Here is a 57,671-nt window from a genome sequence, read left to right as displayed (position 1 = left end):
GCGCGTACCGGCTCGGCGCGACCGTGGACCGGGCGTGCCGGGATACAACTCGGTCATCAGCGCACTGCCGCCCATTGTCATTGCGGTCTGGCCTTGTAGGTTATACGCGTCGAGATGGCTCAGTCGTACGCGTGGGGAGAGGTGGACGTGTCCGAGTGGGAGCCGGTTACGGACGCCGAGGTCGCCATGCGCGACGCGTTGCGTACCGACGACCAGGAGTCCTATTTCCGCATCCTCGCTGGTGTCGACCTCCTGCTGCCGGTTTCGGCCGACGCGCTCGCCGGTCTGGCTCCGCTCGGCTGGGGCACCTGGAGCACCGGTGGACGCACGCATGTGCTGGCGTTCACCTCACAAGAGGCGCTGCGGGCCTGCCTCTCCGACTACACCGGCTCGTCTCGCCGTGTGCCATATGCGGAGCTGGCCAACACCTGGCCGAACCTGGAGTGGTGGCTGGCGGTGAACCCCGGTCTCCCGATCGAGGGATATCTGCCGGCCTGGTTCGTCGCTCAGCTCGCGCGTGGTGACCTGCGACTTCCGACTCGCGGCCCGGGGCGTGAGGTGCACGGCACCTCCAAGATCCAAGAGCTGGGTGCGGCGGCGCTCGCGGCCAAACGCGCTGGTGAAGGCTCTGGTGGGCCGACCCACGAGCCGGCCGGGGCGTCGAGCGTGCCCGGTGGCGCGCCGCAGCCCGGCGCTGTCCCGGCCGGGGTGGGTCCCGGTGAGCTTCCACAGCGTGGCGCGCCGCAGCCGCCGCAGCCGCCGCAGCCCGGTGCTGTCCCGCCGGGGCCGGGCCCTGCTGGGCTTCCACAGCGTGGTGCGCCGCAGCCGGCGTCCGCGCGATACGGCGCCGGGCGGCCCTCCGGCCCCGATGCTTCGCCCTCGGGCCCGGGTAGTGCGCCCGCTTCGCCGCCGTTCGGCCCGGGTAGTGCGCCCGCTTCGCCGCCGTTCGGCCCGAGCGGCGCGCCTGGTTCTTCGCAGTTCGGCCCGGGCAGCGAGTCCGGCCCTTCGCAGGTCGGTCCCGGCGGTGCTCCGGGCTCCTCGTCGTTTGGTCCCGGCGGCACTCCACCGGCGCCCGCGGCTCAGCCCGGCGGGCTTCCGGGGAGCGGTCTTCCGGTGCGTCCGGCGGGACTGCCCACGCGTTCGACCACCGCATCCGGCCTGCCGGTGCGGACTCCGTCGGCGGCTGATCCGTCCGGTCAGCCGGCCGCGCCCGCACCTGCCGCTTCCATGTCCGGCCCGCTCGCTCCTCCCGCTCCGGCTGCCCCTGGCCGTCCGGGGGCCGAGCAGGTCCCGGCGGCGTATCAGTCGCCGGCCGTTCCGCGTGACTTCCCGGGTTCGCCCGGTGCTCCGGCCGCCTCGCCGGCGCTGCCCACCCGCACCCCGGCCGGCAGTGGCACGGCCACCCCGGGGTGGAATTCCGACGCCCTGCCGTTCGGGCCGGAGAACGACCCTCGTGGCCCGCTGCAGGACTTGAACGCGCCGCTCCCGGTGCGGACCCCGATGGCGAACACGCCGCCGATCCCCGAGCACGTCAAGCCGTATGACCCGGCCGAGGCCCAGGTCGACCCGGGCTGGGCGGCGATCGGCAGCGGGCGTGGCCCGAACATCGGCGCCCCGGTCGCGCCCAGCAGCGCTCCGGCGAGCCCGGTCCCCGCTCCGGCGCCGCTGAGCCTGCCCGCCAACGGGTCGCCGGCCGGTGCGGGCATCAATCCGCCGCCCGCTCGTGGCGGTTCCGACCTGCCGCGGCGTCAGCCCGGGCAGGCCGCCGGTCCCAGCCAGACCACCTCGTTCTCCGGGTTCACCAACGCGCGGACGATGCCGGGTTCCGCCGCGGCGCCGAGCTTCCCGCAGGGGCCCGCGTCTCCGCAGGCGGCGGCCGCGCAGGCGGCGCCGGCTTCGGGTGCGCCGGCTTCGGGTGCGCCGGCTCCCGGTGCGTCACCCGCCGGTGCCCCGCCCGCGGCGGCCTCGTCCGTGGGTGCGCCGACCGGCCCGGGTGGGTTGCCCCGCCGTCAGGTGACCCCGCCGTCGGAACGGCCGTCCTCGATGGCGGCCGCGGCCCAGGCGCTCACCGGTGGACGCACCCCCGCGCCGGACCCGAAGCTGGCCCAGCGCGACCCGTCGGCGGACAGGTTCGGGCCGTCGGGGCCGGCACCGGCACTGCCGCGTTCCGACTCCGGCCCGGCCGGCGGCGATCGTCCGGCGCCGGGTGGGCGTCCCGGGCTGCTTCCGCCGGTCATCCCGGGTGCTTTCGGTGCTGATCGGGGTGCGGGGGCGGCTGCTTACGGTGCTCCTGCTTCCGGGGCTCCGGCTCCGGGCTCGCCGGCCTACGGTCAGGGTTCCGCCGCGCCGGCTTATGGCGCTGCTGCTTCGGCGTCCGGCTTCGGTCCGGCCGGCTCGGGTCCCGCGGGCCCGGTTTCTTCCGCGCCCGGCTCCGGTGCTCCCGGGCTCGGTCCCGGTGGGCCCGGCTTCGGTCCTGGGGCTTCGGGTGCGCCGGCCGGTCTTCCCGGTTCGCCGAGTGTCCCCGGCGGCTTCCCGGAGGGGCGTCCGGTCTCGGCGCCGGCTGCTCCGGGTGTTCCGACCTCCGGTGCGGCTGCTCCTGGCGCCGCGGCGTCGGCGTTTGCGGCTCCCGGCAGCCCGGCTGGGGCTCTGACCGGTTCGGGTGCCCCGGTGTACTCGGGCCCGGCCTCGGCCTACGCCGGGTCGGGCGGCCAGGGCGGCGGTTACGGCACGAACGGCGGCCCTTCGGCATACGCGCCGTCCGGGTACAGCGCTCCGGCCGTGCCCGGCCCGGCGGTGGGCATGCCTCCGCAGGGCAGCCCGGCTTCGGCGTACGCGAATCAGGCCCATGTGACCCAGGTCATTCAGCTGCCGACGGCGACTCCGGCCGCGCCGACGTCCGGTTCGTCCGGGCTGGGCGTCACCGGCTCGTCGACCGGCGGCGGCCCGGGCGGGCGCGATCGGGGCCACGAGAACTTCGTCCCGGCCAACGAGACCGAACGGGAGCTGCAGGATGCGGCCGACGCCGGTAACACCGACGTCTTCCTCTCCACCCTGCTCCTGGCGAACGTGCTGGTCCCGGTGGCCCACCACTCCCGGCCGGGCAGCGCGCCCGGCGAGTCCGGCTTCGCGTTCCAGCCGGAGGAGGTCGGGGGCGAGAAGTTCCTGATCGTCTTCACCAGCAAGGACCGGCTGTCCGAGCACTTCGGCGAGCCGACTCGCACGGTGGGCGCCCGTTTCTACGAGCTGATCCGCAACTGGCCCGACCCGAACTGGTCGTTCGCCGTCAACCCGGGCACCCCGGTCGGCGCGAAGTACCCGGGGACGCAGATCATCGCGCTGGCGAACTGGGCCACTGAGGCCGGTCTCGGCGCGGACCCGATCGAGAGCCCGGCGGCCGAGGAATCGGCGGCCACGGTGCCGGCCCCGGAGCCGGTCAACGACGAGGCGCAGCACGCCACGGTCATGCAGAAGACGATCGCCGCCGGCCAGATCGACTACTACCTGGACCGGGGTTACGACCGGGTGGCCGGGTTCGTGCACCGGGCCTCCGAGGTGGAGCACCTGCGGACGCCGGCGGAGTTGTTCGGTGCGCTCGGGCTCAACTACGAGGGTTCGCCGTTCCACGCCGACGCCAAGGAAGCGTTCGTGCTGCGCTGGCCGGCGTTCCGCCCCAGCCTGTACCGGATTCCCTACGGCGGGCAGAACGACCAGGCCCTGCGTGCGATGGACGGCTGGGTGATCGAGCGTCCGCCGTTCCGTGGCAACGGGTTCGCCCCGGGCGAGGGCCGGGACGTCATCGCCGAGTTCAAGGTGGACAGTGTGCGGCTCCCGCACGGTGCGCAGCTGTGGCGCATGGACGCGGACGCCAACGAGCGCATGGTGGCGATCTTCGACGCGGACGGGCCGCTCTGGCGCCGGGTGGGTGAGCAGTGATGCGCGACGGTTACGTGGTCTCCTGGCAGGGCCAGGATTACGACGCGGTGCCGGACGGCGACAAGGTGCGGATCTACGGCACCCGCCCGGAGGAGGGCTTCACCGAGGTGAAGCCCGGGCGGTACGTACGGGTTCTGGAGCCGGACGAGTACGACGAGATCGCCTACGTCCGCACCATGTGCACCTGGCGCGGCGAGCCGTTCATCGTGCTCGCCGAGGCGGACACCTGGCTGCGCCTGGAGTACACCGGGGGTCGCGCCCCGGTGGCTCGCAGGCTCGGGCTGGAAGAGTTCGACTACGGCGTCTACCAGGGCTGGGCTCCGGCGAGCGAGATCCGCGACCTGTACGAGCACCGCGTCTGAAGCCCCGTCAGGTGGGGTTCTTCAACCAGCGGAGCACCTCACCGGTCACGACGTCGGGTTCTTCCTGGTGGATGAAGTGCCCGGCCCCGGGCAGGAGCCGCCACTCGTACGGCGCGGTCACGTATCGCCCCGACCCTTGTGCCGTCCGCGGCAGGATCGCCCTGTCCAGCGACCCGTGCAGTTGCAGTGTCGGCATGCCGAGCGGCTGCTGCATCAGCTTGACGAATCGGTATCCCTGGAGTCGCAGTGCGCTGCGCGCCACCCACCGGTACGCCTCCAGCGCGCAGAACGACGCTTGTGGGATCTGCATGGCCTGCCGGCAGCGGTACGAGTAGTCCGCGAACTCGGGGGTGGCCGCCCACGCCGGACTGCTCCAATGTTCCATCAGTTCCCCGATGAGCGCGGCATCGTCACGGGTCAGCACATGTTCGTACCGCGGGACCTGGAACTTGAGGACGGTGGCGGAGGCCGCGAATTGGCCGCGAGGGTCGGCGAAGAGCGCGGCCCGCAACCGCAGCGGGTGGGCCGCGCCGAGCACCACCAGCCGGTTGACGAGTTTGGGGTGGAAGGCCGCGGCGGCCCAGCCGATCATGCCCCCGGCCCCGGCGCCGACGATCGTGGCGGAGCGTTCACCCAGCGCGCGGATCAGGCCGGTGACGTCCGCGGCCATGGTGTATCCGTCGTAGCCCCGCGGGGGTTTGTCGCTGAGCCCGTAGCCCCGCAGGTCGATGGCGACGGCGCGGTAGCCGGCGTCGGCGACGCGGGTCATCACGTCGTGCCAGGCCCACCAGAACTCGGGGAAGCCGTGCAGGAAGAGGACGAGTGGCCCGGTGCCCACCTCCACGACGTGGAACCGGCTGCCGTTGGCGCCGACGAAGCGGTGTGACCACGGGCCGTCCGCCATTACCACCGACTCGTCCATGCGGAAAGCCTATGCTCCGCTGTCACGGTCGATACGGGGCACTCGTGAACCGACGGTGATCATCCGATGGGTTCGGCGGCGGTCATCGCCATCAGGTCGCCCGGCCCGCAGTAGATCTTCAGCAGCGTGGTCTCCAGCTTGACCTTGACGCGGGTCTTCTCCTTCAGCGTGAGCCCCTCGGCGTTGTAGAGGGCGTAACGGGTGCCCTCGTCGCTGATCAGGCCGTAGCAGGGGCCGCTGCCGCCCCGGGTGACCATGCCCGCGACCCAGCCGGTCTCCGGGCGGTTGTCGGTCGGCTCCTTGGGCGGCTCGTCGGTCAGCGTGATGGTGGGCAGCGGCGCCGCAGAGGCTGCCGGTGATTCCGAGGCTGCCGGCGACTCCGAGGGCGCCGAGGCGGACGAGACCCCGCATCCGGCGGCGACTGCCCCGGCCGCCATGGCCAGACCGATCCGGAACGTGTGGTGACTGCGCATCAACTCATCCTTCCCGCGCGAACCGTCAACAGTGGGACGAAACGCGTCGCACGCCGGTTCCCGCGAAAGACGACGGCGCCCGGGGAGTAGGGTCCCCGGGCGCCGTGTGGTGGGTGGATCAGTAGACGGCGACCGTCATCGAGGTGCCGATCTGGCTCAGCACCGCGATCTTGACGCCCACGGCCGGCAGCTTGACGCCGTGGTTCGGAAGCTCGTCGTAGTAGTACTTGTCCTTGTCGCTGAAGATCGGGTCACCGAGCTGCGGCTTGATGACCGACTTCGCGCCGTTCAGGTGCAGGGTCATGCCGTCCGTCGGGTACAGGCTGAACGGAGCGTCGTAGACCTGGACCCGCGCCCGCCACGGAACACCGGTGGGGTTGGCGACCGGCTTCGGGTGTGCGTCGATGTAGAGGTTGCGTCCCGACCCCGGGTGCTTGTTGGTGTTGTTGTCGACCTGCGAGGTGTCCCAGTACGAGATCAGCAGACCGGTCTGGTAGTTGTAGTGCTCCACCCAGTCCGGCTTGTCTTTGGCCCACCCGAAGTTGTACGGGCCGGTCGCCAGGTACTTGTCGTACGAGGTGTAGCTCCGGTAACCCGCGATGTAGTAATTCGGGAAGGTCTGGGTGGAGGTGGCCCCGACCGTGAGGAAGCCGTTCAGGTTCCACGTCAGGGTGCCCTCGGCGCCCTCGGTGGAGACGACCGTGCCGTCGGCGGTGACGGTCAGGTCGTCGCCGAAGAAGCCGCCCTCGTTGGTGCCACCGTCGGATGCGTAACGCAGACGGAACTGGATGTTCTTGCCCGCGTACGCGTTCAGCGGCACCTCGATCGGCACCCACGCGTTGCCGGACTTGCCGGTGATGGCCGGGCTGCCGCTGCCGTCCCGCAGGAACGGCTCGCCGCCGACGGTTCCGTCCAGTTTGGTCCAGTTGGCGCCGCCGTCGGTGGAGGCCTCGGCGTACAGGTAGTCGTAGTCCTCCTCGATCGCGTACCGGCCCGCGAGCGAGACGCTCGCCGAGGTCTTGCCGGTCAGGTCGATCGCCTTGGACACCGAGACGTTCAGGTTGTCGGCGTTGCCGGAGTAGAACTGCTTGGTGCCGTCGTAGGGCGCACCCAGATCCGTGGTCACCGGCTTGTCCGGCAGGTTCACCACCAGTGCCTGCTTCTTGGCGGTGTTGTACTCCTGCGGCCCGAGGTTGACGACCTTCTTCTGGCCGGCCTTGACCGACTCGTAGTCGAGCCAGCCGAGCTGCAGCTTGTTCCACGCGCCCAGGTCACCCGGGTGGGTGCCGATCCCCTGGTCGTTCTTGGCACCGAGCCTGCTCTGCGCCATCAGCGTCCAGTACTCGTTGCTGTTGTCGCCCAGGCCGGTGGTGTCGTAGTCGTCCGGGAGACCCAGGTCGTGGGTGTACTCGTGAACGAAGACGCTCAGGCCGCCGTTCTCCGGCTGGATGGTGTAGTCGCCGACCCACAGGCCGGTGTCACCGATCTGGGTGCCGCCGAGGAGGTTGCCGGCCGGGCCGGTACGACCCTGGTCGCTCGAGAAGGCGTACCACCGGTGGCTCCAGACGGCGTCCTCACCCTGGTACGGGTCGCCGTCGGCCTGGTCGCCGCCGGCGTGGACGATCTGGAAGTGGTCCATGTAGCCGTCGGGCTCGTTGAAGTTGCCGTCGCCGTCGTAGTCGTACCGGTCGTACTGGTCGAACTCGGCCAGCTCGGCCTTGACCTGCGCGGGCGTACGGCCGGCGGCAATCCGGTCGGCGTACCACTGGGTGACGGCGTCCCGGACCAGCTGCCAGACGTTGGTGCAGTTGCTGCTGGCGCAGACGGCGGGGTCGTCGCCGTTCTCCTCCGGGTCGTCGTCCGAGCGGCCGTACCGGGCCTCGTTGTACTTGACCTTGACCCAGTCGGTGACCTCGCCGTCGACGCTGTAGCGCCCGGACGACTGGGTCTCGAAGTAGGTCTTGACCGACTCGGTGTTCTTGCCGGTGCCGAAGTACAGGTTCTGGTAGTACGCCTGCGAGTAGTCCGGCTGCCAGATCGTGGAGTTGTCCACCGACCGGTCCGGCGCCGGGATCGCGTTGTGCAGCGGTCCCTCGAACGTCGAGGGACCGGCGTATTCCGCCGTCGTATCCTTGTCGGGGAACGAGGGGTGCCGCTCGTTGCCGAACTCCGTGAGGATCACGAAAATCTTGTCGGTCTTCTCCCGGGCCAGTTCCACGTACTGGTTCTTGCCGGGATGACCGAAACCGCCATTGCCGTACGTCTTGCCGAGCTTGACGACCTGGCTGCCGTTCCGCGTCTCCACCGTGGACTCGCCGTTGACCACCTGGGAGACGGCTTCTTCGCGCAGCGCGCGACGCTTCTCTTCGAGCGGGTTCGGCAGGTCGTCGATCGGGGCGTTGTCGCCCGTCGCCGCGACCGGAGCCGGTTCAGCCGGCGGGGCAGCGAAGGCCATCGTCGGAGTCATCGCTCCCACGGTGGTCACCATCGCCGCGCCGAGCAGTCCCGCGACTACCTTGCGCACTACGTCTACCTCCGTTTTCGCGGCCGGGCACGGTGTGCCGCGCCCAGCGTCAAACGGCCCCGGGGTTCGGGGACTAGAGGTGAACGTATGCAAACCAACTGATGTTCGGGGTTCGCACAGGAGATTGATCTCCAACGGTTACGTGTTATGACCTTGGCATATCGCGCCAATATGCACAAAGGACAAAAGGACTGGTAGCGCCTCCGCTACCAGCCCTTATAGAAGAACGTCAGTCTTCGGACTTCGCCGATTTCATACCGGAACTGATCAGGTCCATGACCGTCGAGTCCTGCAGCGTCGTGACGTCGCCCAGCGACCGGTTCTCGGCCACGTCACGCAGCAGACGCCGCATGATCTTGCCCGAACGGGTCTTCGGCAGCTCGGTGACGAGCATGATCTGCCGCGGCTTGGCGATCGGGCCGAGCGTCTTGGCCACGTGGTTGCGCAGCTCCTTGATCAGCTCCTCGCCGGCGTCACCGTCGGTCGCCACGTTGCCGCGCGGGATGGTGAACGCGACGATCGCCTGACCGGTCGTCGGGTCGGTCGCGCCGACCACCGCCGCCTCGGCCACCGCCGGGTGCGACACCAGCGCCGACTCCACCTCGGTGGTGGAGATGTTGTGACCGGAGACCAGCATGACGTCGTCGACCCGGCCGAGCAGCCAGAGCGCGCCGTCCTCGTCCTTCTTCGCGCCGTCACCGGCGAAGTAGATCCATTCGTCGCCGTTGCCGGCCCCGGCCCCGAACCGCGACCAGTACGTGTCCAGGAAGCGCTGGTCGTCGCCCCAGATGGTGCGCAGCATCGACGGCCACGGCTCGGTCAGCACCAGGAAACCACCGCCGCCGTTGGGCACCGGGGTGGCGGTGTCGTCCACCACGTCCGCGGCGATGCCGGGCAGAGGGGTCATGGCCGAACCGGGCTTGGTCTCGGTCACCCCGGGCAGCGGCGAGATCATGACGGCGCCGGTCTCGGTCTGCCACCACGTGTCGACGACCGGGGTGCGCTCGTGGCCGACGTGCTCCCGGTACCACATCCAGGCCTCGGGGTTGATCGGCTCACCGACACTGCCCAGCACCCGCAGCGAGGACAGGTCGTACTTGGCGGGGATGTCGTCGCCCCACTTCATCATCGTGCGGATGAGCGTCGGCGCGGTGTAGAGGATCGACACCTTGTACTTGTCGACGATCTGCCAGAAGCGGCCACGGTCCGGGGTGTCCGGGGTGCCCTCGTACATCACCTGGGTGGCGCCGTTGGAGAGCGGGCCGTAGACGATGTAGGAGTGGCCGGTCACCCAGCCGATGTCGGCCGTGCACCAGTAGACGTCGGTCTCCGGCTTCAGGTCGAAGACCGCGTTGTGCGTGTACGACGTCTGCGTCAGGTACCCACCGGTGGTGTGCAGGATGCCCTTCGGCTTACCGGTCGTGCCCGAGGTGTAGAGGATGAAGAGCGGGTGCTCGGCGTCGAACGGCTGCGCCGTGTGCTCCGGGCTGGCCTGCTCGACCGTCTCGTGCCACCACTTGTCCTTACCGGTCCAGGCGACCTCCTGCCCGGTGCGGCGGACCACCAGCACGTGCTCGATGCTCTCGCAGCGGGCCACGGCCTCGTCCACGGTCGGCTTCAGCGCCGACGGCTTGCCACGCCGGTAACCCCCGTCGGCGGTGATCACGACCTTGGCGTCGGCGTCCTGGATGCGGGTGGCGAGCGCCTCGACCGAGAAACCGCCGAACACCACGCTGTGCGTCGCGCCGATCCGGGCGCAGGCCAGCATCGCGACCGCGGCCTCCGGGATCATCGGCAGGTAGATCGCGACCCGGTCGCCGGCGGTCACGCCCAGCTCGGTCAGCGTGTTCGCGGCCTGCGAGACCAGCTTCAGCAGATCCGCGTACGTCACGGTCCGGGTGTCGCCCGGCTCGCCCTCCCAGTGGATGGCGACCTTGTCGCCGTTGCCGGCCTCGACGTGCCGGTCGACGCAGTTGTAGGCCACGTTCAGCTCACCGCCGACGAACCACTTCGCGAACGGCGGGTTGGACCAGTCCAGCACCTGGTTCCACGGTTTCGCCCAGCTCAGCCGCTCGGCCTGACGCTCCCAGTAGGCGAGCCGGTCGGTGGCGGCCTCCTCATAGGCCTCAGCCTTGACGTTGGCGGCGGCCGCAAGCTCGGCGGACGGCGGGAACTTCCGCGTCTCAGTGGACAAATTCTCCAGGGTCTCACTCATGAGGGGCGGCTCCTCTGCCGTGACCGGGGTCTCTTTTGTTGCACAGTAGTTCGGGCAGGCGGCACTCAGCGAAGGTGCGCGCCGGGCGGTGTCATGTGCGCGCCGAGTGACGCGTACGTGATCGGTCCTGCGCGAATCTTGCCAGTTCCACTCGTGTTTGTGCACCCCGTGTTTCGGCCGTTTTACCGGTTACCGTGTTCGGGTGGATCCACTAGCTCCCCTGCTCGATCTTGCTGACGTCGCCCCGGCCCTGGCCGCGGCGCGGGACAGCGTCGACACCGCGATGCGGCACCGCGCCCTGCGCCGGCACGGCGGTCAGGTCGCTGCCGAGGCCAGCCTGCGCGCCGCCGTCGCCAGCGCTGCCCTCGAAGGCAACGTTCACGACCTCGACGACGTCCGCGCGGGCACCGTCACCGACCCGGTCCTGCAGGGCGCCCTGCGCGTCGCCGAAGGGCTCGGCGGCCTCGTCGACCTCTGGCCCCGCGCACCCCGTCAGGTGCTCGCCAAACTGCACGTCCTGGCCGCCCGCGGCGTGCTCCCCGCCGATCAGCTGGGCCGGCTCACCGGCGGCGCCGAGCGGATCGACGCGCTGGCCGGGCTGATCGCCGGCAACGAGGAGACCCCGCCGCTGCTGCTCGCCGCGATCGTGCACGCCGAGCTGATCACCCTGCGCCCCTTCGCCGGCCCGGCCGGGGTGGTCGCTCGCGCCGCCGCCCGGCTCACCCTGATCGGCCGCGGTTTCGACCCGCGCGGCCTGGTCGGCGTCGAGGCCGGGCACCTCGCCCGCGAGCCGGAATACGTGGGCTCGGCCGGCGCCTACGCGACCGGAACGCCGGACGGTGTCCGTTCCTGGCTGCGGCACTACGCGGCGGCGATCACGGCCGGCGCCGAGGAGATCACTACTATCGGTGACCAAGTCTTGGCGACGGTGTGACCGGAGATCGAATAGGCGTCGCATACTTTGCGGGTGGCTGACAACTGGGTGCGTCCGTACGAGCCCGGCTCCGGACGCTGGCTGGTCATCGCGTGGGAGGCCGTCGCGCTGGCGATGCTGAGCTGGGCCTCGGTCCGGCAGTTCGACCTGATGGGGCACGGTGTGCGGGTGGTCGCCTGCCTGCTCGCCGCGGTCTGGGTCGTCGGCGCCTGGCGGATCCTGCAACTCGGCGTCTACGTCAGCCCGGACGGCGTGCTGATCCGCGGCCTGCTGCGCTCCCGGGTCATGCGCTGGCGCGACATCGGCGGCGTGCGGCTCCACCGCGCCCGGCACCGGCTCGGCCCGTGGGAGATCGAGAGCGGCAACACCGTGCTGCTGGAGCGGCTCGACGGCGAGACGGTCAACACCGAGCTCTGGGAGAAAGGGGTGGACTTCCACTCCCGCCCGATCGTCTTCCGCGCTGTCTACCAGGAGATTCGCAACCGGCACCGGACAGCGGCGACTGAACGGTAAAGAGCCGGCGTCCCTCGCGGGGGCGCCGGCTTCGCGCGTCCGGACCGGGTTATCAAGCGTGCACCTGGGTCGTTGTCGACAGTCCAGCAGCCTGGTGGCGATGATCCCCATGGAGGCGGAAGCACCACCTGTGGCGTTGGTCCCGTCGCAACGTGCCTGCCGTGGCTGATCGCGCGTGGGTTCCCGGTGGCCGTGCACGGTGCCCGATCTGATCGGCCGAACCGATTTCTCGTTGGCTCCGTGCCTCTTTTCTACGCCGCTCCCGGCAAGATCGCCAGGTTTCAGCCCGGCAAATCTGGCGATCCGCAATTACTCAGACCAATGCCATTTGTGCTGGTCATTGCACTGCAAGATCAAATTCAGGAGCCTCAGGTCCGATCTCCGCTGTGGTCGCCCTCCGCCGCTCCCGCGGGGACCCTTCCGGGCCGAGCAGGGCGCGGGGCGCCCAGAACGCTCGGCCCTCCAGGGCGGCCTCCGTGGCGGGGCGCGGTCAGAGCAGAAGACCCGTCCACGGCGCGCGCCGCCCGGTGCCGCAGTGACGTCCGCGGCCGGCGAGGTGTGGCGCGAGCGGTGTTCGTCGTGCGCTTGCCGGTCGGGGGTCACGAGCTGGGCTGTTGGTCGCGGCACCATCGTGGCCCGGGAACTTCGTCGCGGGCTGCGACGGGCGGAGCTTCGCCACGGGCGGGCGCTGTGGACGGGTTCGGTGCCCTGACCGGGAGCACCCACGGACGTCGCCCTTGCGGGCTGAGCGTTCAGGGGCGCCCCGCGCCCCTGCTCAGACCGGAAGGGTCCCCGCGGGAGCGACGGTCTGTACCCCGGCGGAGAGGGGCAATGAAGACCTTGAAGTTGATCGTCAGGCGACGGCGGCGCGTGCGCGGCGGTGGCGGCCGTAGAGGGCGAAGCCGATGGCCACGCCGACGCCGACGCCGAGTGCGGCGGCGGTGATCGGGACGGCCGGGCGGTCGCGGAGGCGTTTGCCGAGGGCGATCGGGTGGCGGAACTCCAGCACCGGCCAGCGGCGCTCGACGGCGACGCGGCGCAGGGCGCGGTCCGGGTTGACGACGCTGGGATGGCCGACCGCTTCGAGCATGGGCAGGTCGCTGCTGGAATCCGAGTAGGCGAAGCACTGGCTCAAGTCGTAACCCCGCGTGGCGGCCAGCTCGCGGATGCCGACGACCTTGGCCGGACCGGCCGCGTAGAACTCGACCTGGCCGCTGTAGCGCCCGTCGACGATCGCCATCCGGGTGGCGATCACGTCGTGGATGCCGAGAAGCTCGCCGATCGGGCGGACCATCTCGTCACCCGAGGCGGAGACCAGCACCACGTCCCGGCCGGCGGCCTGGTGCTCGGCGATCAGGGCGGCAGCCTCGGCATACACATACGGATTGATCAGCTCGTCGAGCGTCTCGGCGACGATCTGCTGCACCTGCTCGACCCGCCAGCCCTTGCACAGGGCGGCCAGATAGTCCCGGGTGCGCGCCATGGCCTGCTCGTCGGTGCCGCCGCCGAGCCGGAACATCAGCTGTGCATAGGCGGACTTCACCACGTCACGCCGGCTGATCAGGCCATCGCGATAGAACGGCCGTCCGAAGGCCAGGGCGCTGGACTTGGCGATGACGGTCTTGTCTAGGTCGAAAAACGCGGCGCTGGGGCCCACGGGCCGAAAGTGTAGCCGCAACGGGCTCGCACGCGGGCACCCGATTGCCGTGACGCGTAGTGAAAACGGTCAGACGGGCAGGGACCTTGCATCAAGTTACATTCAGTACTCGACTGCCGCCCTAGTCTGAGGCAGACTTATCTTTGCGATGGGGAATAGTGTTGTTACCGTCGCGTCCTGTAGACCTTCATGGTATGGCCCATCACTGATACAGGCCTCGGTGGCCGCGCCCCCCGCGGTACCACCGAGTGATTCGGCTCGACCCCCCCGGAGCCGAATCCCAGGACGACCCCCGTCTCCCCCGGCGGGGGTCGTTCCCTTCACGCCCCGGTGGCCCGTGACGCCTCCGCGCCGGTGTCGCCGGCCCCGATCAACCCGAAGAACTCGTTGAGCCCCGTCACGGTGAGAACACGCCGGAAGGTCGGGCTGGGGTTGACCACCAGATACCGGATGTCGCTCTCCGTGGCGGTGCGGTAGCCGTCGATCAGCGCGCCGAGACCGGTGGAGTCGATGAAGGACGCATCGCGGAGATCCACGAGGACGGTCGGCGGCGACCAGTCGGTAATGGCATCCCGGATGCCTTCGGCCACCTCGTCGGCGTTGGAGTAATCGATCTCGCCGATCACCGTGACCGTGACCGTGCCGTCGTCCGCGAGCGTGGTCCGGATCGAGTTATCCATGCAAACTCCATCGGTCCGTGTCGGCACAACATACCCAACTCGGGCTGTAGCGAACGTGGGCGCCCTAACAGATCCCAACGCCGCGGAGGTGTTTTCCACAGCGTCCGAAGTTGTCCACAGCCGGCGGCGCCGCCGATTGCCGCGGCGTGCACCCGGCCGGGAGGTTGAGCGGGCCCAATCGTGCGCATCCATGGGAGACCGCGATGCCCCTGCCGTCCCGCCCACTGCTGGTCACCGCCGACTCCGACCTGCTCGACGACCTGCTGCGGCTGGCCGCCGCCGCGGGCAACGAGGTCGAGGTGGCTTCCGACCCCGCCGCCGCGCGGCCCCGCTTCCTGCTGTCGCCGCTCGTGCTGATCGGCGCCGACCAGGCCGTACCCTGCCTGCGCGCCCGGTTGCCACGCCGATCCCGGGTGATCATCGTGGCTCGCGGCGCACCGGCCGGCGAGGTCTGGTCCGCCGTCGAGCCGCTCGGCGCCGACAACATCGTGATGCTGCCCGAGGCCGAACCATGGCTGATCGAGCAGTTCACCGGCCGGCCACGCCCGCCGGTGATCTCCCGGACCGTCGCGGTCATCGGCGGGCGCGGTGGTGCCGGCGCCAGCATCCTCGCCGCCGGGCTCGCCGCGATGGCCGTCGACGCCCGGCACCGGACCCTGCTGATCGACGCCGACCCGCTCGGCGGCGGCCTCGACCTGGTCCTCGGCTGGGAGGAAGTGAGCGGCCTGCGCTGGCCCGGGCTCGCCGACGCTGGAGGCCGGGTCGACCCGCCCGCCCTGCTCGGCGCCCTGCCCCACCGCGGCGACCTGGTGCTGCTCTCCTTCGACCGGAAAGAGCTCAGCGGCGTGCCCGCCGAGGCGATGGCCGCCACCCTGGACGCCGCCCAGCGCGGACGTGACGTGATCGTCGCCGACCTGCCCCGGCAACTCGACGACGCCGCCGTGCTCGCCCTGCAGGCCGCCGACCGTACCCTGCTCGTCGTACCGGCCGAGCTGCGCGCCACCGCGTCGGCCGCGCGCACGCTCGCCCAGATCCGGCCGCACTGCGACGAAGTCGCGCTGGTGGTCCGCGGTCCGGCACCCGGGAACCTCAAACCACGGCAGATCGCCCACACGCTCGGGCTGCCACTGGCCGGCTCGCTGCGCCCGGAACCGGCCATGTGCCAGGGCCTCGAATTCGGTAAACCACCGACGACGGACGCCAAAGGGCAGCTCGCCCAGCTGTGCCGGCGACTGATCGACGAACTGATGAGCACCCGGGCGGTGACGGCGTGAGCGTGGTGGATCGGGTGCGGAGGCAATTCGCGTACGAGGGGGTCGAGGCCACCCCGGCCGCCGTCGTCAACGCCGTCCGGCGGGAGAACGGGGTGCTCGGCGACCGGGCCGTGCTGCGCCTCGCCGACCAGGTGCGGGACGAACTGATCGGGGCCGGGCCACTGGCGCCGCTGCTCGCCGACCCCTCGGTCACCGACGTACTGGTCAACGGGGTGCAGGTGTGGGTGGACCGGGGTGCGGGGCTGGAACGGGCGGCGGTGCGGCTGGGGGAGGCGGCGGACGTCCGGCGGCTGGCGCAGCGACTCGTTGCGGCGTGCGGGCGGCGACTCGACGACGGGCAGCCGTACGCGGACGCGCGCCTGCCCGACGGCACCCGGCTGCACGCGGTGCTGCCACCGGTGGCGACCCAGGGGCCGTACCTGTCGTTGCGCACGTTCCGGCAGCGGCCGTTCAGTCTCGGTGACCTGGTCACGCACGGGACGGTGCTGCCGTCCGTGGCCGCGCTGCTGGAGGGGATCGTGGCGGCCCGGTTGGCGTACCTGGTCACCGGTGGCACCGGCAGCGGCAAGACCACCCTGCTGGCGACCCTGCTCGGGCTGGTGCCGCCGACCGAACGCATCGTCCTGGTCGAGGACGCGGCCGAACTCCGCCCGGTGCACCCGCACGTCGTCGCCCTGCAGGCACGGACCGCCAACGTGGAAGGCGCCGGCGTCGTCAACTTGACCGACCTGGTCCGCCAAGCGTTGCGGATGCGCCCCGACCGGCTGGTCGTCGGCGAGTGCCGCGGCGCGGAAATCGTCGACCTGCTCGGCGCGCTCAACACCGGGCACGACGGCGGGGCCGGGACGCTGCACGCCAACACGGCCGGGGACGTGCCCGCCCGGCTGGAGGCGCTGGGACTGCTCGGCGGACTGCCCCGGGCCGCGCTGCACGCCCAGGTGCTGGCCGCGCTGCAGGTGGTGCTCCAGCTCCGGCGGACCACGAACGGGCGGGTGCTCGAATCGGTCAGCGTGCTGGTGCCGTCCGGCGAGTCCCGGCTCACGACCGTGGTGCCGGCGTGGGAACGACACTCCGGGGCTGGTGCGGGTGCCGGGCTTCTCGGGCGGATGTTGCTGGACCGCGGGGTGCGAGTGCCGCCAGCCCTGGAGACGTCGTGACCGCGGTGCTGATCGCGTGCCTGCTCGGCTGCGTGGTGGCGCTCGGGTGGCCGCGCGCCGGGGCACTGGCGAGGCTCTCCGGTGACCGTCAGGCGTGCCGGCTCGGCGGGCTGCCGTGGTTCCGCGTGCCGGAGCGGTGCGGAACGTCCGGCGTCGCCTCGGCGACCGGCTTCAGGTGGCGCGAGATGTTCGACGTCGCTGGGGTGGCTGCTCTCGGGCGGCGCGGCGTGCTCGGTGTTGCCGCGGTGGCCGCGCTGGCCGGGCTGCTGGCCGGCGGGCCGGTGGCGGCGCTGATCGGTGCGGCCTACGCCGGGCTCGGGACGGCCGAATGGGTTCGCCGAGCCCGGCGCAAGCAGGTCGCGGCCGGGCGCGCGGCGGCGCTGGCCGGGCTCTCCGGAGCGGTCGCCGACCTGCGGGCGGGGCTGCCGCCGGCGACCGTCCCGGCCGGGGCGCTCGACGGCGACAGGCGGATCGGCGGACTGACCGGGGCCGTGTGGCGACTCGCGGAACGCACCGGCGCACCGGCGGCCGACCTGCTGGAGCGGATCGAGACCGATGCGCGGGCCGCTGACCGGGCCGCGGCTTCGGCCTCCGCGCAGGCGGCCGGTGCGCACGCGACGTCGTTGCTGCTGGCGGCATTGCCGGTGGGCGGTATCGGTCTGGGCTACTCGATCGGGGCAAGACCACTCCACGTCCTTCTGCATACGCCGTTGGGCGCGGCCTGCGCGGTCGCGGCCGTGCTGCTGCAGTGCGCCGGGCTGTGGTGGGCGCGGCGTCTCGTCGAAGGGGCGCGCTGATGGGGACGGCGTGCGGGGCTGCGGCGGTACTGCGGCCGGGCGGGCCGGTGCGGGTTCCGCTGCGCGTGTGCTGTGTGGCGGCGCTGGTCGGGGCCCGATCCCCGTCGACCGCCTGCGAAGCGCCGGCCGAGCCCCCTGCGACGACCTTGCCGCGTCTCGTGGAGGTGGCCGATTCATGTCCGGCCGTCCCGCCGCTACCGGTGGAGGTGGTCGAGGCATGGCCGTGACCTGGGTGCTCGTGATCTCGGCTGGGATGCTGGCGGCGATGCCGGTGTTGCGACACCGGCGAGCCGGGCGGAGGCTCGGTCGGCTCGGCATGACCTCCGGCGAGGTGGTGAAGGCGTCACCAGGAAAGCACGACCGGCGCCACCAGGTCCTGATCGCTGCGCTCGCCGGGGTCGGCGTGGCCGGCCTGGTCGGCGGCTGGTGGGGTGTGCCGGTCGGGGTGGTCACCGGATTCGGCGTCGACCGGTTCCTGCGTCGCCAGGACCCGGCCGACGTCCGGCGGGAGCGCCGGGAAGCGCTGGCCGACCTGCCGCTCGGCGCGGACCTGCTGGCCGCGGCGCTGCGAGCCGGTGCGCCGGTCGATCGGGCGGCGGGCGCGGTGGCCGACGCGCTCGGCGGGCCGCTGGGGACGCGGATGCAGCGGGCCGCCCGGTCCCTACAGCTCGGCGCGGGACCGGCTGAGGCCTGGGCACACCTGGCCGACGTGACCGGGGCCGAGCGGCTGACCGCCGCGGCGATGCGATCCAGCACGAGCGGTGGCGCGCTCGCTGTCGCACTCGAGAGGCTCGCCGGTGATCTGCGGGCGGACCGTGCGGTGGCGGTCGAGGCGGCGGCGCAACGGGCCGGGGTGTTGATCGTGCTGCCGTTGGGGCTCTGCTTCTTGCCGGCTTTTCTGCTCGCCGGGCTGATGCCGGTCCTGGTCGGAGTACTTGACCAGGTGTTGTGAACGGGTCGGCAGCGGTCGTGCGGGCGTGGCCTTGGCCAGGCCGGCAGTCGGCGCGGTTCTGCGCCGAGCCCACTGAGCAGTGCGCGGCGCGGCTCGCGTCGTGCACGAAATCCCGGCGGCCGCGGATCGTGGCGTCGCCGGAACCCCGGTCCGGAGAGGTGCCGGCCGGGGGCGGAACCAGGGCGCGGTGTCAGGCCGCGTCCGGAGAAACCAGGAGGAGCACGTGCAGCTATTCGTCACAGCGGTCCAGCGCTTGCGCACCGCGGCGGCGGACGCCGGGATGAGCACTACGGAGTACGCGGTCGGCACTTTCGCCGCTGCGGCCTTCGCGATGCTCCTCTACAAGGTCGTGAACAGCGCCGGCGTGCAGACCGCGCTGACCGCACTGATCACCAGGTCACTGAAGTGAGCGAGGGCTTGAGGTGAGGTGGCGCCGGCGGCCCGGCCGGGACCGGGGTGCGTTCACCGCCGAACTCGCGGCTGGGCTGCCGGCGCTCATGCTGCTGCTCTTCGCCGGGATCACGGCGGTCTCGTCGATGGTCGCCAAGGCGCAGTGCCTCGACGCGGCCCGGGAGGCGGCGCTGGCCGAGGCTCGGGGCGATACGTCGTCGGTGGCGGCCCGGATCGCACCGGACGGGGCTGACATCCGGGTGGGCGGGGATCGAGAAAGCGTCACGGTGACGGTGTCCGTGCAGGTCAGCGTGCTCGGCAGTCACCTGCCGGGGATCGCGGTGACGGCCACCGCGGTAGCGGCCCGCGAGCCGGGAGCCGGGTGATGGCGCGGCAGAGCCGGGATCGCGGCGCGGCGTCGATCTTCGTGCTGGCCGTCGGGCTGTTCCTGGTCGCGGCCGGGATTGCCGGGGCGATGGCGGGGGCGGCCCGGGTGGCTCGGCACGTGGCCCGCAACGCTGCCGATCTGGCGGCGCTCGCCGGGGCGGGCCGGGCCATCGAAGGGGCGGAAGTGGCGTGTGCGGCTGCCCGGCAGTATGCCGAGGCGAACGGGGCTCGACTGACGTCGTGCCAGGTCAGCGCGTTGGAGGTGATCGTGCGGGCGGAGGTGTCGGTGCGCTCGTCGGCGTTGAAGGCGGCGGCTGCTGCTCGAGCCGGCCCGGTTGAGCAGGAGGCGGCCTGGCCCGGTTGAGCAAGACGTGGCCCGGCCGCGCCGGAGAACACGACGCGGCGGGCGCCTCAGTCGGGCGGCAGCGCGTCCAACACCGTCGCCAACACCCGCACCGCCGCGGCTTTGTCGAGCGGATTGTTCCCGTTCCCGCACTTCGGGGACTGGACGCACGACGGGCATCCGCTCTCGCACCCACACGAGCCGATGGCCTCCCGGGTCGCCCGCAGCCACGCCGCCGCCGTCGAGTAAGCACGCTCGGCGAAACCCGCCCCGCCGGGATGCCCGTCATAGACGAAAACGGTCGGCGCCTCGGTGTCCGGGTGATTGGCGGTGGACAGCCCGCCGATGTCCCAGCGGTCGCACGTCGCGATCAATGGGAGCAGCCCGATGCCGGCGTGCTCGGCGGCGTGCAGCGCCCCCGGCACGTCGGCCCATTCGACCCCGGCGGCGGCCAGGGCCTGCGGGGAGACGGTGAACCAGACGGCGACCGTGCGCAGCTCGCGAACGGGCAGGTCCAGCGGCCGCGTGTCGATCACTTCGCCGCTGCCCAGGCGACGGCGCTGGTACGACACCACCTGGCTGGTCACGTCCACGTCGCCGAGGAACAGGCCGACCGGGCCGGCGTCCACGTACGACCGGACGTGCACCACGGCCACCTCGGTCACGTCCCGGGCGTGCGTGGTCCAGTCCGGCTCCTCCTGGTGGACCAGCGCGATCGCGTCCTCCAGGTCCAGCTCGTCCACCAGGTAGGTCACGCCCTGGTGCAGGTAGACCGCGCCCTCGTGCAGCATGACGTGCGACGACCCGTGGTCGACCGTGCCCAGCAGCCGCCCGGTCGACGCCTCCACCACCTGGACCGGGGCGCCGCCGGTGCCGCGCAGGTCAACGTCGGGGCGGCCGCGCTCGGTCCAGTACCACCCGGACGGCCGTTTCCGCAGCGCGCCCTGCTCGACCAGGGCGCCGATGGTGGCGCGGGCCGCGGCACCGCCGAACAGTTCGAGATCAGTTTCGGTCAGCGGCGCTTCGGAGGCGGCACAGCAGAGTTGCGGGCCCAGCACGTACGGGTTGGCCGGGTCCAGCACGGTCGCCTCCACCGGGCGCCCGAACAGTGCCTCCGGGTGATGCACCAGGTACGTGTCCAGCGGATCGTCCCGGGCGATCAGCACCGCGAGCGCTTCCCCGCCGGCCCGTCCCGCGCGGCCGGCCTGCTGCCACAGCGACGCGCGGGTGCCGGGCCAGCCGCAGATCAGCACCGCGTCCAGCCCGGCCAGGTCGACGCCGAGCTCCAGCGCGTTCGTCGAGGCGAGACCGAGCAGCTCACCGGAGAGCAGTGCGCGTTCGATGGCGCGACGGTCCTCGCGGAGATATCCGCCCCGGTACGCCGCGACCCGCGCGCCCAGCCCGGGCACCACCTCGTCCAGCGAGCGCCGGGCGACCGTGGCGACCACCTCGGCCCCGCGGCGGGAGCGGACGAACGCGAGCGTGCGGGTGCCGGCCACGACAGCGTCGGTGAGCAGGTCAGCGGTCTCCCGCAGCGCCGACCGCCGGACCGGTGGCATGTTCTCCAGGTCGAGCTCGGCCTCGGGCGACGCCCGGGCGCCGGGCACGAACGTCGGTGGCTCGGCCGGCTCGGGTGGCAGCAGCGGCGGCTCCCACAGAGCGAACGTCATCGCGCCGCGAGGCGAGGCGTCGTCGGTCACCGCCGTCACCGGGGCGCCGATCAGCCGGGACGCGCTGCCGGCCGGATCGCCCGAGGTGGCCGAGGCGAGCACGAAGGTCGGGTCGCTGCCGTACCGCGCGGCGACCCGGCGGAGCCTCCGCAGCACGTGCGACACGTGTGAGCCGAACACCCCGCGGTAGGCGTGGCACTCGTCGATCACCACATATGACAGGCGGCGGAAGAAGATCGCCCAGCGGTTGTGGGCCGGCAGCAGCGCGTGGTGCAGCATGTCCGGGTTGGTCAGCACGAACCGGGAGTGCTGCCGGATCCACTCCCGCTCCTCCCGCTGGGTGTCGCCGTCGAGGGTGGCCGGGCGCACCCCGTCCAGCCCGAGCCGGGTCAGGCTGCGCAACTGGTCGGCGGCGAGCGCCTTGGTCGGCGCCAGGTAGAGCACGGTGGCTCGCGGGTCGGTGGCCAGCCTGGTGAGCGCGGGCAGCTGGTAGGCGAGCGACTTGCCGGAGGCGGTGCCGGTGGCCAGCACCACGTGGTCGCCCTGCCAGGCCAGGGTGGCGGCGGCCGCCTGGTGTGCCCAGGGCGCGGTGACGCCCTGGCCGACGAAGGCGTCGCGGGTGGCCGGGTCGGCCCAGGCCGGCCACTCGGCGACCCGGCCGGCCCGGGCGGTGACCTGCTCGACGTGCGTGATCGGGGACTGCGCGGCCGAGCTGCTCCGGGCGCGCAGCCGGTGCAGCAGCTCAGCGGGACCGAAGGCGGTGGCAGTCACGTCAAGCACTCTGACACCGCTGGACCGCCGAACCCAAACGAGACCGCAAGCCCCCTGACGGTTCCGCAACTGGACACCGGGATGATGGAAGGCTCAAACGGGTAGGACGGTGGGTGCCACGCGTCGCCCGCTGCCGGTCGGTGGTTAGATTCGCGGGGGAGATCAGGGAGGAGGACCGATGGAGCTGTCGCTGGCGACTCGGACCGTCGCCGAGCACACGGTGCTCGAAGTCGGTGGTGAGGTCGACGTTTACACCGCTCCACGGCTGCGCGAGCGCCTGATCGAGCTGGTCGACGCCGGGGCCCGGAACGTGGTGGTCGACCTGGAGCGGGTCGAGTTCCTCGATTCCACCGGGCTGGGCGTGCTCGTCGGTGCGCTGAAGCGGCTGCGGACCGCGCAGGGCACCTTCGGCCTGGTCTGCGCCAAGGAGCCACTCCTGAAGATTTTCCGGATCACCGCGCTGGATCAGGTGTTCCCGATTTTCCCGTCCGTCGAGGCCGCCACGGAACGCGACGGCAGCGGTCCCGCTTCGTGATGGCTACGGTTCGGCTGTCCTTCTCGCCGGCGCCGGTGCACGTGCGCACCGCGCGGCTGGTCGGCGTGGCGGTGGCCCGCCGGGCCGGCGTCGACGAGGCGTTGCTCGACGAGGTGCGCCTGGCGATCGGCGAGGCCTGCACCCGGGCTGTCGCCCTGCACCGGCAGTATGGCCTGACCGACCTGGTCACGGTGGAGATGTCCGACTCGGGGTCGTACACCGTCCGGGTCATCGACCACGCCCCGATCGAGGCCAGCATCGGCCTGACCAAGCTCCCGCCGGACGAGCTGGCCGCCGAGTCCCTGACCGAGGATGATCTGACCACCGGCGTCGGGTTCGCCCTGCTGGCCGGCTTCGTCGACGACCTTCAGGTCCGCCCGGTCGAGGATGGCCCGGGCACCGAGGTCCGCATGGTCTGGCCCGTAACCCGCCGCTGAACGTCCCGGCTCGGCCCGGCGCGAGCTCCGGCTCGGCCCGGCGCGAGCTCCGCGTCTGCCCGCCCTCGCGACGCGCGTCACGATCCGGCGGGTTCTCACCGTGGTCATTTCGAGACGGACAAACCTCGGTGAGAACCAGCCGGGAGAACGGGGCGCGCTGCGGGCGTGCTTCGTCGCGGTGGTCGCGGGCTCCGGTCGGTGGGCGCGTGCTGGCTGGGTGGACGCCGTGGACGGGGTTGTTGCTCTGACCGTGCCCCGCCACGGAGGCCGCCCTGGAGGGCTGAGCGTTCTGGGCGCCCCGCGCCCTGCTCGGCCCGGAAGGGTCCCCGCGGGAGCGGCGGAGAGGGACCACGGCGGACGTGGGACATCAAGAATTTGATCTTCAGGGTGAAACCGCGCCCACAGCGGCGCGTGCGGCGGGTGATCTCCGCTTTCGCCCCTATCCTCAATTCCGGCATTTCGCCAAATTTCCGAATGGCTTGGTCGACCAGGCAAAAGATCAACCATCCCGAATACCCGCTGAGGGCGTTACTAACACAGCGGTGAACATCACCGCGACACGGCCGGTTCGGCATGTGACGATCGCCACGCCAGACCTATACAGTACGCGAGTTGTCAGCTACTCGCTGGACCCGCGACCGCGGGTCTGGTCGTCGTTCCCCGCTCCCCGGGGAGCGCGCCCGGTGGTCTCGTCCACTGCCGGGTGCGGTCGGTGTGTGTAGGAGGACATTGATGTCCGGGACCTCGATAGACCTCGCCGCCGAGGGCGGCGGAGTGTCCCTCAGCGGATCCAACGTCGTTTTCGTCATCGTCGCTCTGGTGTTCGCCCTGATCGCGCTGGGCTTCGCCGCGATGTTCGTCCAGTCGGTGCTGCGCACCGGCCGGGGTACCAAGAACATGCAGGAGATCGCCGGCGCTGTGCAGGAAGGCGCGTCGGCGTACCTCTTCCGGCAGTTCAAAACGCTCGCCGTGTTCGTGGTGATCGCGGTCGTGTTGCTGTTCCTGTTGCCGGTGCACGGCACCGACAACGAGACCTGGGTGAAGATCGGAAGATCGCTCTTCTTCGTGGTGGGCGCGATCTTCAGCTCGTTCATCGGCGGCGCCGGGATGGCCCTGGCGACGCGGGCCAACCTGCGGGTGGCTGCGGCGGCGGGTGAGCCGGGCGGCCGGGAGACCGCGATGGGCATCGCCTTCCGCACCGGTGGCGTGGTCGGCTTCCTCACCGTGGGGCTGGGCCTGTTCGGCGGCGCCCTGGTGGTGCTGATCTTCAAGAGCGACGCCCCGACCGTGCTGGAGGGCTTCGGTTTCGGGGCCGCGCTGCTCGCGATGTTCATGCGGGTCGGCGGCGGCATCTTCACGAAGGCCGCGGATGTCGGCGCCGACCTGGTCGGCAAGGTGGAGAACAACATTCCGGAGGACGACCCGCGCAACGCCGCGACGATCGCCGACAACGTGGGCGACAACGTCGGTGACTGTGCCGGCATGGCCGCCGACCTGTTCGAGTCGTACGCGGTGACCCTGGTCGCCGCCCTGATCCTGGGCCAGGCCGCGTTCGGCCAGGACGGCCTGATCTTCCCGCTGATCGTCTCCACGATCGGTGTGGTGATCGCGATCCTGGGCGTGTTCATCACCAGGCTCCGCCCGTCGGACCGCAACGGCCTGACCGCGATCAACCGGGCGTTCTACATCTCCGCGGGGGTCTCGGCGATTGCCGTGGCCGTGGTGACCTTCCTCTACCTGCCGGACACGTTCGCGGGCTTCGGCGACGCGAGCATCGCCAAGGACATCGTGGACAGCGGGCAGAACCCGCAGTTCGTGGCGATCGGCGCAGTCGTGATCGGTATCGTGCTGGCCGCCGCCATCCAGGCGCTGACCGGCTACTTCACCGAGACGAACAAGCGCCCGGTGCAGGACATCGGCAAGTCGTCGGCGACCGGCGCGGCGACCGTCGTGCTGGCCGGCATCAGCGTCGGCCTGGAGTCCGCGGTCTACTCGGCGCTGCTGATCGGTGCGGGCGTCTACGGCGCGTTCCTGCTGGGCGGCACGTCGCTGACGCTGTCGCTGTTCGCGGTGGCGCTGGCCGGGACCGGCCTGCTCACCACGGTCGGCGTGATCGTGGCGATGGACACGTTCGGCCCGATCTCGGACAACGCGCAGGGCATCGCCGAGATGTCCGGCGACATCGACGAGAACGGCGCGCGGATCCTGACCGAGCTCGACGCGGTCGGCAACACCACGAAGGCGATCACCAAGGGCATCGCGATCGCGACCGCGGTGCTGGCCGCCACGGCGCTGTTCGGGTCGTACACGAACAGCCTGGTCAGCTCGCTGACCGACGCCAAGGTCGCCGACGTCCAGGGCGAGATCTACCAGTTGCTGAACATCGCGAACCCGCGCAGCCTGGTCGGTCTGCTGATCGGCGCGGCGGTGGTGTTCCTCTTCTCCGGTCTGGCGATCAACGCGGTGTCCCGTTCGGCCGGCGCGGTGGTCATGGAGGTGCGCCGGCAGTTCCGCGAGCACCCCGGGATCATGGACCGGACCGAGCGGCCGGAGTACGGGCGCGTGGTCGACATCTGCACCCGGGACGCGCAGCGCGAGCTGCTCACCCCCGGTCTGCTGGCGATCATGGCCCCGATCGCGGTGGGCTTCGGGCTGGGCGCGGGCGCGCTGGCGGCGTACCTGGCCGGGGCGATCGGCACCGGCACGCTGATGGCGGTGTTCCTGGCCAACTCCGGTGGCGCCTGGGACAACGCGAAGAAGCTGGTCGAGGACGGCGCGTACGGGGGCAAGGGCTCCGAGGCGCACGCCGCCACGGTCATCGGCGACACCGTCGGTGACCCGTTCAAGGACACCGCCGGCCCGGCGATCAACCCGCTGATCAAGGTGATGAACCTGGTCTCGCTGCTGATCGCCCCGGCCGTGGTGACCTGGGGCATCGGTGCCGACGCGAACACCCCGCTGCGGGTGAGCATCGCGCTGGTGGCGGTGGCGATCGTCGTCGCCGCGGTGGTCTGGAGCAAGCGCAAGCCCATCTCGATGGGTGACGAGGCGGCCGACGCTGCCGCGGTCGGTGCCGCGGACGCCGCCCGCGCCGCGCAGGACCAGTCGGCACGGATCAAGGACAACGTGGGCTGAGTCCCGCTCCGTCCACGGCGGGCACCCGGCACGCGCCGGGTGCCCGTTCTTTTGCACCCATCGAGGTGTGTGGAGTGTCCCACCGAGGCCGTACGCTGCTCCCATGCGCGCGGTCCGAACGATCTCTCTCGCTCTCGTCCTCGTGCTCCCCGGGTCGGCGGCGGCTTGCTCCTCCGGGCACAACGCCGAGGCCTGGGCCGCCTCGGTGTGCACCGCGCTGGTCCCGTGGCGCAGCGAGATCAGCACCCTCACCACCCGCACCCAGCAGCAGATGAGCACGCGGACCACGCCCGGCCAGGCCCGGGAGAATCTGGCCCGCCTGTTCGACGGCGCGCGCTCGGCCAGCGAGACCGCCCGGGCGGGCGTGGAGCGGGCCGGGGTGCCCGACGTCACCGACGGCAAGCAGATCGCCGCCGCGTTCGTCGGCTCGCTGGCCGGCATGCGGGATGCTTACGGCACCGCCCACGACGGCATCGCGGCCCTGCCCACCAACCAGCCGACCACGTTCTACACCGAGGTCGGCAAGGTGGTCGACCGGCTCAACCAGCAGTATGAGAAGAGTGGCCTGGACACCACGAAACTCGACTCGGTGGAGCTGAGGGACGCCTTCGAGTCGCTGCCCGAATGCCAGTGATGCGATGACCGAGACCGGGTGGCCGCTGATCCCGCGCGAGACGCTGCCTCCGCCGATTCCGGTGGAGCGGCGATCCCCGCCGCGTGACACGCCGCGCCGGCCGGACGGGCGCCAGCTCTCGATGTTCGGCGCGGAGACGACCGAGCCCTCCCCGGCCGATCTCGCCGGTCTGCTCGCCGGGCCCGGTGAGCTGGGCCGGATCGGCGGGACGGCCCGCGTCTCGGTGATCGTCGACGACGCCTGGCGGGTGCACGTGCTGGTCGCCGAATTCGTCGCGCGCGGCCTGACCGCCACCTGGGCCCCGGTCGAGGAGCCAGAGCCAGAGCCAGAACCAGAAGATCAAGACCCGATTGAGGTACGGGACGAGGAGATCCTCGACACGCCCACCGAACCGTCTCCACCCCGGTTCGAAGTGCGTACGGCGTACTCCCGGAGGTTGAACGCGCTCGCCACGGCCTGGCCGGACGCCGCCGCGCAACTGTTCCTCTCCGGTCCCCGCCTGCGGCTGTGGGTCGCCGCCGCCGGGCTGCCCCGGCCCGGCGGTTTCCGGCTGGGCCTGGACCCGGCGAAGGACCCGGTCGAGGTGGATGCCGCGCTGGTCCGGGTAGGTCTGGCCGGTCGGGTGTCGGATGACGGACGGTCGTACGTGATCGTCGGCCGGCGGCGGCTCACGCGGCTCGCTGAGCTGGTCGGCGAGCGGCCCGAGGCGGCCCCGCCCGAGATGTGGCCGGGTGGCGCGGGTGCGTGATCTTCCCGGATTGTGTCCGACATAACAGTGTCCTCCCGGTGTACGGTGTCGCGGTCGGACGCATGCGGTGGCCGGACCGTTACCATCCGACTGCGGGGTCTCCCGGGAATGAGGGCTCGTCCGGCGCGTTACGTTGAACATCTGTGCCTCGCCGGGTGAGACGACGGGGAGCGCCGAGGATCGAAACAACTGGGAGTGCCGTGCCGAGTGAAGCCAGGACGACCCGTCTGGTCATCGTCGAGTCTCCGTCGAAGGCCAAGACGATCGCCGGTTACCTGGGGCCCGACTATCTTGTCGAGGCCTCCGTCGGGCATATCCGCGATCTGCCGCGCAACGCCGACGAGGTGCCGGCGAAGTACAAGGGGCAGCCGTGGGCCCGGCTCGGCGTCGACGTCGACAACGGTTTCCACGCGCTCTACGTGGTCTCCGACAGCCGCAAGCAGCAGGTCGCCAAGCTGCAGCGGCTGGCCAAGGAGGTCGACGAGATCTTCCTCGCCACCGATGAGGACCGCGAGGGCGAGGCCATCGCCTGGCACCTGGTCGAGACGATCAAGCCCAAGGTGCCGGTCAAGCGGATGGTCTTCCACGAGATCACCAAGCCGGCCATCCAGGCGGCCGTGGCGAACCCGCGCGACATCGACCGTTCCCTGGTCGACGCGCAGGAGGCCCGTCGCATCCTGGACCGGCTCTACGGCTACGAGGTCAGCCCGGTCCTGTGGAAAAAGGTGATGCCGAAGCTCTCGGCCGGCCGGGTGCAGTCCGTCGCCACCCGGATCGTGGTCGAGCGCGAGCGCCAGCGGATGGCCTTCCGTGAGGCGGAGTACTGGGACATCCTGGCCCAGCTCTCGGTGCAGGGCTCGTCCGAGGGTGCCCGCTCGTTCCAGGCGACGCTGATCGCGCTGGACGGCGACCGGATCGCCACGGGTAAGGACTTCGAGCCCACCACCGGTCAGCTGCGCTCCGGGTCGAACGCGGTCCAGCTGGACGGCGACGGCGCCCGTGGGCTGGCCGCCCGCCTGGAGGGCCGCCCGTTCACCGTCACCCGGGTCGAGGAGAAGCCGTACCGCCGCCGGCCGTACGCGCCGTTCATCACCTCCACCCTGCAGCAGGAGGCCGCGCGCAAGCTGCGTACCTCCTCGGCGCAGACGATGCGGACCGCGCAGAGCCTGTACGAAAAGGGCTACATCACCTATATGCGTACGGACTCGGTGAACCTCTCCGAGACCGCCATCGCGGCCGCCCGCCGGCAGATCGCCGAGCTCTACGGGGCGAACAACGTGCCGCCGCAGCCGCGTCGCTACACCACCAAGGCGAAGAACGCGCAGGAGGCGCACGAGGCGATCCGCCCGGCCGGGGACAACTTCCGTACCCCCGGTGAGGTCGCCAAGGAGCTGAGCAGCGACGAGTTCCGGCTCTACGAGCTGATCTGGCGGCGCACGATCGCGTCGCAGATGACCGACGCGGTCGGTAACTCGGTGAGCGTCCGCATCCGCGCGGTCTCGACCTCGAACGAGGAGGCCGACTTCTCCGCCTCCGGCAAGACCATCACGGACCCGGGCTTCCTCCGGGCGTACGTGGAGTCCTCCGACGACGAGAACGCCGAGGCCGAGGACGCCGAGCGCCGCCTGCCGAACCTGGTGAAGGACCAGCCGCTCACCGCCGACGAGCTGAACGCGGTGGGCCACCACACCTCGCCGCCGGCCCGTTACACGGAGGCCTCGCTGGTCAAGGCGTTGGAGGAGCTGGGCATCGGGCGTCCCTCGACCTACTCCTCGATCATGCAGACCATTCAGGACCGGGGGTATGTCGAGAAGCGCGGCCAGGCGATGATCCCGTCGTTCCTGGCGTTCGCGGTGATCGGCCTGCTCGAGAGGCACTACCCACGCCTGGTGGACTACAACTTCACCGCGGCCATGGAGGGCCAGCTCGACGACATCGCGTCCGGTGATCACACCGCGGTGGACTTCCTCACCTCGTTCTACTTCGGCAGCCAGACCAGCGGGGCGGACGAGGAGATCGCCCGGGCCGGTGGCCTGAAGAAGATGGTGACCGAGAACCTCAGCGCGATCGACGCCCGCGAGGTCAACTCGATCCCGCTCTTCATCGACGAGGGGAACCGGCAGATCGTCGTCCGGGTCGGTCGCTACGGGCCATATCTGCAGCGCAAGGCGGCCCAGGTCGCCGAGGGCGAGGAGGAGGCGGCCGAGGACCGCGCGTCGATCCCGGAGGGCTTGGCGCCCGACGAGCTCACCCCGGAGAAGGTGGCGGAGCTCTTCCTGGCCGGCAACGGGGACCGTTCGCTCGGCGACGACCCGGCGACCGGTGAAGCGGTGGTGGTCAAGTCCGGCCGCTACGGGGCGTACGTGCAGTCCGGCGAGCGCAGCTCGTCCCTGTTCGCCTCGCACTCGCCGCAGACCCTCACGCTCGAGCAGGCGCTGCAGCTGCTGACGCTGCCGCGGGTGGTCGGCAAGGACGCCGACGGCAACGAGATCGTGGCCCGTAACGGGCGCTACGGGCCGTACATCTCCCGCCTGAAGGACTCGCGCTCGCTGGAGAGCGAGGACCGGCTCTTCACCGTCACGCTCGACGAAGCACTGGCGCTGCTGGCCGCGCCGAAGGCCCGGGGGCAGCGTGGGGCGCCCAAGCCGCCGCTGCGCGACCTGGAGGGCGTCGACCCGGTGTCGGAGAAGCCGCTGCTGGTCAAGGACGGCCGCTTCGGGCCGTATGTGACCGACGGTGAGACCAACGTGACGCTGCGTCGCGGTCAGATTCCGGAGGAGCTGACCCTGGAGCAGGCGATCGAGATGATCGCCGAGAAGCGGGCGAAGGGTCCGGCCCCGAAGAAGGTGGCGAAGAAGGCTCCGGCCAAGAAGGCCGCGACCAAGGCGACCACCGCGACCGCGGCGAAGAAGGCCGCGCCGGCCAAGAAGACCGCGGCCGCGAAGAAGGCGGCCCCGGCGAGGAAGACGGCCGCCCCGAAGAAGGCAACGGCCACAACGGAGTGATTCACCGCCGATGAGATGGCCGAAGACCGACTCCATCTCATCGGCTACCAGGCGAATCAGCGCGGAGCGAAGCGAGCAGTCGAACTCAGCCGAGAACCCGGTCCAGGTATTCGTTGGTGAAGACCCGGGCCGGGTCGAGGCGGTCCCGCACGGCCAGGAAGTCGTCGAATCTGGGGTACGCGGGACGCAGGTCCTCCGCCGTCCGGTAGTGCAGCTTCCCCCAGTGCGGCCGTCCGCCCAGCGGCTCGCAGAGCGCTTCGAGGCCCCGGAAGTAGGGCTCGTAGGGCACGCCCTGGAACTGGTGCACGGCGATGTAGGCCGATTCGCGCCCGTATCCGTGGGACAGCCACAGGTCGTCCGGTCCGGTGAACCGGAACTCGACCGGGAAGAGCACCTTGAACGGCAGTGACTCGATCAGCCGGGGCAGCGCGTCGATCACCTCGGGCAGGGCGGCGCGGGGGATCTCGTACTCCATCTCGGTGAACCGCACCCGGCGGGCGCTGCAGAAGACGTGGTCGGAGCGACCGGTGTAGCTGCGGGCGCTCAGCGCGCGGGCCGCGAGCGAGTTCAGGGTCGGCACCACCCCGGGGAACCGGCGCCCGATTTTGCAGACACCCTCAAAAACGGTGTTCGACAGAAAGTCGTCGTCCAGCCAGGCGCGGAACTTCGGGAGTGGCCGATCGTGCACGTCGACCCGCTTGTTGATCTTCAGGCTGGCCCGGTCGGTGTACGGGTACCAGAAGAACTCCACGTGATCGTTGGCCGGTATCCAGTCGTTGAGCCCGGCCAGCACGTCGGCCAGGGACATCGGCTTCTCGTCGGCGAGCAGGACGAACTCCGGCACGCAGCGCAGCGTGACCTCGACGAGCACACCGAGCGCGCCCAGACCGACGACCGCGGCCGGGAACTCGGGCGACTCACGGTCGTACCGCTCGATCGTGCCCTTGGCCGTGACCAGCGTGACCGCCTCGACGCAGGACGCCAGCGTCGCGTGCTCGATCCCGGTGCCGTGCGTGGCCGTCGAGATGGCGCCGGCGACCGTCTGGGCGTCGATGTCTCCCAGGTTGGGCATGGCCAGGCCATTGGCGGCCAGCAGCGCGTTGAGGCTGGACAGTCGCATGCCGGCCTGGACGGTGACGAGGTCGCCCGCCACCGAGACCGGCTGGTTCAGCCGGTGCAGCAGCATCCGCTGGTCGTCGGCGACCGCGATGGCGGTGAACGAGTGCCCGCTCCCGACCGTCTTGATCCGTCGGCCGGCCTCCGCGGACGCGGTGACCTGGGCGACCACCTCGTCGATGCTCGCCGGGGCGAGCACGTCCGCGACAGACTGCTGGTTCTGCCCCCAGTTGGTCCACCGACGGGAATTAACGGGTGTAGTCATTCCGGCTTTTGTCCTCCGTCCGGGCGGACACCAGCACCTGGCGTCCCGTCGATGTGACTCGCTCGTTGATCCGAGTAACGTTCGATTTATCACTGAGATCTATTCATGACCATGCGGGTTTTTCGCCGTCGTGAACAGGTCTCACTGCTGAGAGGGAGTGGCGACGCGTGTCGACACCAACCGTCAGCACCGGACCGCTGCGGCGGGTTCCGGTGCAGGGCAGAAGCGTTGCCCGGGTCCAGCGCATGCTCGATGCGTGCGCCGAGCTGGTGGACGAGGTCGGCTATGAGGGCCTGACCACGACGTTGCTGGCCGAGCGGGCCGAGGTCGCCATCGGCTCGGTCTACCAGTTCTTCCCGGACAAGCGGGCCATCGTCCAGGCCCTGGCTCTGCGCAACATGGACGCCTACCTGCAGAGCCTCTCCGACCGGTTCGCGGCGGAGACGTTCCAGCACTGGTGGGACGCGGTGGATGCGGCCATAGACGGTTACATCCACATGCACCGCAGCGTTCCGGGTTTCCGCACGCTGCACTTCGGCGACGTGGTCGACCTGCACCTGCTCGACTCCGACCGGGACAACAACGCGGTCATCGCCGAGCGCCTGGCCGAGCTGCTGACCGACCAGTTCCGCCTGGTCGACCGGAACCGGGTCCGGTTCGCCCTGCAGATCTCGGTCGAGGCCGCGGACGCACTGATCAAGCTGGCGTTCCGGCGCGACCCGGCCGGTGACGAAGCGGTGCTGACCGAGGTCAAGGCGCTGATCCGGGAGTACCTCCACCGGCACGTCCAAGCCTGACTCAACCCAGGAAAGCATGGCCCTCGCCCCGGTATGTCGGGGCCGGCGAGGTGTTGCTGCCGTCGATCAACTGCAACTCGTTGACGTGCTCGCACATCTCGCCGGCCTTGGCGTGACGGAACCACACCCGGTCACCCGGGCGCAGCCGCTCGGCGGCCTCACCCAGCAACGGGGTCTGCACCTCACCGGGGCCCTCGTCGCCCTTGAAGGACAGGCCCTCGGGCAGGTAGGGCTGGGGCAGCCGGGACGTCTCGGCCGGCCCGGAGGCGATCCAGCCGCCACCGAGCACGGTCGCGATCCGCGGCGCGGGCCGCCGGACCACCGACAGCGCGAAGAACGCGGCCGGGGCCGGCTGCCAGTTGCGGTAGGCGTCGAACAGCGTCGGGCCGTAGAGACCGGAACCCGCGGTGACCTCGGTGACCGCGGGGTCGGCGCTGGTCGCGGCGATGCTGCCGGTCCCGCCGCCGTTGACGAACTCCAGGTCGGCGTGCTCGCGGACGGCCCGGACCGCGGCCGCACGCCGGTCCAGCAGCTCCGGGAAGGCGCGGCTCTGCATGATCCGGATGGCCCGGCCCCGCACCGCCCGCCCGGGCGGATCGTCGCCGACCCCGGCGATGTGCGCCTCGTAGGACATCATCCCGACCAGCGCGAACCCCGGCCGGGCGGCGATCGTGCGAGCGAGCGCTCCGGCCTGGACGGCCGAGTGCACGGGGGAGCGGCGCACGCCGACGTGCAGGGAGCCGGCCGGCTTCCACGAGGCGTCCAGCTCGATGCAGAGCCGGACGGCCGGGCGGCTGCCCGGGGCCGAGACCTGATCGACCAGGTCGAGCTGAGACGGGTGGTCCACCATGATCGTGATCGCGGCGGCGAGGCGCTCGTCACCGGTCAGCTCGCGCAACGCGGCCCGGTCCACGGTCGGATAGGCGACCAGTGCGTCGTCGGTCACTCCGGCACGGACCAGCCAGATCGCCTCGGCCAGTGTGTACGCCATCACACCACGCCAGCCGGGCCGGGCCAGAACGCGTTCCAGCAGCTTCCGGCACCTTACGGACTTCGTCGCCACCCGGATCGGTTTACCCGCCGCGCGAGTGCTCAGCTGATCCGCGTTGTCGTCGAACGCGGCCAGATCGACCACCGCCAGCGGGGTCTCCAGGTGGTCGGTGGCCTTCTCCAGTCGCTGACGCAGGGCATTGCGGTCGGTGAGCACATCGGCACGCTATCCCGATCCGCAGCAACGCGAAAGACATTCATCTCTACTCCACTCGATGGTGCGAACCCCCGATGACCTGGTCCGGCCGGATACAGTGCTCCGAGCAGTGACCACGGGGAGGTAGGGGCCATCGACACGGAAAGCCGCCAGGAGACCGCATCGGTCGACCTATCGGGCGCGGCCGCGCTCCGTTCGGTTCTCCGGATCCGTCCGTTCCGCCGCCTGTGGCTGGTGCTCGGCGCCGCCTCGTTCGGCGACTGGATCGGTCTGCTGGCCACCAGCATCTTCACCGCGGCGCAGTTCAAGCAGCCGGCCGCGCAGGGTGTGGCGTTCGGCGCCACGATCGCCGTGCGCCTGCTGCCGGCGCTGTTCCTCGGCCCGATCGCCGGCGTCTTCGCCGACCGGTTCGACCGCCGCTGGACGATGATCATCACGGACCTGCTGCGGTTCGTGATCTACGCGTCGATCCCGCTGGTCCCGGTCTTCGGCGGGTCACCCGGCCTGACCGCGATCTGGGCGACCGTGGCCACGCTGATCGGCGAGACGATCACCCTCATCTGGATCCCGGCCAAGGAAGCGGCGGTTCCGAACCTCATCCCGAAGTCCCGGATCGAGGTGTCCAACCAGCTGACGCTGGTCACGACGTACGGGATCACGCCGATCCTGGCCGCCCTGAGCCTCTCCGCGATGACCGCCGGGCTGCAGCAGTCCGGTGCGTCACTGCCCGACTGGCTGCAGCCGGTGCAGATCGCCCTCTACCTGAACGCGCTGTCGCGCCTGGCCACCGCCTTGGTCGTCTTCTTCGGCATCAAGGAGATCGGCGGTCGCAGCGCCGAGCGCGAACATGCCGCGGCCGAGCAGAGCATGACCCGGCAGTTCCTCGACGGCTGGAAGTACATCGGCAAGACCCGGCTCGTCCGTGGCCTGGTGCTGGGCATCTTCGGCGCGTTCGCGGCCGGAGGCGTGGTGATCGGCGCCGCGAAGACGTACGCGGTCTCGCTCGGCGCCGGTGAAGCGGCGTTCTCGCTGCTCTTCGGTGTGATCTTCCTAGGCCTGGCGTGCGGCATCGGGCTCGGCCCGCTGATCGTCCGCGACCTGTCCCGGCGTCGCTGGTTCGGCATGAGCATCGTGCTCTCCAGCGGCTCGGTGATGTTCCTCGGTGTGGCCTTCCACCTGTCCATGGCCCTGTTCGGGGCGCTGCTCGTCGGTGCCGGCGCCGGCATGGCGTTCCTGGCCGGCACCACCCTGCTCTACGGCGAGGTCGAGGACGCGGTCCGCGGCCGGGTCTTCGCCGTCGTGCAGATCGGCGTCCGGATGGTGCTGCTGGCCGCGATCACCCTGGCCGGCGTGCTGGTCGGCCTGGGCAGCTCCCGCCGGGTCGAGCTGGGTGCCGTGCACTTCGACGTCTCGTCGACCCGGGTGCTGCTCCTGGTCGCCGGCGCAGTCGGGATCTGGGTCGGCATCGGGGCGTTCCGCCAGATGGACGACAAGAAGGGCGTGCCCGTCCTCGCCGACCTGATCGGGTCGGTCCGCGGGCGGCCGCTCGCCCCGCCGGAGGAATTCGTCCGCAGCGGACTGTTCGTGGTCTTCGAAGGCGGCGAGGGCGCCGGCAAGTCGACCCAGCTCACCCTGCTCGCCGAGGCGCTGCGCGAGCAGGGGCAGGACGTGGTCGTCACCCGGGAACCCGGCGCGACCCCGCTCGGCGGGCGGATCCGCCGACTGGTCCTCGACCACTCCGAGGACGGCCCCTCCCCGCGGGCGGAAGCACTGCTCTACGCGGCCGACCGCGCCCACCACGTCGCCACCGTGGTCCGCCCCGCGCTGGCCCGCGGCGCGGTGGTGATCAGCGATAGGTATGTGGACTCCTCGCTCGCCTACCAGGGCGCCGGGCGGACCCTGCCGGTGCAGGAGATCTCCTGGCTCTCGTCGTGGGCGACCGGTGGGCTCAAACCCGATCTGGTGGTGCTGCTCGACGTGGATCCCGGGGTCGGGCTCGGCCGGGTCAGCACCCGGGGCGTGGGAGCGGATCGGCTCGAGAGCGAGTCGAAGGCGTTCCACGAGCGGGTGCGGTATGCGTTCCTCGACCTGGCGGCGGCTGATCCGAAACGGTATCTGGTGCTGGATGCGGCGCGGCCGGCCGAGGAGATCGCGAACGTGGTGACCGCGCGGCTGGCCGACGTGCTGCCGGTGCCGGCTTCGGAGCCGGCGGACACGACGTCGACCCCCGAGCCGGTGGCGGCCACCCCCGCTCCCGTCTCCTCAGCGTCGTCGGCGGCCACGCCCGCTCCCGTCTCTTCAGCGTCGTCGGCGGCCACGCCCGCTCACAGCTCCATCGAGGCGGCGGCAGCCTCCTCCGCGCCCGCGAGATCGTCGACGGCGGAGGAGGAGGAGTCCGAGCTGGAAGAGATCGCTGAAGCCTTCGGCCTGGACGAATCGCCTAAATCCTGAAAAGCCGCAGCGGCACAGCGGCGGCCATCGCAGCCATCCCGGCATCATTGGGGTGCAGATGGTCGCCGCTGTCATACGCGGCCCGCAACCGCAGCGGATCCCCCGGATCCCGCACCGCAGCGTCGAAATCGATCACCCCGTCGTACTCCCCGGACCCCCGGATCCACCGGTTCAGCGCCGACCGCTTCCGCTCGTTCTCCACGCTGTAGAACCCGAGCGTGTCGTCCTTGAACGGCAAAATCGTCGCACCGTAAGCCCGCAGCCCGGCCTGATGCGCCCGGGCGATCAGCTGCCGGTGCCCCCAGATCAGATCGTCGGCGGTGACCACCTCGTCCGGCGGCGCCGACGTCCCCGGGTGTCCCAGGTCGTTGACCCCGAGCAGCACCACCAGGAACTCCGCCCCGGGCTGCGCGACGACGTCCCGATCGAACCGGCGCAGCGCGCTCTGCCCGAAATAGGCGGCATAGCCCACGGCCGGGCTGCCCGCGGGCGGATGGGGGTCATGCAACAGCCGGTTACCCGATACGCCGACGTCAGCGACCCCGAGGTGGTGGCCCAACCGCGCTGAAAGCAGGTCCGGCCAGCGATGGTTAGCGTTCGCCGCGGTGTTCGCACCGTTCGTGATCGAGTCGCCGAGTGTGACGATCGCCCCGCCGGACGCTCGCACGCTCACGCCGGACAGGAACAGGTACTGCTGGATCGTGCTGGTCGGCGTGACCGTGCGCGCGCCGGTTACGTTCCCGGCGGCGATCACGTTGTCCTGGAACGCGAACGCGGCCAGCGTCGTGACCGGTGTCCGCGCCGGCAGGTGCACGCTGATCACCAGATCCGTGCCGCCGCCGACGCGCAGGGCGACCGGGTCGCTGACGATCGGCGCACCGGCCGGGACGGTCACCGCCGTACGCCCGCCGAACGTCACCCGATGATCAGTTCCGGCCACCGCCTCGGTGCTCGCACCGCTGCCGGAGCGCTGCGCCACGTGCACCTCGCCGATCCGCAGCGGCGTGTCCCCGAACTCGTTGGTCAGCCGGATCCGCACCTGGTCGCCGCCCGCGCTCAGGTGCACGACCTGGCGCACGGTCTGGTTCTCCAGGATCAGGGGAGGGGTCGGCGGAATGGTCGTCGGGACCGCCGCCCAACTGGCGATCCACCGCTTCGCGCGGGCCTGAGCCGGGTTTTCGTAGAGCGCGCCGGCGGCTGCGGCACCGGCGGAGAGGGCGAGCAGCTGACGTCTGGTGGACATGGCACGCTCCGAAAGTTTCGGAAATCTCCGGGACAGATCTCCGTAACGTAGAGCCGCCGATCTATACCGTCAAGGGTAGAACATCGCCTGCCGCACCATGCGAACGCTCCGATGGTCATCGATAGACACCGTTGACCATCGGCGGTCACTGTGCATAACGTTTCGGCTAGTCCTCGTAACTTTCGGAGGCACTGCAGATGAGATTTGGTCGCATCGCCGCGTTCCTCGCGGTCAGCCTGGCCGTGGCCGGTTCCGCCCCGGCCAGCGCCCACCCGTCCCCGGCGCCCGACGACGGTTCCCTGCGGGCCGCGGCGCGTGGCTCCGGGGTGCACATCGGAACCGCGGTCGACATGGCCGCGCTCGACGCCGACGCCGCGTACAAGGCGGCCGTCGCCCGCGAATTCGACACGGTCACACCCGAGAACGTCATGAAGTGGGAGGTGGTCGAGCCGCAGCCCGGCGTCTACGACTGGACCGCGGCCGACCGACTCGTCGATTTCGCCCGGAGGAACGGTCAGCTCGTCCGCGGGCACACGCTCGTCTGGCACAGTCAGAATCCGGCGTGGCTCACCGAGGACGCGTACACGCCCGCACAATTGCGCGCGCTCCTGAAAAAGCACATCTTCGACGAGGTCGGCCATTTCAAGGGCCGGATCTGGGCCTGGGACGTCGCGAACGAGATCTTCAATGACGACGGCACGCCGCGTGACACGATCTGGTCGCGGGCACTCGGCCCCGACTACGTCGCCGACGTCTTCCGCTGGGCTCACCAGGCCGATCCCAAGGCGCTGCTGTTCCTCAACGACTACAACAACGAGGGCGTGAACGCGAAGAGTGACGCCTACTACGCCCTGACCAAGCGGTTGCGCGCGGCCGGCGTGCCGGTACAGGGTTACGGAATGCAGGGTCACCTCGGGGTGCAATACGGATTCCCCGGTGACGTCGTGGAAAACGTCCGCCGCTTCGACAAGCTCGGGGTGAAGACCGCGTTCACCGAAATCGACGTCCGCATGATCCTGCCGCCGGACGCCGCCAAGGTGCAGGCTCAGGCCGAAGGATTCGGGTTGCTGCTGCGGGCTTGCCTGCTGGCGAAGAATTGTGTCTCGTACACGGTGTGGGGATTCACCGACAAATACTCGTGGGTGCCGGGATTCTTCGACGGCGAGGGCTCGGCGACGCCGCTCGACGAGAATCTGCAGCCGAAACCGGCCTATGACACGCTGCGAGAGACGTTCCTGCTGGTCCGGCGCTGACCGCGGACCCGGTTGAAGGCCAGGCTGCGCCGGCACCGTCCGTCGGCGCAGCCTCTTCACCTCACCAGCCGAATCCCGAACTGTGCATTCATCTTCCCGTCTCCGCTGTGGTCCGGGTCGTCGCTCCCGCGGGGACCCTTCCGGGCCGAGCAGGGCGCGGGGCGCCCAGAACGCTCAGCCCGAAAGGGCGGCGTCCGTGGGTGGTCCCGGTCAGAGCGCAGTTCTGGCTGTTTCCCGGCCTGTGAATGGGCGCGTGCTGGGTCAGCCCTTCCAGAGGTTCAGCATCATCGTCTCGACGGCGATCTCCGGCTTGACGTTCAGGTTGATCGACTCGCGGCAGGCCAGCACCGCCTCCAACCGGCGCAGCGCGCTCTCCGGAGTCCACTTCCGCGCTGCCGCCTCCGACTGCGTGGACACGTCCCCGTGCACGACCGCGACCGGCGCGCGCAACGCCGTGATCAGCACATCCCGATAGAACCCGGCCAGGTCGACCAGGGCGCGATCGAGCGCGTCCCGCTGCGCCCGGGTGGCCCGGGACTTCTGCCGTTTCTCCAAGTCCTTGATCTGGCCGGCGGCGCCGCGCATCGCCCCGGCCGCCCCGCGACCGGTGCCGCCGGCGCCCAGCGCCTGCTCCAGCGCCGAACGCTCGGCCGCGTCGGACTCCACGACACTGGTCGCGGCCTCCGATTTCGCCGACGCGACCAGCGCCGCCGCCACGTCGAAGCAGGCCCCGACCCCGGTGAGCCGTTTCGGCACGGCCAGCACCGCCTCACGCCGGGACCGGGCCTCCGGATCCGCCGCCAGCAACCGGGCCCGCACGAGGTCACCCTGCGCCGCCGCGGCTGCCCAGACGGCCGTTTCCGGCGCGAGGCCGTCCCGCTCGACCAGCGCGGCGGCCACGGCGTCGGCCGGTGGCTGCCGCAGCGCCACCACCCGGCACCGGGACCGGATGGTCACCGAGATGTCGTCGGGGTGGGTCGACGGGGTGCACAGCAGGAAGACGGTCCTCGGGGGTGGCTCCTCGATGGCCTTGAGCAGCGCGTTGCCGGCCGCCTCGGTGAGCCGGTCGGCATCCTCGATCACCACGACCTGCCACCGCCCGCCGGACGGGGCGGTCGCCGCGCGCAGCACCAGCGCCCGCATCTCACCGACGCCGATGGAGAGGCCTTCGGGCGCGACGAACCGTACGTCAGCATGAGTCTTGCCCAGAACGGTGTGGCAGCCGTGGCACTCACCGCACCCGGCGCCGGCCCGCTCGCACTCGAGCGCGGCCGCGAACGCACGCGCGGCAAGCGTCCGCCCCGCGCCGGGTGGACCGGTGAAGATCCACGCGTGGGTCATCGCCCCGCTGCCGACCTGCTCCCCGGCGACCACGCGCGCGGCCGCCGAGGCGGCCTGGAGCAGCGTCGCCACCGCGTCGTCCTGCCCCACCAGGTCTGCGAACACCCCATCCGGACTCACCCGACGATGGTATTGCCCACCCCTGACAACTCCCCCGACGACCTGTCCTGCCCTTGCCGCTGTCACCCGGCGCGGCCGGTGCTCCTGACTCAACGTGATGATCAACGGTGATCTTGGTGACGCTGCGTCCGCGCGGGAAAGTTATCCACAGAGGACTCCACGGCGCTCGCGATCCCGGTAGATTCGGTCCCGGAACGCGACGGTGGCATGACGCGTGGTGAGGAGCCTGGTGCATGGCCCGCGAGATCGACGAGGCGTGGATCGACGACGCGATCGATCGCTACAAGCGCGTCGAGAGTCTGCGCGCCGAGTTCGACCGGGCCGTGGCGGCGCACCAGGTCTCGGTGCACTCGCCCGATCAGTCGATCGAGGTGGTGGTGACCGCGGCCGGCGACATCGTCGACGTCCGGGTGCGCGGCGGCCTCGACCGGCGTGACACCGCCGAGTTCTCCCGCCAGCTGAAGGCCGTCGTCACCAGCGCGACCGAGGCGGCCCGATGGGCGCGGGAAAAGCTGCACGCCGAGGTGTTCGGCGCGTTCCGCGCACTGGAGGGTTCCTGACATGGACCGGCTCGCCGACCAGATCGACCAGGCCGTCGCCGCACTGACCACGATGGACCGCCGCGTGCCGCAACTGCTGCCGGCTGCCGCCGCGTTCGGCGCCGACGACACCGGCCGCCCGGGCCGCCTCGGCCGGCAGCTGCACGACAGCTGGACCGCGGTGCTGCAGGCCCGGGCCGAGGAGGCGGCCGGAATCTCCCAGCGCCTGTCCGATCTGGCCCAGGCGGTGCGCAGCAATTCGCGGGGTTATGCGGAGACCGACGAGACGGTTCGCCGCCGCTTCCTGAAGGGGCTCTGATGGACCGCCTCGACCATCTCCTGACCACCGCTGAGCCCTTGCTGACCCGTGTCGACCAGGTCCTCTCGGCGACCGGCGCCCCGGCCGGCCACGACGTCTGGCCGCAGTTGCGCCGGGTTCGCCTGCTCCCGGGTGATGCCGCCCGCGCGGTCGCCGCGCTGCATCCGGCCGCGGTCGCCGAGACCGTGCCCGAGTTGCGCGTCCAGGCACAGGCCTGCGCCGACACCGCGGATGCCCTGCCGCTGGCCGCGACGTGGACGGGTGACGCCGCCGAGGCGTACGAGTCGGCCCGCCGCCGCACGGCCGAGCAGTTGAACCTCGGTCCGGAAAGCCTGTCCCGGCGCATGACCGCCACCGCGGACCTGGCCGACGCCCTGTCCGGCTGGATGACCCGCACCCGGGCCGGGCTGGCCGGCACGCTGGCCGGCGTCCTCACTTCGGCCGAGGCCCTGACGCTGGTGGCCGGTGCCGGGTTCCCCCGGCCGGAGGAGACCCGTGCCGCCGCCGACGTGGCCGCCGTCCTGCTGCGTTCCGTCGGTGACAGTTACGACCAGGCCGAGGAACTGCTCGACGACGCCCAGGCCCTGAACTAGGAAACGACCGATATCGTTCATCGATGCCGTTGACCAACCCTTGGCTGGCCGAGCCCGCTCCGACCCGCCGCCTCGCCCGGGACCGGCTCGAGGAACGCATCCGGAATCTGCTCGCCGCTCAGAACATGTGCGTGCTGGCCACCACCGGCGCGGACGGGCCGCTGGCGACGCCGGTGCGGTACTACTCGCTGGGCCTCGCGATCATGTTCACCGCGTCGCCGCGTTCACCGAAGATGCGCAACCTCGCGGCCGACCCCCGGGTCTCGGCCGGCATCTTCGCCCCCTTGGTCGGCCTGGCCAGCAGCCGTGGCGCGCAGATCTTCGGCCGCGCCCGGGTGCTCGGTCCGGACGATCCCGCCAAAGCACCGTTCTGGGAGGCCTTTCGCTGGGAGAGCGAGCACGTCGAACGGGGTCGCCCGCTCACCGAGCCGCCGTCCGAGACCTTGGTGGTGATCGAACCGGAGCGGATCGTCTACACCGAGCACTGGTTACGCCGTGACGGCTTCGCGCCGCGTCAGATCTGGCGCCGCGACGAGCCGTGATCCACTGTGGTCGCCCACCGGGCCGGCCCGATCCGGCCACGGTAGGCGACCGGTCAGACCGTCCGGCGACGCCGGAGGCCGCTCAGCAGCAGGGCGAACACGCCACCGGCGAGCAGGCCCGCGCCCGTGATCAGCATCGGGGCGAGCCCCGGCCCGGTCAGCGGCAACGTGCCGTTGCGGACCCCCGACTCGACGACCGGTTTGCCGTGCTCCGGCGCGACCGCGGCCGCTTCCAGCACACCGATCCCCAGGTCGGCGACGACAGTGGACGATGCGTACCCCGCTTTGCCGCGGCCCTGGTCCGCCGCCGGTCGCACCATCGAAACCTTGATCGCGGTGGCTCGGGCCGCCAGCGCATGCCTCTTGGACGCCTGCCGGACGTTGCCGAGCGACACCCGCACGACGGCCTTGTCGTCCGCCGGAGCGCTCTCCCCGGCCGGGGCGCCGCTGGACGGTGTCGGAAGTCCGGGGATCGACGGGAGTGGCGATCCCTCGGACGGCAGGACCGGGACCGTCGATGACTCAGCCACCCGTCCAAGATTACTCACCGTGATGTCTACGTGGTCACTGGCAGTGCTCAACGTCGTACGGGAAATGGTTGGTCCTGAGATTTCGACGACCGCGGGCCGGTAGCGGACCGTGCCCCCGGCGGTGGCCGACATGCTGACCCGCAGGGTCGGCGCCCGCAGCACCTTGACCTGCACCTCGCCGCCGGCCAGGGTGAACCGCCCGGCGCTCATCGTCGACGAGGCGACCGCCAGCGCGCCGTTGCCGTGCCCGCTCAGGGCGGTGCTGCTCACGGCCGACAGTTCCTGCGGTACGTCGATCAGCCCCCCGCCCAGCGTCATCCGCGCAACCCGCGTGCCCGAACGCGACGTCTCGCCGTCAGCCGCCGCGCACCCCATCGCCGGCTCCCAGTGCGCGTGCGCGGACATCGCCCCGGCCCCGATCCGGATCGGCCCGAACCGCTTCGACCCGGTGTGCTGTTCCAGCGCCGTGCCGTGCGACGGCGGCGCCTGCTGCAGCACCTGCTCGGCCGCGGGAGCCCCGGCGACCCGCCCGTCCAGCAGAAGTCCCGCCGCGGCGGACTTGACCGGCGCGTCCGCGATCATGACGCTGCGCGAGTCGCCGACGCCGACCCCGCTGATCACCTGGGCGTCGTCCCCGTCGGTGGCCGTGTCGCCGGCTCGGTGAGCGGCCGGGACGTGGCCGGATTCTTCCGGGTCGGCCCCGGCCACGCTCCCACCCGTGGCCGGGGCCGGCCCACTCCCACCCACAACAACGTCTGCTTGGTCGGCCGAGGCACCCCCGTCGACCTGCTGCAAAGCATCCGACGCCGAGACCGGCGGCCGCTCCCCGCCGTCCCGTTTCGTCAGCCCGGCCCCGTGGTCCCGCTTCTTGGCGCCCCGCAGATCGAGCCGCTCGATGCGGAGGAACTCGGCTTCCGACTGCGCCGCGTACCGTCCGGCCCGCTCGCAGGGTGCCGGCGCCCGGTGCGGCGGCGAGGCGGCGTGGGCCGGCAACGCGATGGTGAGCGTGCTCGCGAATCCGAGCGCAGCGACGCCGGCGGCCAGCGAACGAACAGGTGTCATGGCGGTTCCTTTCGACGCGGGCCGCCGCGGCGGCGTCTACGGGACTGGCCAACGAAGGTCGATTAGGGCGGTTGCGCCGCATCTATGCGACAACCCGCGCGGGTAGTTCAAAACCGGCATTTGGTGCGGCTTGTGCGGCGTCGTAGGGTTGACCGCATGGGCATGCTGTGCGCGGTCAGCTTCAACCGGTACGGCCGCCTCTACTACCTCGACCCGGCCGGGTTCACCCCGTCCGTCGGTGACCGTGTGCTGGTCCCGACCGATGACGGCCCCGAGGTGGCGGAGTGCGTCTGGGCGCCGCAATGGGTCAGCGAGGAAACCGACGGCTTCCCCAAGATCGTGGGCATGGCCGTCGACGACGACCTGCGCCGCGACGAGACGCTCCGCAAACGCAAAGCCGAGGCGAAAGTCGCCGCCAAGAAACTGATCAAGGCGCACGACCTGCCGATGAAGGTCGTCGCCGTCGACCACGTGCTCGACCGGACCGGCGGCAACGGCGACCGGACCACGATCTACTTCACCGCCCCGCACCGCGTCGACTTCCGCTCGCTGGTCCGCGACCTCGGCGCCTCCCTGCACTGCCGGGTCGAGCTGCGCCAGCTCTCCGCCCGCGACTCGGCCCGCGTCCAGGGTGGCATCGGCTCCTGCGGCCGCGACCTGTGCTGCGCCACGTTCCTGACCGATTTTGAACCGGTCACCATCCGCATGGCCAAAGATCAGGACTTGCCGCTGAACCCGCTGCGCATCTCCGGCGCGTGCGGCCGCCTGATGTGCTGCCTGAAATACGAGCACCCTCTATATCAGACATTCCAGGCATCGGCGCCGGCCATCGGCAGCCGCGTCACCAGCCCCGAGGGCGACGGCCGGGTCGTCGCCCACAGCGTCCCGAAGGACGCGGTCGTCGTCCGCCTCGACGCCGACGGCTCGCGTTGCTCCTGCTCACGCGCCTCGGTCTGCGCCCCGCGCCAGGCCCACGACGCCCACTACAACCCGGACCCGCCGGCGTAGGAACGCTCAAACCGAAGATCACATTCTTCATTGCCTACGTTCGCTGTGGTCCCGATCGTCGCTCCCGCGGGGACCCTTCCGGGCCGAGCAGGGCGCAAGGCGCCCAGAACGCTCAGCCCGTAAGGGCGACGTCCGTGGGTGGGCACGGTCAAGGCAGCAAACCCGTCCACGCAGTCGAGCAACCCGCGCAGTCCCGCCGCGATCTCCGCGGTGGGTTCCGGCCGCAGCTCGTCCCCCTGGTCCGGCTGGTTCTCACGGTTGTTGTTCGTGCGGCGAACAACAACCGTGACGACCAGCCGGTCCCTGACGTGCGCCGGCGGCCGGCCCGCAGGTAACGCCCAGGGCGTGACCGAAGGTGATCAGAAGCGCGGGGCCGGAAGATCGGTGAGGACGATCGGGGGCTCGATCCGGTGGACCGCCAACGGCGCTTCCGGGCGGACCCAGGGCGCATGCGGTTCCCCGTCCGGGTCGGCCGACCACCGGTGGCAGATCCGGTCGATGCCGAGCGGATGGATGGTCAGCGTGCCGTCCGCCGCGATGTGGATCCGCAGGAAACTTTTCGCGTCCTCGATGCCCTGACCGGCGTACAACTCGTTCAGATTGACGTCGAACGAGCCCGCCACCAGCAGATACAACGCCACCAACTGGGTGGCCAGGACGGCGATCACCGGGCCGTAGACGACCGCCGCGGCGACCAGCGGCGCCGGGAACGGCCAGTCGTGGAACCACAGGTGCAACCACACCCAGGCGCCACCGGCGGCCAGCGCGATCTGGGCGACGCCGTGGGACAGCCCGAGGATCCAGTGCCGGGCATGTTTGGCCGAGGCCGCGCCCGGCGGTTTCGCGAACAGCACCGTCCCGGCCAGGATCAGCGTCACCATCAGCAGCAGCGGAATGCTGAACAGGCGTTTGATGTCGTCCGGCTGCCGGACGGCACTGGCCATCGGCAGCATCGTCAGCGTGTGGATGATGCCGAGCATGGTGGCGAACCCGGCGTTGCGCCGCGGCACCCGGTGGAAGACGCCCCAGCCCAGCTTGCGCGAGGTCGACGCGTCGGGGAAGCGGGCAGCCAGCCGGTATACGCGGCTGAGGCTGCGACTGCGGGTCAGCGTGTCCTCCGGCGGCACGGTCAGCGTCGGCGGCAGGTTCTGCGTGCCCAGCAGATACGCCCCACCGCCGCCACAGGTGATCAGTTCCCGCTCCTCACCGGTGTACCGCGCGTAATGGTGCAGGTCGCCGGAGACCAGCACCCGGACCTGAGCCTGAGTGGGGGCCAGGATCGTCCGGATGAAGTAGTCGACCGCGTCGTAGACCTCCGGCTCGTCCTTCGCCTTGACCCACGTCGGCGACGGCGTCATCAGGATGACCCGATCGTCGGCGCCGACCCGGCGAGCGGCCTTCTCGAAGTAGAGCAGCTGCGGGTCGTCGATATACGCCCCGAACTGCTCGTCCACCGCGAACAGCCACCAGTTGTTCGGCAGTTTCACGGCAAAGTACGACCGCTGCTGCTCGGTCCGCCAGCCGCCGATGTGCCCGTCCTTACGGCGCGCGAACAGGCGCAGGAACGCGGTCAGCCCGTCATACCAGTCGTGATTGCCGGGCAGCGCGAACAGCGTCGGCCGGGGCTCACCGGCCGGCGCCTCGGGCAGCGCAGCTCGGTACGGCCCCTTCATCCGGCTCTCGTAGCCGTCCCCACTCGCCAGCGGATAGACCTGGTCACCGCCCATGAGCAGCAGCCGCCCGCGGGGCAGTGCCGCGCCGTCCACCGTCAGCGACGGTTGCGCCAGCAGCCACGCGATGGAGTAGGTCGCGTCGAACCCGTCCCCGAGGTCGGCCACGTAGTCCAGCCAGATCTCGCCGTCGGCTGTCCGCGAATGGTCGAAGTAGTCGTCGTCCAACGCGTTCTGCAGCTCACGCTTGTCCAGGTAGGCCCCGAACAGGATCGCGAGCAGCGCCCGAAGACCGGTGCTGAGCAGGAGCAGCGGCGCCAGCCAGCCGATCGGTTTTCGCCGTGTGAAGCCGAGCTCCTGCGGATCCAGGCTGATCGGACGGGTCGGCACGGTGTGTTCCGCCCCGGAGAACGGGGGCGGAGAGATGACAGGCTTCGGCTGGGCGTCCGTCACAAAAGGCACACTAGTGCCGCGGTGTGACATCGGCAGTCCCGGTTGGTACGACCCCGGCGATCGGCGAGAGGGGAGTGTCGTACACTTAGACCTCGTTGCCGCCTTAGCTCAGTCGGCTAGAGCGACGCACTCGTAATGCGTAGGTCGACGGTTCGATTCCGTCAGGCGGCTCAGATAACGGCCCTGACCAGGGTTTACGCTGGTCAGGGCCGTATTTTTTGTGTTACGGATTTGAACTGGCCCCCGAAAATCCCCCATTAACCGCCAGCGGCGATCAGGTCCGGTGGGCTGGTTTCATGCGACCCGGGGCGGGCCGCCGAGCCGTTCAAGGATGGCGGAGCTGTCCGGGGCGACGGCGGGCTCTTCGATGTAGTGCTTCTTGGTGACCGCCTTGTCGCCATGCCCGAGTTGAGCGGCCGCGCTGTCCGCGCTGACCTCATTGCCGATGAGCGTGGCGACGGTCTTGCGGAAGGTGTGCGGCTTGACCCACTCCAAGCCGGCCTCGGCGCGGGCCTGACGCCACTGCCGTCGGACGTTCTGCGGAGACAGCCAGGTGCCGCGCCGGGACGCGAAGATCGCGTCGAACGGGTTGTCGGAGGCGGAGACCTTCCGAGCCAGGAGCATGGCGACGGCGAACCGGGGCAGGACAAGCTTCCGGAAGCCGGCCTCACTCTTGGTCCATTCCTGCCGAAAGAACCCTTTGCCCCGGACGTAGACGATCGTGCCGCAGATGGTCACCGTTGCCTGATCAGCGGCAAGGTCCAGGTCGGCCCACCGTAAGGCGAGGATCTCTCCGATCCGGGCGCCGGTGGCCAGCATGAGGTCGACGATGTCGGCCAGGTCGCCGGAGGGTCGTGGGCCGGACTTCCCGGGCGTGGGTTGCTGCCAGTCCCGGATAGCCGCACGAACCTTCTCCAGCTGATCCATGTCGAGCGCAACCACCGCTCGGCGTGGGTTCCGCAGTCGCCCCGTGTCCCGGACCGGGTTGCTCGGCAAGGCTCCGTGGCGGACCGCCAGACCGAACATCTGGCCGAGGACGACCTTCGCGCTCTTGGCCGCGGCAGGGCGTTCTTGAGCGACAGCCCGGAGGAACTTGTCGATGCGGCCCACGCTCGCCTCCCGGAGACGGAGTGCTCCCATGGCCGGCACGATCGAGACTCTGACACTGATCTCGTACCGGTCGAGGGTTTGCGGCGTGATCCGTTCCTCTGCCTTCACCTCCTCAAGCCACAGCTTGGCCAGCGTCTCGATGTGGGTCTCCCTCGTGATGTCGTCATCGTTGGGCGCAACGCGATCACGAAGCTTCTCCTTCAACTTCCGGATCGCGGCCGGGCCGGTGGTGTCGGTGGCCTCGACATCGCGGATTCTGCCGTCATAGTCGCGGAACCGAGTCCGGGCGCGGGACCGGTTGGGCCCCAGTTCCTCGGTGCGGATCGTGCCGTACGTGCCGATGGATAGCGAAGGTCGGGCCACAGCTCAGCGCTCCGGGTCGGTCTGGCTGTCGAGCCAGCGTTCGACCTCGCTGCGCCGGTAGCGCAGGGTCCTGCCGACTCGGATGGCGCGAGGCCCTTTGCCCCGACTGTGCCAGGCGTACAGGGTGTGCTTGGGCTTGCGGAGCCAGGCAGCGACGTCATCAAGGGTCAGTAGCGGGTCGGGCCGCCATTCCGGAGCGTGGTCGTTCATCGGCGGCCAGCCGGGTCGGACGGGCCGCCACGCGCACGGACGGCGTGGTTCGTGGATGACCGGTAGCCGGTGCCGGTGTCCGGTACGGCGTTCGGTGGTGGTGCGCACGGATCAGTTGCCCTTTCGGCTGCCCGGCCCTGACGGGCCGGGCCTGCGGTGACGCCGCCCTGACGTAGGTCTACGGGGCGCGTCGGCTGTCGCCACTGATCCATGTATGACGATGTGAAGCAGTCAAGCCGGACACTCGAGACCGACCTGTCTCCGTGGTGCCTCTGGGGCTGCGGCATAGGTGTGGTTGGGCCATGTCCGCCGACGAACGCTGACATATAGAGATACAAATTTCGGCCCGATTTTCGACATCGGCCTGTCGCCTCAGCTCCTTGAACAAGATCGAGGCCAAGTTGAACAAGATCGAATCGACGGTGTTGACCTGCGGTTTGTCGAAAATTAGGCCGAGATCTGTATCTATTAATGCGGGCACTTCCACCTCTGGTGATCTCGGCTGCGACCGGCCCCGCTGACGGCGCTGACACCCCGTGACGGCTCACTCCTTCTTGAGGAGGACGGCCATCCGTGCCGGTCGCACCCGAGCTCACCGCACCCATCGCCCGTGGGCTCGGCCCCACGCCGTCTCGCGTGGGGCCGACCGCTCTAACTGATGAAACGTCACCGCTGTGAAGTAGCCGATCCTGCGGCCGCGACCGCGAGGGGTCTTACGAGACCTCCAACGAGCGGCCCAACGAGGCACCTCACGAGGCGGAACACTCGCCTGACCGCGCCCCTTTGAACACGGCATTCACCCAGGTAGATGACGGTGTGGAGGACTGATGGACCGGAACCGACTGATAAGAGGTATCACTCCTGCCGGCGCCATCGGCGCTGCTACCAGCGGGGGCCGACTCACCGCCTCGACCGTGGCCGGCGAGCTGACGAGGCTCACGCCCCGAGATCGACTCCTACTCGACCTGCTCTATCAGCACCAAACCTTCACCACCGGGCAACTCGCCGACCTCGTGTTCGGGAGCGTCAGCCGAGCCCGCAACCGACTCAACACGCTCCTCGCGCGCGAGATCCTCGACCGGTTCCGGCGCTACGAGCGGCCCGGCTCGCAATCGTGGAGTTGGACCCTCGGCCCGATCGGCGCAGCCGTCCTCGCTGCCGCACACGAGACCACGATGCCCCGCCCGTCCACAGCATGCCGTCCGCCTTGCCGTAACCCGGCCTGTGCTGGGACTGCCGAGCACGGCAGTGCCTCTGGCGATCTACAGAAGATTTTCTTCCTGCACTCCCGTGACGAAGGCGGCGCGCTCACTCTGAGTGAAGAACAGGACCGGTCCGTCCGGATTCTTGCTGTCCCGCACGGCGAAGCCGCCGTCGGGCAGATCAGCAACTTCCACGCAGTCGCTTCCGCTGCCGGACGAGCGGCTGCCCTTGCGCCACGCCAGCTCGCTCTGGTTGATGTGGCCGTAGCCCTTGTCTTCCATCACTTCATCTCCTCGGCTGCCGCCCTGATCAGCTCCAGCGACTCCTGGTGCGGCGCGGCCTTCCCCAATACGTCTTCCCAGGCGTCTCGGTATAGCTCGACCTCGGCTCGGTCGTCGAGGTAGAGCGTTCGACCCAAGATCTCTACGCACACTACTTCTCCCGCCTCGCTGTCGGCGAAGCGCAGAACCTGGAAGCCGCCGACCTCGGGTATGTACGAGCCGGCTGAGTAGGGGATCACCTGCACCTGAACGTTCGGCTGGTCAGCGGCCTCGGCGAGGCGGGTGAGCTGGTCGTGCATCACCTGCCTGCTGCCGATCACTCGGTGCAGGACCGCCTCGCCGACGATGGCCTGGAGGATGGGCGCGTCTGTGCCCTGCAAGATCGCCTGGCGTTCCATGCGTGCTTCGACCAGCCGCGTCGCCTCCTCGGGGTTCTTCCCCCGCTGGAATGCGGTGACCAGGGCACGCGCGTACCCGGCCGTCTGCAGCAAGCCCGGGATGATGTTCGGCTGCCACGAGTGCAAGCTCGCCGCCCCTGCTTCCAGCCCGAGGTATTGCCGAAATTGCGGATGGATGATGTCGCGGTAGTCGGCCCACCAGTTCTGCCGCCGCCCAGCCTTGGCCAGGCCCAGGATCGACTCGGCCAGGCCCTGGTCCTCGACGCCGTAGAACCTGAGCAGGGCCTCGACATCCTTCGGACTCGCGGCGACCAGCCCGCGCTCGATGCGGCTGACGGTCGACTTGTGTGCCCGGATACTTGCGGCCGCCTCTTCCAGGGTCCACTGCGGACTTCGCTCGTCGCCCGTGCCGATCCGGAGTTTGCGTAAGGCCAGGCCGAGGCTTCGTGCGCTCGCCGTTCCCATCGTCGCCTCCTGTTGCAGGTGGGCCAAGTGTTGCAAACCAGAGGTCACTTCGCGGGGTGCCCTAAGCGGTTGCGTCACCCTTAGGAGTTGCATGCATCGCCTCGTTGCATACGACGTTGCACGGGCGTACGTTGTTGCACACGGGAAGTGACGTTCATCCATGATCTCCCTGCGGTGGCGGGGGCTCATCCGGTTTCCGATTGCGGGGAGGCGCGATGCATGGGAAGCGGGCACCCAGGTGGTGGCAGCTACTGAGTCGCCCACGATGCCTCTGCGGCCTACCGTGGGAGTGCCTGGAGCTGAGGCTGGAGGTGATCCGCCAGCGCGAGGTCCAAGCAGTGCCGAAGTATGTGGTGGCTGCGCGACCTGAGATGCCAGGGTGGGCCGGACCGACGATGCCGCTGGGGCTGATCGGACGCGCGGGGGGTCTCACGCCGGCGCAGGAGTACCGCGCGAGAGGGGATCACTCGTGCTAGTTCCTCGGACGGCTCATCAGGGCGAACGACCCTCCTGGGATTGCCGGGCGTGCGGTCAGGCTTGGCCTTGCGCGGTCGCAAAAGTCGAGCTCGCCGAGCAGTATCAGCGCTTCCCGCACGGCCTTTCGATCTTTCTCGGCTCGTGCCTGATCGAGGCGATCGATGACTGGGCAGCCGGCTCAGGCACACCGCCGCCGGACCTTTACGCGCGGTTCCTCGGCTGGTCAGGCGAACCAGGGCTCGGGTCTGGCAGTACGAAGCAGTTGGAGACAACGACTACCGACGCGGCAGCTGACTCTTCGTTGATGGGTGCGCGGGAGATCGCTGTCCGGATGGGCCTGTCGCGTCAGCGCGTCCATCAACTTGCTGAACGCCCCGACTTCCCCGCCCCAATGGCGTCGCTGTGCATGGGTCGGGTCTGGCGAGCCGCCGACATCGAATCTTGGTTTCTTACCTACCGCGACCCTGATGAGAGGGCATGAGCGATGCCGATCGACCAACCGCTGCGGCGTGCCGCTGGCAACGTCGCCGACCTACTGCTCGCCGACGACTATGCCTCGATCGAGGAACACGAGATCGAACCGCTCGCCAGGGCCATCTGGCAGTTCCTGATCGACCGTGGCATCCGTCTCTCTGGTAACTCGGAGGCGAACCCGTACACCGACGGCACCGCTGAAAACGGATGACGACGGGCCGGGACGGCCCCCTGGTTTACCCCCCCGGAAAACTGCCCCAAAGCGTTGATCAACGTCCACAACCAGTGATTAACCCGCGCGGGTGTCGGCGCAGCGTGATGCAAGTTTGGATGACTACTGACAGTGTCGGTGGCGGGCTGGTCGAGCAGCGTAGGTTGTCGCCTCTTGTCAACGTTGTGCAAGCTTTGTAGACCGTGCGAAGGTGACGCTGGAGGGGTCCAAGGTCAACTCGCGAACGGCGGCTGCCGTACTGGCGCGCATCGACGGGAATTTGCCGCACGCCACAACGCCGTGGCTTATCGGCATAGTGAGAAGCTGCTTGAGTCTTCGCACGTCGGCTTCGAGTCAGGTGCCAGCAGTCGTCACTGAGCCTTCCTCACGTAGGGGTCCACAAGGGACGTTGGGCTGTTACGGTGTTAGCTGCGACCTCGCATCGGTGTTGTGTAATTGATCATGGGCCACTACGCCCCAAACTAGCATTCAACATCACTAGGGGGAATGGTGACCACGAATAGCTATACTCTATTAACTGAAGAAGTCACCCCGTTCCGTATTGGCAAACGAACAATGTCGGCGGCGATGTTGGCATGGTTCCTCACCGCGGTCTGGCGCCTTGAGCCAGAAGATGTGGACGACGCCATCTGTGACGGAGGGGGAGATAAAGGCATCGACGCTCTGGTTGTCGATGAGGATCTCGCGGAGATCACTGTTCTCCAAGGAAAGTGGCGCGAGACTGAGGGTAAAACGCAAGGGGATAGCGATCTTCGATCTCTCGCGGGTGCCGCCGATTACTTCAACTCTGCCGCCACAGTAGATGGATTGCTAGCGTCGAAACCAAACGATGAGCTTCGTAATCTCTTGCTTAGACAAGAGATTCGGGAGAAAATCGCAACCGGCACGCACTCAGTTCGATTAGTTTTTGTTACCAACGCGCCCATGGACGCGTCCGCAACGAGTTTTGTGTCGGCTAGAGCAACAGTAGACCCCTCCCTTGACGTTTGGGACCGAGGCCGGCTTGGCGAGGTTGCCACCCGCGCAAGAAGGGCTGCGCTTCGACCAGAGACAGTCCGACTTGAAGCGGTCAGCGACCCCATCGCCGTCCACCTGACTGAAACTGAGCAGCTGGCCATCGCTCTAGTGCCTGCCATTCAGCTTGCTGACAGACTGCCGGGAATCGCCGATTACACGCTTTTCAGTCGCAACGTTCGCCTCTTCGCCGGACGAACGCGAATTAATGGAGAGCTTCGCGAGACGGTGCGCAAGGCAGACGAACACGAATACTTTCCGGCCTATCACAACGGTCTGACAATCCTAACGGAAGGATTGACCGTTGATGGGGGCAAACTCGAATTGCGCCACGTTGGCGTTGTTAATGGCTGCCAATCCTTAGTGACGCTCTATAAGAACCGCGAAGCGCTGACGGACGAGCTGTTGGTTCTGGTTAAGATCGTTGAAGTCACTCAAGATAGCGATCTTGCCGATAAGATTACATATCGATCAAATAACCAGAATGCGGTTACCATGCGTGACCAGCGTTCTAGTGATGTCGCAATGCGGGACCTTCAGAAGGCCATTAAAGATACCTTCGGAGCAAGCTTCGGGCTCCGCACCCGTGTGGGGGAAGATGTCGTCGCCGACCGCGTCATTGACAACACCGACGCCGCGCAGCTGATCATGGCAATCTACCTTTCGGAACCTTGGGCGGCAGTTCGCAAGGTGCGTCTTTTTGATCAAGATTTCCGACGTATCTTTAGTCGCTCGATAACGCCTGCCAGACTGTATCTTCTAGCTCTAATCGACTCGTCAGTCAGTAACGAGCGCTCCCGCTTGCGCGCCGATCTGCGCTCTAGCTTTGCGTCGGTCAGATTTACGTTGAACTACTTAATCGCGCAGGTACTACGTGAATCAGAATACGGAAGGGGGCTCGTCGATACACCTGAGAGATGGCTCCCGGCTAAAGACGTCGAAGTTTGCGCAGTTCTTAAAAACTTCGCACAGGAAGTCATAGATTCGGTCAACTTCTACGTTGAGCACGAAGAACTTGAGCACGGGAGTGCTTTCGATCCGAAGGTTGTTTTCAAGAGTAAGACTGGCGTCAGTAAGCTAGAGAACGATGTGCTGCGCGAATCACTTCGGCAAGCCAAGCGCGATCCAAGCTTTCTCTTCGCCCTACCTCCGGAAATTTCCGGTGGCGAGGAGTGATTCTGTCTTGCGACAGGCGTCGGCGGTCTGATGCTCCTACCAAAGGACGGTTGCTGCAGGTCCTACGGGCACCCATTCTCAACTGCGAGCAGTGTGGGAAGCCGCGTTCGCGACGAGGGCGACCTCCAACAGATCGACTTGTGGCTGCTGGTCACGAGTAATCCACGTGCACACCTGGTGTGCGGCCGGGGCGCGGACACCATCCTCGACCTTCAAATCGATCCCGCGTCTGGTGTCATGACTCCGTGGTCGGCGAGGTCGAAAGCTAGATCAGGCCCCTGGGCTGAGCGACCCGGGGCGCCGTCTGCACCATGCTCTGCTCTATAGCCATGAGGCCATCCAGGCTGTATGCCGGCAGCCGACCTGGGTGGGCTCATCTTTCGCTGGGGCCGAGCGCGGTGCTGGTGGCCGTCCAACAGCCTCCGGGCACCCCTGCATACATACCGTAGCGATATCGTGACAACGCCGTTAGGTGGGGCACCACGCGGCGCGCCCAGTTGGCGACTATCATGGCCGGGTGATCCGGCCGGGGGATAGTCCAGCGTTAAGGAAGGACCGTGGTGCGTTCTTCACGCCTCCTGCCATAGCGGACCATCTGGCTGAATGGGCAGTTGCAGGCGACAAGAACGCTCGTGTTCTGGACCCAACATGTGGGGAAGCGGTGTTCCTCCTAGCCGCCGGCCGCAAGCTGAGAGAAGCAGGAGCCGAGGGCGCAGAAGTCAGTCAACTTCTGTATGGCTTCGACTTGCACCAAACGTCGCTGGATTGGTCAAAATCCCTCCTCGCGGAGGAAAATATTGACGCGCAGCTCAAAGAAGCGGACTTCTTCGACGTGCCCACCCCCGACCAATTGGGGGCCCCGGTTCCGCTAATGGACGCCGTAATCGGCAACCCTCCGTTTGTGCGGTACCAAAAGCATGGGCCGGAAGCCCAAGCCAAGGCGAGAAGGGCCGCACTTCAGCAAGGAGTGCGCCTGTCAGGACTCACCTCTTCATGGGCGCCCCTGCTAATCCATGCTTGCGCTTTCCTGAAGCCGAAGGGGCGCCTCGCTATGGTGCTCCCGGCAGAGCTACTCACCGTGGGCTACGCCGAGCCCATCCGGGTTTGGCTCCGGCAACGATTCGAGCAGGTCCACCTAGTTCTATTTGAGCGTCTTCAGTTCAATGACGCAACAGAGAAGGTCGTCCTCGTCCTCGCTTCCGGGCAAGGCGGCTGCGATGCCTTCTCGCTGTACTACCTCGACGACGCCGAGGACCTAAGTCGGGTGCGCCCGATGACAAATCTCAGCGTTACTCCAGCCGGCAGCGGCAAGTGGACAGACCTGCTCTTACCCAATCGACAAAGACAACTCTTCAAGCAAATCAATGACGAACACCTGGTTCCGCTCTCAGTCTACGGAAGCCCTGAGCTCGGTACGGTAACGGGCGGTAACTCATTCTTCGCTTTGAACCAAGATGTGGCCGATCGATTCGGGCTCTCTGAGGCCGCAGGCCATCTGCGGAAGGTATGCCCGCCTGGAACCAAGCACCTGAAGGGCCTTACATTCTCGCTCGCCCATTGGAAGAAGCTTCGGGAGGCCGGCGAGCCAGTATGGCTCCTTCATCCGGACCCAGATGACCGTTCCCCCGAACTCATGGCGTATGTCCGCTACGGCGAGGAGCTCAAGGTCAACGAGGCTTATAAGTGCAAGATTAGAACGCCGTGGTGGCGCCCCCCGGTCGTCGCCCCGCCTGATCTCTTCTTCACCTATATGAGTCACCGGTATCCAAGAATGTTTACGAACTCCATTGGTTCTACGTTCCTCAACTCCATGCATGGAATCCGTCTACGGCAGGACGTGCCGACGCCGACTAGATTCGCGCTCCCGCTACTGGCTTTCAATAGCGCAACCATGCTGGGAGCAGAAATTTTCGGGCGATCATATGGAGGCGGGATCCTCAAGATGGAGCCTCGCGAAGCGGCAGTGTTGCCGGTACCCAATCCAAAAGCTTTGGAAAAAGCGTGGGGCCTGCTTGCTGACGGGAAGAGCAGGCTTGACACCCAGCTGCGCGACGGCCGGTGGACCAATGTAGTGAAGCGCGTGGATGAGGCCCTACTCGTACAGGTACTGGGCCTCTCCGCCAGCGCTGTAGCTGAGATTCAGGATGCCGCGAAGGCGCTTCGGGCGCGCAGAATGGGTCCCGAAGATGCCAAGGGCGACTGAGTAAAGCTAAGGTCGCTCTTGAGTGGACGGGCCGATGGCCTCCTACCTGCGCTTGGAAGGCGATCACCAGGTGAGTGCGCTGGAAGATGAAGTCGGCCATCCTGGCGACCTGTGGGACACGCTGAAGCAGAAGGTTCAGAACGAGGCCATCACGCAATTTGCTGCGGTGCAAGACGACTTCCTGTCGATCATCTGGTGTTTAGATCGCTACCGGACAGAGGGTGTCACGCCGCAAGGCATGGGTCGTAGCGGCGCGAACGCGGGTCGACGCCTGGAAGCGGTGTACCGGTCTAAGGGACGGTGGTGGGCAGACTTAGTCGGTCTGCTCCTCGAAAACCGGAGCTCGTCGATCCTCGCCCCGCGGGCACGCGTCCAAGGCTTCTCTCAAGACCACCGTATCGATGTGGCATGGCCGGCGCGCGACGGAACGATCGAAGATCCACGTATCTGTCTCGTGACTCGGATGAGTGGAGCACCCGAGTCGAAGACGACACCTGCGCGAGCTGCAATGGACGACTGGCCGAACCGTCGCAAGGAGCTCAAGTTCGCTGCGACGGATCTCAAGCTGGCGCAACAACCCAAATCGGCTCCCATGGGCACCTGGGAGGAATGGCGGCGCTCACGACCGCCGAAGGTCTTCTTCCTCTGGGGCGCGCGTCTCGATTCAAAAGATCTTCCGGCCACGATCTCACGTGAGGTACAGGCGCTCAGCGCGACGTATGTCGACGGAACCGGCGTGTGCGCATACCAAACCGGTAGCAGCGGCATCGGGTACGCGGCTACACCGGCACCAGCACCGTCGGGCTGGATGACGGTCGATGAGGTGCTCGACGACGTCGGGCACTCCATGAAGGCACTGTCGAGCCCCGTCGGTGGGGCTTCGACCCCGGCAACGGCGAGAGAGGCGACAGTCGACACCTCTGGTCTGCTCTCCGATCAACTGAGCGACGAGGATTGACCGCCCCACGACTTGTACCTGCGTACAGCTTTCATACGGCCCAAGAACGGCCCCTGCTAGGTGTGATATCCGGGGACGTTGGTCGAGGAAGTGTGACCACTCGATCTGAGGATTGTTGATCCATCTCGCGAACAGGTGAAGGCCTCCAGC

46 protein-coding genes, 1 tRNA gene and 1 pseudogene are annotated in these 57,671 nt (G+C 69.4%); 31 read left to right on the top strand and 17 right to left on the bottom strand.

What is annotated here, in order from left to right:
- Positions 1-114: 114 nt before the first annotated feature.
- Positions 115-3,933, top strand: a complete 3,819-nt coding sequence (locus ACH442_RS35415) for an SseB family protein (protein WP_396342432.1) — start codon at positions 115-117, stop codon at positions 3,931-3,933.
- On the top strand, positions 3,930-4,295 hold the full coding sequence (locus tag ACH442_RS35410; protein ID WP_396342431.1) for a hypothetical protein: 366 nt from the start codon (positions 3,930-3,932) through the stop codon (positions 4,293-4,295). The genes ACH442_RS35415 and ACH442_RS35410 overlap by 4 nt, the downstream gene beginning before the upstream one ends.
- 7 nt (positions 4,296-4,302) lie before the next feature.
- Here the strand turns inward: ACH442_RS35410 and ACH442_RS35405 are convergent, their stop codons facing one another.
- The 4 genes from ACH442_RS35405 to acs all read right to left on the bottom strand — a co-directional run bounded on the left by ACH442_RS35405 (position 4,303) and on the right by acs (position 10,429).
- The gene (locus tag ACH442_RS35405) at positions 4,303-5,217 is read right to left on the bottom strand and encodes an alpha/beta fold hydrolase (RefSeq protein ID WP_396342430.1); all 915 of its coding nucleotides are present in this window, start codon (positions 5,215-5,217) and stop codon (positions 4,303-4,305) included.
- 59 nt (positions 5,218-5,276) lie between these two features.
- Entirely contained in the window at positions 5,277-5,690 is a 414-nt protein-coding gene (locus ACH442_RS35400; RefSeq protein ID WP_396342429.1) for a hypothetical protein, read from the bottom strand.
- A 118-nt stretch (positions 5,691-5,808) separates the two neighbouring features.
- Positions 5,809-8,178, bottom strand: a complete 2,370-nt coding sequence (locus tag ACH442_RS35395) for an immune inhibitor A domain-containing protein (RefSeq protein WP_396342520.1) — start codon at positions 8,176-8,178, stop codon at positions 5,809-5,811.
- Positions 8,179-8,443: 265 nt separating this feature from the next.
- Positions 8,444-10,429, bottom strand: coding sequence for an acetate--CoA ligase (acs, locus tag ACH442_RS35390; RefSeq protein WP_396342428.1), 1,986 nt, complete (start codon positions 10,427-10,429; stop codon positions 8,444-8,446).
- Between the two features lie 202 nt (positions 10,430-10,631).
- On the opposite strand from acs, the gene ACH442_RS35385 reads away from it, so the two are divergent.
- A complete protein-coding gene (locus ACH442_RS35385) occupies positions 10,632-11,363 on the top strand; it encodes an oxidoreductase (protein ID WP_396342427.1) in 732 nt (243 codons plus the stop codon).
- Positions 11,364-11,396: 33 nt separating this feature from the next.
- Positions 11,397-11,876 carry a PH domain-containing protein gene (locus ACH442_RS35380; RefSeq protein WP_396342426.1) on the top strand — a complete coding sequence of 160 codons (480 nt, stop codon included), beginning with the start codon at positions 11,397-11,399 and terminating at the stop codon, positions 11,874-11,876.
- 853 nt (positions 11,877-12,729) lie between these two features.
- Here the strand turns inward: ACH442_RS35380 and ACH442_RS35375 are convergent.
- Together ACH442_RS35375 and ACH442_RS35370 are read right to left on the bottom strand one after the other, a co-directional pair.
- A complete protein-coding gene (locus tag ACH442_RS35375; RefSeq protein ID WP_396342425.1) occupies positions 12,730-13,533 on the bottom strand; it encodes an HAD family hydrolase in 804 nt (267 codons plus the stop codon).
- A 320-nt stretch (positions 13,534-13,853) separates the two neighbouring features.
- Positions 13,854-14,213 carry an STAS domain-containing protein gene (locus ACH442_RS35370; RefSeq protein WP_396342424.1) on the bottom strand — a complete coding sequence of 120 codons (360 nt, stop codon included), beginning with the start codon at positions 14,211-14,213 and terminating at the stop codon, positions 13,854-13,856.
- A 203-nt stretch (positions 14,214-14,416) separates the two neighbouring features.
- On the opposite strand from ACH442_RS35370, the gene ssd reads away from it, so the two are divergent.
- From ssd to ACH442_RS35335, 7 genes are all read left to right on the top strand, one after another.
- The gene (ssd, locus tag ACH442_RS35365; RefSeq protein ID WP_396342423.1) at positions 14,417-15,487 is read left to right on the top strand and encodes a septum site-determining protein Ssd; all 1,071 of its coding nucleotides are present in this window, start codon (positions 14,417-14,419) and stop codon (positions 15,485-15,487) included.
- Positions 15,484-16,644 carry a TadA family conjugal transfer-associated ATPase gene (locus ACH442_RS35360; protein WP_396342422.1) on the top strand — a complete coding sequence of 387 codons (1,161 nt, stop codon included), beginning with the start codon at positions 15,484-15,486 and terminating at the stop codon, positions 16,642-16,644. The genes ssd and ACH442_RS35360 overlap by 4 nt, the downstream gene beginning before the upstream one ends.
- A complete protein-coding gene (locus ACH442_RS35355) occupies positions 16,641-17,441 on the top strand; it encodes a hypothetical protein (RefSeq protein ID WP_396342421.1) in 801 nt (266 codons plus the stop codon). Before ACH442_RS35360 ends, ACH442_RS35355 begins: the two co-directional genes overlap by 4 nt.
- Before the next feature lie 316 nt (positions 17,442-17,757).
- On the top strand, positions 17,758-18,393 hold the full coding sequence (locus ACH442_RS35350; protein ID WP_396342519.1) for a type II secretion system F family protein: 636 nt from the start codon (positions 17,758-17,760) through the stop codon (positions 18,391-18,393).
- A 223-nt stretch (positions 18,394-18,616) separates the two neighbouring features.
- A complete protein-coding gene (locus ACH442_RS35345; protein WP_396342420.1) occupies positions 18,617-18,802 on the top strand; it encodes a DUF4244 domain-containing protein in 186 nt (61 codons plus the stop codon).
- Between the two features lie 13 nt (positions 18,803-18,815).
- Positions 18,816-19,169, top strand: coding sequence for a TadE family type IV pilus minor pilin (locus ACH442_RS35340; RefSeq protein WP_396342419.1), 354 nt, complete (start codon positions 18,816-18,818; stop codon positions 19,167-19,169).
- The gene (locus ACH442_RS35335; protein ID WP_396342418.1) at positions 19,169-19,534 is read left to right on the top strand and encodes an Rv3654c family TadE-like protein; all 366 of its coding nucleotides are present in this window, start codon (positions 19,169-19,171) and stop codon (positions 19,532-19,534) included. The genes ACH442_RS35340 and ACH442_RS35335 overlap by 1 nt, the downstream gene beginning before the upstream one ends.
- 47 nt (positions 19,535-19,581) lie before the next feature.
- Here the strand turns inward: ACH442_RS35335 and ACH442_RS35330 are convergent, their stop codons facing one another.
- Complete coding sequence (locus tag ACH442_RS35330; protein ID WP_396342417.1) at positions 19,582-21,963, bottom strand: DEAD/DEAH box helicase; 2,382 nt, start codon at positions 21,961-21,963, stop codon at positions 19,582-19,584.
- A 169-nt stretch (positions 21,964-22,132) separates the two neighbouring features.
- On the opposite strand from ACH442_RS35330, the gene ACH442_RS35325 reads away from it, so the two are divergent.
- The 6 genes from ACH442_RS35325 to topA all read left to right on the top strand — a co-directional run bounded on the left by ACH442_RS35325 (position 22,133) and on the right by topA (position 30,448).
- A complete protein-coding gene (locus ACH442_RS35325) occupies positions 22,133-22,489 on the top strand; it encodes an STAS domain-containing protein (RefSeq protein ID WP_396342416.1) in 357 nt (118 codons plus the stop codon).
- Positions 22,486-22,926: an ATP-binding protein gene (locus ACH442_RS35320; protein WP_396342414.1), complete on the top strand. Its 441-nt coding sequence runs from the start codon at positions 22,486-22,488 to the stop codon at positions 22,924-22,926. The genes ACH442_RS35325 and ACH442_RS35320 overlap by 4 nt, the downstream gene beginning before the upstream one ends.
- A 732-nt stretch (positions 22,927-23,658) precedes the next feature.
- Positions 23,659-26,061 (top strand): sodium-translocating pyrophosphatase, encoded by a 2,403-nt coding sequence (locus ACH442_RS35315; protein WP_396342413.1) that lies wholly within the window; start codon positions 23,659-23,661, stop codon positions 26,059-26,061.
- 103 nt (positions 26,062-26,164) lie between these two features.
- Positions 26,165-26,695: a hypothetical protein gene (locus tag ACH442_RS35310; RefSeq protein ID WP_396342412.1), complete on the top strand. Its 531-nt coding sequence runs from the start codon at positions 26,165-26,167 to the stop codon at positions 26,693-26,695.
- 4 nt (positions 26,696-26,699) lie between these two features.
- The gene (locus ACH442_RS35305) at positions 26,700-27,443 is read left to right on the top strand and encodes a hypothetical protein (RefSeq protein ID WP_396342411.1); all 744 of its coding nucleotides are present in this window, start codon (positions 26,700-26,702) and stop codon (positions 27,441-27,443) included.
- Between the two features lie 200 nt (positions 27,444-27,643).
- The gene (gene topA / locus ACH442_RS35300) at positions 27,644-30,448 is read left to right on the top strand and encodes a type I DNA topoisomerase (RefSeq protein WP_396342410.1); all 2,805 of its coding nucleotides are present in this window, start codon (positions 27,644-27,646) and stop codon (positions 30,446-30,448) included.
- 85 nt (positions 30,449-30,533) lie between these two features.
- Here the strand turns inward: topA and ACH442_RS35295 are convergent, their stop codons facing one another.
- The gene (locus tag ACH442_RS35295; RefSeq protein WP_396342409.1) at positions 30,534-31,829 is read right to left on the bottom strand and encodes a D-arabinono-1,4-lactone oxidase; all 1,296 of its coding nucleotides are present in this window, start codon (positions 31,827-31,829) and stop codon (positions 30,534-30,536) included.
- A 167-nt stretch (positions 31,830-31,996) separates the two neighbouring features.
- On the opposite strand from ACH442_RS35295, the gene ACH442_RS35290 reads away from it, so the two are divergent.
- Entirely contained in the window at positions 31,997-32,626 is a 630-nt protein-coding gene (locus ACH442_RS35290; RefSeq protein WP_396342408.1) for a TetR family transcriptional regulator, read from the top strand.
- Between the two features lies 1 nt (position 32,627).
- Here ACH442_RS35290 and ACH442_RS35285 read toward each other — a convergent pair whose 3' ends face one another.
- On the bottom strand, positions 32,628-33,833 hold the full coding sequence (locus ACH442_RS35285) for an amino acid deaminase/aldolase (RefSeq protein ID WP_396342407.1): 1,206 nt from the start codon (positions 33,831-33,833) through the stop codon (positions 32,628-32,630).
- Positions 33,834-34,067: 234 nt separating this feature from the next.
- Here ACH442_RS35285 and tmk point away from each other — a divergent pair, with 234 nt between their 5' ends.
- Positions 34,068-36,284 carry a dTMP kinase gene (tmk, locus tag ACH442_RS35280; RefSeq protein ID WP_396342406.1) on the top strand — a complete coding sequence of 739 codons (2,217 nt, stop codon included), beginning with the start codon at positions 34,068-34,070 and terminating at the stop codon, positions 36,282-36,284.
- Here tmk and ACH442_RS35275 read toward each other — a convergent pair.
- Positions 36,274-37,527 carry a GDSL-type esterase/lipase family protein gene (locus ACH442_RS35275; protein WP_396342405.1) on the bottom strand — a complete coding sequence of 418 codons (1,254 nt, stop codon included), beginning with the start codon at positions 37,525-37,527 and terminating at the stop codon, positions 36,274-36,276. The genes tmk and ACH442_RS35275 overlap by 11 nt on opposite strands.
- Positions 37,528-37,724: 197 nt before the next feature.
- On the opposite strand from ACH442_RS35275, the gene ACH442_RS35270 reads away from it, so the two are divergent.
- Positions 37,725-38,780 (top strand): endo-1,4-beta-xylanase, encoded by a 1,056-nt coding sequence (locus ACH442_RS35270; protein WP_396342404.1) that lies wholly within the window; start codon positions 37,725-37,727, stop codon positions 38,778-38,780.
- A gap of 261 nt (positions 38,781-39,041) precedes the next feature.
- Here ACH442_RS35270 and ACH442_RS35265 read toward each other — a convergent pair whose 3' ends face one another.
- Positions 39,042-40,241 carry a DNA polymerase III subunit delta' gene (locus ACH442_RS35265; RefSeq protein WP_396342403.1) on the bottom strand — a complete coding sequence of 400 codons (1,200 nt, stop codon included), beginning with the start codon at positions 40,239-40,241 and terminating at the stop codon, positions 39,042-39,044.
- Positions 40,242-40,474: 233 nt separating this feature from the next.
- On the opposite strand from ACH442_RS35265, the gene ACH442_RS35260 reads away from it, so the two are divergent.
- Genes ACH442_RS35260 through ACH442_RS35245 form a run of 4 tightly spaced genes read left to right on the top strand, consistent with a single transcriptional unit; the run spans position 40,475 to position 42,234 of the window.
- A complete protein-coding gene (locus ACH442_RS35260; protein WP_396342402.1) occupies positions 40,475-40,801 on the top strand; it encodes a YbaB/EbfC family DNA-binding protein in 327 nt (108 codons plus the stop codon).
- 1 nt (position 40,802) lies between these two features.
- Positions 40,803-41,099 carry a hypothetical protein gene (locus tag ACH442_RS35255; protein WP_396342401.1) on the top strand — a complete coding sequence of 99 codons (297 nt, stop codon included), beginning with the start codon at positions 40,803-40,805 and terminating at the stop codon, positions 41,097-41,099.
- Positions 41,099-41,692: a hypothetical protein gene (locus tag ACH442_RS35250; protein ID WP_396342400.1), complete on the top strand. Its 594-nt coding sequence runs from the start codon at positions 41,099-41,101 to the stop codon at positions 41,690-41,692. Before ACH442_RS35255 ends, ACH442_RS35250 begins: the two co-directional genes overlap by 1 nt.
- Positions 41,693-41,715: 23 nt before the next feature.
- Entirely contained in the window at positions 41,716-42,234 is a 519-nt protein-coding gene (locus ACH442_RS35245) for a pyridoxamine 5'-phosphate oxidase family protein (protein WP_396342399.1), read from the top strand.
- A gap of 53 nt (positions 42,235-42,287) precedes the next feature.
- Here the strand turns inward: ACH442_RS35245 and ACH442_RS35240 are convergent, their stop codons facing one another.
- Positions 42,288-43,826, bottom strand: coding sequence for a hypothetical protein (locus tag ACH442_RS35240; protein ID WP_396342398.1), 1,539 nt, complete (start codon positions 43,824-43,826; stop codon positions 42,288-42,290).
- Positions 43,827-43,982: 156 nt separating this feature from the next.
- Between ACH442_RS35240 and ACH442_RS35235 the strand changes: the two genes are divergently transcribed.
- The gene (locus tag ACH442_RS35235; RefSeq protein WP_396342397.1) at positions 43,983-44,834 is read left to right on the top strand and encodes a stage 0 sporulation family protein; all 852 of its coding nucleotides are present in this window, start codon (positions 43,983-43,985) and stop codon (positions 44,832-44,834) included.
- Between the two features lie 359 nt (positions 44,835-45,193).
- Here the strand turns inward: ACH442_RS35235 and ACH442_RS35230 are convergent, their stop codons facing one another.
- On the bottom strand, positions 45,194-46,987 hold the full coding sequence (locus ACH442_RS35230; RefSeq protein ID WP_396342396.1) for a metallophosphoesterase: 1,794 nt from the start codon (positions 46,985-46,987) through the stop codon (positions 45,194-45,196).
- Positions 46,988-47,054: 67 nt separating this feature from the next.
- Between ACH442_RS35230 and ACH442_RS35225 the strand changes: the two genes are divergently transcribed.
- Positions 47,055-47,128, top strand: a tRNA-Thr gene (locus ACH442_RS35225).
- 123 nt (positions 47,129-47,251) lie between these two features.
- Here ACH442_RS35225 and ACH442_RS35220 read toward each other — a convergent pair.
- Both ACH442_RS35220 and ACH442_RS35215 read right to left on the bottom strand, forming a co-directional pair.
- Positions 47,252-48,430, bottom strand: coding sequence for a tyrosine-type recombinase/integrase (locus ACH442_RS35220; protein ID WP_396342395.1), 1,179 nt, complete (start codon positions 48,428-48,430; stop codon positions 47,252-47,254).
- A 3-nt stretch (positions 48,431-48,433) separates the two neighbouring features.
- Complete coding sequence (locus ACH442_RS35215; RefSeq protein ID WP_396342394.1) at positions 48,434-48,640, bottom strand: helix-turn-helix transcriptional regulator; 207 nt, start codon at positions 48,638-48,640, stop codon at positions 48,434-48,436.
- 914 nt (positions 48,641-49,554) lie between these two features.
- Here ACH442_RS35215 and ACH442_RS35210 point away from each other — a divergent pair.
- Positions 49,555-49,836, top strand: a pseudogene (locus tag ACH442_RS35210) (replication-relaxation family protein); the annotation flags it as partial.
- Between the two features lie 66 nt (positions 49,837-49,902).
- Here ACH442_RS35210 and ACH442_RS35205 read toward each other — a convergent pair.
- Positions 49,903-50,124 carry a DUF397 domain-containing protein gene (locus ACH442_RS35205; protein ID WP_396342518.1) on the bottom strand — a complete coding sequence of 74 codons (222 nt, stop codon included), beginning with the start codon at positions 50,122-50,124 and terminating at the stop codon, positions 49,903-49,905.
- Positions 50,124-50,987 carry a helix-turn-helix transcriptional regulator gene (locus ACH442_RS35200; protein WP_396342393.1) on the bottom strand — a complete coding sequence of 288 codons (864 nt, stop codon included), beginning with the start codon at positions 50,985-50,987 and terminating at the stop codon, positions 50,124-50,126. The genes ACH442_RS35205 and ACH442_RS35200 overlap by 1 nt, the downstream gene beginning before the upstream one ends.
- A gap of 961 nt (positions 50,988-51,948) precedes the next feature.
- On the opposite strand from ACH442_RS35200, the gene ACH442_RS35195 reads away from it, so the two are divergent.
- From ACH442_RS35195 to ACH442_RS35180, 4 genes are all read left to right on the top strand, one after another.
- On the top strand, positions 51,949-52,149 hold the full coding sequence (locus ACH442_RS35195; RefSeq protein ID WP_396342392.1) for a hypothetical protein: 201 nt from the start codon (positions 51,949-51,951) through the stop codon (positions 52,147-52,149).
- Between the two features lie 507 nt (positions 52,150-52,656).
- The gene (locus ACH442_RS35190) at positions 52,657-54,360 is read left to right on the top strand and encodes an AIPR family protein (protein ID WP_396342391.1); all 1,704 of its coding nucleotides are present in this window, start codon (positions 52,657-52,659) and stop codon (positions 54,358-54,360) included.
- Between the two features lie 517 nt (positions 54,361-54,877).
- Positions 54,878-56,563, top strand: a complete 1,686-nt coding sequence (locus ACH442_RS35185) for an N-6 DNA methylase (protein WP_396342390.1) — start codon at positions 54,878-54,880, stop codon at positions 56,561-56,563.
- Positions 56,564-56,597: 34 nt separating this feature from the next.
- Positions 56,598-57,521, top strand: a complete 924-nt coding sequence (locus ACH442_RS35180) for a hypothetical protein (RefSeq protein WP_396342389.1) — start codon at positions 56,598-56,600, stop codon at positions 57,519-57,521.
- The last annotated feature ends 150 nt before the right edge of the window (positions 57,522-57,671 follow it).

Origin of the sequence: Actinoplanes sp. NPDC020271, from assembly GCF_044388125.1 — a bacterium.
GTDB lineage: Bacteria > Actinomycetota > Actinomycetes > Mycobacteriales > Micromonosporaceae > Actinoplanes.
The sequence above is the reverse complement of the archived record's forward strand: the minus strand, read 5'-3'. Positions and strand labels throughout refer to the sequence as shown.

Bases quoted from the DNA above. Each gene is read 5' to 3' on its own strand.
- ACH442_RS35415 (WP_396342432.1), top strand. From the start codon at position 115: ATGGCTCAGTCGTACGCGTGGGGAGAGGTGGACGTGTCCGAGTGGGAG.
- ACH442_RS35405 (WP_396342430.1), bottom strand. From the start codon at position 5,217: ATGGACGAGTCGGTGGTAATGGCGGACGGCCCGTGGTCACACCGCTTC.
- ACH442_RS35400 (WP_396342429.1), bottom strand. From the start codon at position 5,690: ATGCGCAGTCACCACACGTTCCGGATCGGTCTGGCCATGGCGGCCGGG.
- ACH442_RS35395 (WP_396342520.1), bottom strand. From the start codon at position 8,178: ATGGTGACCACCGTGGGAGCGATGACTCCGACGATGGCCTTCGCTGCC.
- acs (WP_396342428.1), bottom strand. From the start codon at position 10,429: ATGAGTGAGACCCTGGAGAATTTGTCCACTGAGACGCGGAAGTTCCCG.
- ACH442_RS35370 (WP_396342424.1), bottom strand. From the start codon at position 14,213: ATGGATAACTCGATCCGGACCACGCTCGCGGACGACGGCACGGTCACG.
- ssd (WP_396342423.1), top strand. From the start codon at position 14,417: ATGCCCCTGCCGTCCCGCCCACTGCTGGTCACCGCCGACTCCGACCTG.
- ACH442_RS35350 (WP_396342519.1), top strand. From the start codon at position 17,758: ATGACCTCCGGCGAGGTGGTGAAGGCGTCACCAGGAAAGCACGACCGG.
- ACH442_RS35335 (WP_396342418.1), top strand. From the start codon at position 19,169: ATGGCGCGGCAGAGCCGGGATCGCGGCGCGGCGTCGATCTTCGTGCTG.
- ACH442_RS35325 (WP_396342416.1), top strand. From the start codon at position 22,133: ATGGAGCTGTCGCTGGCGACTCGGACCGTCGCCGAGCACACGGTGCTC.
- ACH442_RS35315 (WP_396342413.1), top strand. From the start codon at position 23,659: ATGTCCGGGACCTCGATAGACCTCGCCGCCGAGGGCGGCGGAGTGTCC.
- ACH442_RS35310 (WP_396342412.1), top strand. From the start codon at position 26,165: ATGCGCGCGGTCCGAACGATCTCTCTCGCTCTCGTCCTCGTGCTCCCC.
- ACH442_RS35305 (WP_396342411.1), top strand. From the start codon at position 26,700: ATGACCGAGACCGGGTGGCCGCTGATCCCGCGCGAGACGCTGCCTCCG.
- ACH442_RS35295 (WP_396342409.1), bottom strand. From the start codon at position 31,829: ATGACTACACCCGTTAATTCCCGTCGGTGGACCAACTGGGGGCAGAAC.
- ACH442_RS35275 (WP_396342405.1), bottom strand. From the start codon at position 37,527: ATGTCCACCAGACGTCAGCTGCTCGCCCTCTCCGCCGGTGCCGCAGCC.
- ACH442_RS35270 (WP_396342404.1), top strand. From the start codon at position 37,725: ATGAGATTTGGTCGCATCGCCGCGTTCCTCGCGGTCAGCCTGGCCGTG.
- ACH442_RS35260 (WP_396342402.1), top strand. From the start codon at position 40,475: ATGGCCCGCGAGATCGACGAGGCGTGGATCGACGACGCGATCGATCGC.
- ACH442_RS35255 (WP_396342401.1), top strand. From the start codon at position 40,803: ATGGACCGGCTCGCCGACCAGATCGACCAGGCCGTCGCCGCACTGACC.
- ACH442_RS35250 (WP_396342400.1), top strand. From the start codon at position 41,099: ATGGACCGCCTCGACCATCTCCTGACCACCGCTGAGCCCTTGCTGACC.
- ACH442_RS35245 (WP_396342399.1), top strand. From the start codon at position 41,716: ATGCCGTTGACCAACCCTTGGCTGGCCGAGCCCGCTCCGACCCGCCGC.
- ACH442_RS35240 (WP_396342398.1), bottom strand. From the start codon at position 43,826: ATGACACCTGTTCGTTCGCTGGCCGCCGGCGTCGCTGCGCTCGGATTC.
- ACH442_RS35235 (WP_396342397.1), top strand. From the start codon at position 43,983: ATGGGCATGCTGTGCGCGGTCAGCTTCAACCGGTACGGCCGCCTCTAC.
- ACH442_RS35230 (WP_396342396.1), bottom strand. From the start codon at position 46,987: ATGTCACACCGCGGCACTAGTGTGCCTTTTGTGACGGACGCCCAGCCG.
- ACH442_RS35215 (WP_396342394.1), bottom strand. From the start codon at position 48,640: ATGAACGACCACGCTCCGGAATGGCGGCCCGACCCGCTACTGACCCTT.
- ACH442_RS35205 (WP_396342518.1), bottom strand. From the start codon at position 50,124: ATGGAAGACAAGGGCTACGGCCACATCAACCAGAGCGAGCTGGCGTGG.
- ACH442_RS35200 (WP_396342393.1), bottom strand. From the start codon at position 50,987: ATGGGAACGGCGAGCGCACGAAGCCTCGGCCTGGCCTTACGCAAACTC.
- ACH442_RS35195 (WP_396342392.1), top strand. From the start codon at position 51,949: ATGCCGATCGACCAACCGCTGCGGCGTGCCGCTGGCAACGTCGCCGAC.
- ACH442_RS35190 (WP_396342391.1), top strand. From the start codon at position 52,657: ATGGTGACCACGAATAGCTATACTCTATTAACTGAAGAAGTCACCCCG.
- ACH442_RS35180 (WP_396342389.1), top strand. From the start codon at position 56,598: ATGGCCTCCTACCTGCGCTTGGAAGGCGATCACCAGGTGAGTGCGCTG.